Annotated in this window: 46 protein-coding genes and 2 pseudogenes (1 of these 48 only partly in view); 16 read left to right on the top strand and 32 right to left on the bottom strand. The window is 66.5% G+C overall.

What is annotated here, in order from left to right:
- Positions 1-203 precede the first annotated feature (203 nt).
- Positions 204-1,016, bottom strand: a complete 813-nt coding sequence (locus tag OE647_RS16985; RefSeq protein WP_263722953.1) for a class I SAM-dependent methyltransferase — start codon at positions 1,014-1,016, stop codon at positions 204-206.
- 123 nt (positions 1,017-1,139) lie between these two features.
- On the opposite strand from OE647_RS16985, the gene OE647_RS16980 reads away from it, so the two are divergent.
- Entirely contained in the window at positions 1,140-1,832 is a 693-nt protein-coding gene (locus OE647_RS16980) for a winged helix-turn-helix transcriptional regulator (protein ID WP_263722952.1), read from the top strand.
- A 59-nt stretch (positions 1,833-1,891) separates the two neighbouring features.
- Here OE647_RS16980 and OE647_RS16975 read toward each other — a convergent pair whose 3' ends face one another.
- On the bottom strand, positions 1,892-2,746 hold the full coding sequence (locus OE647_RS16975; RefSeq protein ID WP_263722951.1) for a LysR family transcriptional regulator: 855 nt from the start codon (positions 2,744-2,746) through the stop codon (positions 1,892-1,894).
- 119 nt (positions 2,747-2,865) lie between these two features.
- Here OE647_RS16975 and OE647_RS16970 point away from each other — a divergent pair, with 119 nt between their 5' ends.
- Positions 2,866-3,282 carry an ester cyclase gene (locus tag OE647_RS16970; protein WP_263722950.1) on the top strand — a complete coding sequence of 139 codons (417 nt, stop codon included), beginning with the start codon at positions 2,866-2,868 and terminating at the stop codon, positions 3,280-3,282.
- A 79-nt stretch (positions 3,283-3,361) separates the two neighbouring features.
- Here the strand turns inward: OE647_RS16970 and OE647_RS16965 are convergent, their stop codons facing one another.
- Genes OE647_RS16965 through OE647_RS16955 form a run of 3 tightly spaced genes read right to left on the bottom strand, consistent with a single transcriptional unit; the run spans position 3,362 to position 4,773 of the window.
- The gene (locus OE647_RS16965; RefSeq protein WP_263722949.1) at positions 3,362-3,898 is read right to left on the bottom strand and encodes an NAD-binding protein; all 537 of its coding nucleotides are present in this window, start codon (positions 3,896-3,898) and stop codon (positions 3,362-3,364) included.
- Positions 3,899-3,945: 47 nt separating this feature from the next.
- A complete protein-coding gene (locus OE647_RS16960) occupies positions 3,946-4,287 on the bottom strand; it encodes an NAD(P)-binding domain-containing protein (protein ID WP_263722948.1) in 342 nt (113 codons plus the stop codon).
- A gap of 48 nt (positions 4,288-4,335) precedes the next feature.
- The gene (locus OE647_RS16955; RefSeq protein ID WP_412174971.1) at positions 4,336-4,773 is read right to left on the bottom strand and encodes an acyl-CoA thioesterase; all 438 of its coding nucleotides are present in this window, start codon (positions 4,771-4,773) and stop codon (positions 4,336-4,338) included.
- 333 nt (positions 4,774-5,106) lie between these two features.
- Between OE647_RS16955 and OE647_RS16950 the strand changes: the two genes are divergently transcribed.
- Positions 5,107-5,259, top strand: a complete 153-nt coding sequence (locus tag OE647_RS16950) for a hypothetical protein (RefSeq protein WP_263722947.1) — start codon at positions 5,107-5,109, stop codon at positions 5,257-5,259.
- Positions 5,260-5,423: 164 nt separating this feature from the next.
- Here OE647_RS16950 and OE647_RS16945 read toward each other — a convergent pair whose 3' ends face one another.
- Both OE647_RS16945 and OE647_RS16940 read right to left on the bottom strand, forming a co-directional pair.
- Positions 5,424-6,728 carry an HlyD family type I secretion periplasmic adaptor subunit gene (locus tag OE647_RS16945; protein ID WP_263722946.1) on the bottom strand — a complete coding sequence of 435 codons (1,305 nt, stop codon included), beginning with the start codon at positions 6,726-6,728 and terminating at the stop codon, positions 5,424-5,426.
- Positions 6,725-8,449: a type I secretion system permease/ATPase gene (locus OE647_RS16940; protein ID WP_263722945.1), complete on the bottom strand. Its 1,725-nt coding sequence runs from the start codon at positions 8,447-8,449 to the stop codon at positions 6,725-6,727. The genes OE647_RS16945 and OE647_RS16940 overlap by 4 nt, the downstream gene beginning before the upstream one ends.
- A 379-nt stretch (positions 8,450-8,828) precedes the next feature.
- On the opposite strand from OE647_RS16940, the gene OE647_RS16935 reads away from it, so the two are divergent.
- The gene (locus OE647_RS16935) at positions 8,829-10,013 is read left to right on the top strand and encodes an HPP family protein (RefSeq protein ID WP_263722944.1); all 1,185 of its coding nucleotides are present in this window, start codon (positions 8,829-8,831) and stop codon (positions 10,011-10,013) included.
- A 37-nt stretch (positions 10,014-10,050) separates the two neighbouring features.
- Here OE647_RS16935 and OE647_RS16930 read toward each other — a convergent pair whose 3' ends face one another.
- The 6 genes from OE647_RS16930 to OE647_RS16905 form a co-directional block, all read right to left on the bottom strand.
- On the bottom strand, positions 10,051-10,518 hold the full coding sequence (locus tag OE647_RS16930; protein ID WP_263722943.1) for a thiamine pyrophosphate-dependent enzyme: 468 nt from the start codon (positions 10,516-10,518) through the stop codon (positions 10,051-10,053).
- The gene (locus tag OE647_RS16925; RefSeq protein ID WP_263722942.1) at positions 10,515-10,937 is read right to left on the bottom strand and encodes a hypothetical protein; all 423 of its coding nucleotides are present in this window, start codon (positions 10,935-10,937) and stop codon (positions 10,515-10,517) included. Before OE647_RS16925 ends, OE647_RS16930 begins: the two co-directional genes overlap by 4 nt.
- Before the next feature lie 122 nt (positions 10,938-11,059).
- Positions 11,060-11,470, bottom strand: coding sequence for a thiamine pyrophosphate-binding protein (locus OE647_RS16920; protein ID WP_263722941.1), 411 nt, complete (start codon positions 11,468-11,470; stop codon positions 11,060-11,062).
- 200 nt (positions 11,471-11,670) lie between these two features.
- Complete coding sequence (locus OE647_RS16915; RefSeq protein WP_263722940.1) at positions 11,671-12,426, bottom strand: anti-sigma factor family protein; 756 nt, start codon at positions 12,424-12,426, stop codon at positions 11,671-11,673.
- Entirely contained in the window at positions 12,426-12,926 is a 501-nt protein-coding gene (locus OE647_RS16910; protein ID WP_263722939.1) for an RNA polymerase sigma factor, read from the bottom strand. Before OE647_RS16910 ends, OE647_RS16915 begins: the two co-directional genes overlap by 1 nt.
- A 58-nt stretch (positions 12,927-12,984) precedes the next feature.
- Positions 12,985-13,269: a hypothetical protein gene (locus tag OE647_RS16905; RefSeq protein WP_263722938.1), complete on the bottom strand. Its 285-nt coding sequence runs from the start codon at positions 13,267-13,269 to the stop codon at positions 12,985-12,987.
- A gap of 190 nt (positions 13,270-13,459) precedes the next feature.
- On the opposite strand from OE647_RS16905, the gene OE647_RS16900 reads away from it, so the two are divergent.
- On the top strand, positions 13,460-13,858 hold the full coding sequence (locus OE647_RS16900; RefSeq protein WP_263722937.1) for a COG4315 family predicted lipoprotein: 399 nt from the start codon (positions 13,460-13,462) through the stop codon (positions 13,856-13,858).
- A gap of 83 nt (positions 13,859-13,941) precedes the next feature.
- Here the strand turns inward: OE647_RS16900 and OE647_RS16895 are convergent, their stop codons facing one another.
- The 3 genes from OE647_RS16895 to OE647_RS16885 form a co-directional block, all read right to left on the bottom strand.
- Entirely contained in the window at positions 13,942-14,634 is a 693-nt protein-coding gene (locus tag OE647_RS16895; RefSeq protein ID WP_263722936.1) for a sulfotransferase family protein, read from the bottom strand.
- A gap of 81 nt (positions 14,635-14,715) precedes the next feature.
- The gene (locus OE647_RS16890; RefSeq protein ID WP_263722935.1) at positions 14,716-15,588 is read right to left on the bottom strand and encodes a dihydrodipicolinate synthase family protein; all 873 of its coding nucleotides are present in this window, start codon (positions 15,586-15,588) and stop codon (positions 14,716-14,718) included.
- Between the two features lie 11 nt (positions 15,589-15,599).
- A complete protein-coding gene (locus tag OE647_RS16885; protein ID WP_263722934.1) occupies positions 15,600-16,955 on the bottom strand; it encodes an NAD(P)/FAD-dependent oxidoreductase in 1,356 nt (451 codons plus the stop codon).
- A 108-nt stretch (positions 16,956-17,063) separates the two neighbouring features.
- Between OE647_RS16885 and OE647_RS16880 the strand changes: the two genes are divergently transcribed.
- The gene (locus OE647_RS16880; RefSeq protein WP_263722933.1) at positions 17,064-17,975 is read left to right on the top strand and encodes a LysR substrate-binding domain-containing protein; all 912 of its coding nucleotides are present in this window, start codon (positions 17,064-17,066) and stop codon (positions 17,973-17,975) included.
- A gap of 26 nt (positions 17,976-18,001) precedes the next feature.
- Here OE647_RS16880 and OE647_RS16875 read toward each other — a convergent pair whose 3' ends face one another.
- The 3 genes from OE647_RS16875 to OE647_RS16865 all read right to left on the bottom strand — a co-directional run bounded on the left by OE647_RS16875 (position 18,002) and on the right by OE647_RS16865 (position 21,295).
- Positions 18,002-18,538: a DUF6647 family protein gene (locus OE647_RS16875; protein WP_263722932.1), complete on the bottom strand. Its 537-nt coding sequence runs from the start codon at positions 18,536-18,538 to the stop codon at positions 18,002-18,004.
- A gap of 159 nt (positions 18,539-18,697) precedes the next feature.
- Entirely contained in the window at positions 18,698-20,767 is a 2,070-nt protein-coding gene (locus tag OE647_RS16870) for a BTAD domain-containing putative transcriptional regulator (RefSeq protein ID WP_263722931.1), read from the bottom strand.
- Positions 20,768-20,947: 180 nt separating this feature from the next.
- Positions 20,948-21,295 carry a hypothetical protein gene (locus tag OE647_RS16865; protein ID WP_263722930.1) on the bottom strand — a complete coding sequence of 116 codons (348 nt, stop codon included), beginning with the start codon at positions 21,293-21,295 and terminating at the stop codon, positions 20,948-20,950.
- Between the two features lie 108 nt (positions 21,296-21,403).
- On the opposite strand from OE647_RS16865, the gene OE647_RS16860 reads away from it, so the two are divergent.
- Positions 21,404-23,062: a winged helix-turn-helix domain-containing protein gene (locus tag OE647_RS16860; protein ID WP_263722929.1), complete on the top strand. Its 1,659-nt coding sequence runs from the start codon at positions 21,404-21,406 to the stop codon at positions 23,060-23,062.
- Between the two features lie 60 nt (positions 23,063-23,122).
- Here OE647_RS16860 and OE647_RS16855 read toward each other — a convergent pair whose 3' ends face one another.
- The 4 genes from OE647_RS16855 to OE647_RS16840 form a co-directional block, all read right to left on the bottom strand.
- The gene (locus tag OE647_RS16855; protein ID WP_263722928.1) at positions 23,123-24,721 is read right to left on the bottom strand and encodes a GMC family oxidoreductase; all 1,599 of its coding nucleotides are present in this window, start codon (positions 24,719-24,721) and stop codon (positions 23,123-23,125) included.
- Between the two features lie 15 nt (positions 24,722-24,736).
- Positions 24,737-26,026, bottom strand: a complete 1,290-nt coding sequence (locus OE647_RS16850; RefSeq protein ID WP_263722927.1) for an NAD(P)H-dependent oxidoreductase — start codon at positions 26,024-26,026, stop codon at positions 24,737-24,739.
- Between the two features lie 110 nt (positions 26,027-26,136).
- On the bottom strand, positions 26,137-26,676 hold the full coding sequence (locus OE647_RS16845) for an NADPH-dependent FMN reductase (RefSeq protein WP_263722926.1): 540 nt from the start codon (positions 26,674-26,676) through the stop codon (positions 26,137-26,139).
- An 87-nt stretch (positions 26,677-26,763) separates the two neighbouring features.
- Positions 26,764-27,444, bottom strand: coding sequence for a DnaA N-terminal domain-containing protein (locus tag OE647_RS16840; protein WP_263722925.1), 681 nt, complete (start codon positions 27,442-27,444; stop codon positions 26,764-26,766).
- Positions 27,445-27,939: 495 nt separating this feature from the next.
- On the opposite strand from OE647_RS16840, the gene OE647_RS16835 reads away from it, so the two are divergent.
- Complete coding sequence (locus tag OE647_RS16835) at positions 27,940-29,232, top strand: AAA family ATPase (RefSeq protein ID WP_263722924.1); 1,293 nt, start codon at positions 27,940-27,942, stop codon at positions 29,230-29,232.
- 12 nt (positions 29,233-29,244) lie between these two features.
- On the top strand, positions 29,245-30,366 hold the full coding sequence (locus OE647_RS16830; RefSeq protein ID WP_263722923.1) for a ParB/RepB/Spo0J family partition protein: 1,122 nt from the start codon (positions 29,245-29,247) through the stop codon (positions 30,364-30,366).
- Between the two features lie 39 nt (positions 30,367-30,405).
- Here OE647_RS16830 and OE647_RS16825 read toward each other — a convergent pair whose 3' ends face one another.
- Entirely contained in the window at positions 30,406-31,458 is a 1,053-nt protein-coding gene (locus tag OE647_RS16825) for a tyrosine-type recombinase/integrase (RefSeq protein WP_263722922.1), read from the bottom strand.
- Between the two features lie 75 nt (positions 31,459-31,533).
- Between OE647_RS16825 and OE647_RS16820 the strand changes: the two genes are divergently transcribed.
- From OE647_RS16820 to OE647_RS20215, 4 genes and pseudogenes are all read left to right on the top strand, one after another.
- Positions 31,534-31,776 (top strand): type II toxin-antitoxin system prevent-host-death family antitoxin, encoded by a 243-nt coding sequence (locus OE647_RS16820; RefSeq protein ID WP_263722921.1) that lies wholly within the window; start codon positions 31,534-31,536, stop codon positions 31,774-31,776.
- Positions 31,776-32,177: a type II toxin-antitoxin system VapC family toxin gene (locus OE647_RS16815; RefSeq protein ID WP_263722920.1), complete on the top strand. Its 402-nt coding sequence runs from the start codon at positions 31,776-31,778 to the stop codon at positions 32,175-32,177. Before OE647_RS16820 ends, OE647_RS16815 begins: the two co-directional genes overlap by 1 nt.
- A 158-nt stretch (positions 32,178-32,335) precedes the next feature.
- A complete protein-coding gene (locus tag OE647_RS16810; protein WP_263722919.1) occupies positions 32,336-33,439 on the top strand; it encodes a hypothetical protein in 1,104 nt (367 codons plus the stop codon).
- Between the two features lie 97 nt (positions 33,440-33,536).
- A pseudogene (locus OE647_RS20215) lies at positions 33,537-33,861 on the top strand (DNA-binding protein); the annotation flags it as partial.
- Here the strand turns inward: OE647_RS20215 and OE647_RS16800 are convergent.
- Positions 33,848-34,144: pseudogene (locus OE647_RS16800) on the bottom strand (ISKra4 family transposase); the annotation flags it as partial. The pseudogenes OE647_RS20215 and OE647_RS16800 sit on opposite strands and share 14 nt — an antisense overlap.
- 132 nt (positions 34,145-34,276) lie before the next feature.
- On the opposite strand from OE647_RS16800, the gene OE647_RS16795 reads away from it, so the two are divergent.
- Positions 34,277-34,954, top strand: a complete 678-nt coding sequence (locus tag OE647_RS16795; protein ID WP_263722918.1) for a hypothetical protein — start codon at positions 34,277-34,279, stop codon at positions 34,952-34,954.
- Between the two features lie 287 nt (positions 34,955-35,241).
- Positions 35,242-35,457, top strand: a complete 216-nt coding sequence (locus OE647_RS16790) for a hypothetical protein (RefSeq protein ID WP_263722917.1) — start codon at positions 35,242-35,244, stop codon at positions 35,455-35,457.
- Between the two features lie 45 nt (positions 35,458-35,502).
- Here OE647_RS16790 and OE647_RS16785 read toward each other — a convergent pair whose 3' ends face one another.
- Positions 35,503-36,324 (bottom strand): DUF4198 domain-containing protein, encoded by an 822-nt coding sequence (locus OE647_RS16785; RefSeq protein WP_263722916.1) that lies wholly within the window; start codon positions 36,322-36,324, stop codon positions 35,503-35,505.
- A 132-nt stretch (positions 36,325-36,456) separates the two neighbouring features.
- Here OE647_RS16785 and OE647_RS16780 point away from each other — a divergent pair, with 132 nt between their 5' ends.
- Positions 36,457-37,548: a HupE/UreJ family protein gene (locus OE647_RS16780; protein WP_263722915.1), complete on the top strand. Its 1,092-nt coding sequence runs from the start codon at positions 36,457-36,459 to the stop codon at positions 37,546-37,548.
- Between the two features lie 46 nt (positions 37,549-37,594).
- Here OE647_RS16780 and OE647_RS16775 read toward each other — a convergent pair whose 3' ends face one another.
- From OE647_RS16775 to OE647_RS16750, 6 genes are all read right to left on the bottom strand, one after another.
- Positions 37,595-38,281: an anti-sigma factor gene (locus tag OE647_RS16775; protein WP_263722914.1), complete on the bottom strand. Its 687-nt coding sequence runs from the start codon at positions 38,279-38,281 to the stop codon at positions 37,595-37,597.
- Complete coding sequence (locus tag OE647_RS16770) at positions 38,278-38,820, bottom strand: sigma-70 family RNA polymerase sigma factor (RefSeq protein ID WP_263722913.1); 543 nt, start codon at positions 38,818-38,820, stop codon at positions 38,278-38,280. The genes OE647_RS16775 and OE647_RS16770 overlap by 4 nt, the downstream gene beginning before the upstream one ends.
- A gap of 116 nt (positions 38,821-38,936) precedes the next feature.
- Entirely contained in the window at positions 38,937-39,350 is a 414-nt protein-coding gene (locus tag OE647_RS16765; protein ID WP_263722912.1) for a DUF7282 domain-containing protein, read from the bottom strand.
- Between the two features lie 172 nt (positions 39,351-39,522).
- Complete coding sequence (locus OE647_RS16760; RefSeq protein ID WP_263722911.1) at positions 39,523-39,846, bottom strand: 2Fe-2S iron-sulfur cluster-binding protein; 324 nt, start codon at positions 39,844-39,846, stop codon at positions 39,523-39,525.
- Between the two features lie 43 nt (positions 39,847-39,889).
- Positions 39,890-41,176 carry an amidase gene (locus OE647_RS16755; RefSeq protein ID WP_263722910.1) on the bottom strand — a complete coding sequence of 429 codons (1,287 nt, stop codon included), beginning with the start codon at positions 41,174-41,176 and terminating at the stop codon, positions 39,890-39,892.
- Positions 41,173-41,426 carry the 3' portion of a YlbE family protein gene (locus tag OE647_RS16750; RefSeq protein WP_263722909.1) on the bottom strand. 940 nt of this gene lie beyond the right edge of the window, so only the last 254 of its 1,194 coding nucleotides appear in the window; its start codon lies off the right edge, out of view; the stop codon is at positions 41,173-41,175. The genes OE647_RS16755 and OE647_RS16750 overlap by 4 nt, the downstream gene beginning before the upstream one ends.

The raw sequence follows: 41,426 nt of genomic DNA, 5'->3' as shown, positions 1-41,426 counted from the left end.
GTCCTCGATCTGGGCCTGAGTTCTAAGCGCGAAGGGCCCCCGGCATCGGGCTGAAGATCGCCCCGCCACAGACCGAACGGACCAAAGATCGACCCCGCCCAGACCGTTCGGTCCGCAGGCTCGGCGGGCGTCCCCCCGGCCTCAGCGCTTCGGGCCGTCCACAAGGCGCCGAAGATCAGGACGGGCGTCAGGACGGGGCGGTTTCAGCGCCGCACGCCCCGGACCACGAGCGCGGTCCGGGGAATGACCAGGCCGAGGCCGGTTGCAAACGGGCGGTGAAGCTCCGCGAAAGCGGCTCTGAAGGCCTCCCGCCGCTCTGGCGGCAAGGCGGCGTGGGTCGCCGCGACGGGGCCGAAGCCGTTCAGGTATTCCTGCCAGACCGTCGGGACATCCGGGGCATAGAGCGTCGTCACCTGTTCGCGGATCTCGATCTCGAAACGCGCGCCGACGACCTGCCGCAGCCAGTCCTCGCGCCCCCAGTCGAAGGGCGAGGGGGAGGCCGGGGTGGAGGGCGGCGGCGCGTCGGACCACGCCCCGAGCAAGGCGAAGAAATCCGCGATGTAGCCTCCGGCCCGGTCGGCCCATGTCGCGAGCGCCAGGCGCCCCCCGGGGCGCAGCACGCGCGCCATCTCGGCCACGGCCGTCGAGGGCGCGTCCGAGAAGATGACGCCATAGGTCGAAATCACGCCATCGAACTGCGCATCGGGGAACGGCAGCGCCTCGGCCGCCGCGGGGCGGAAGACGGGGCGCGGATCGAGCCTGGCCGAAAGCCTTTCAGCCGCTTGAAGCATTCCGGGCGCGATGTCGACGCCGGTCACCTCGGCCCCGCGCCAGGCCGCGAGGCGCGCGGCCCAGCCCGTGCCCGTGCCGATGTCGAGGACCCGCTCGCCGGGGCGTGGCCAAAGGGCCTGAACCGTGTGCGCGATGGTATCGGAAAGGCCGAACGAGATCCCGTCATAGGGTTCGCCCGGGGCGCCCCACATCCGTGCTGCGGGGCTGAGTGTGTCGAGGGTCATCATGGTCTCTCCTCCCTGGCCTGGACCCAAGGTTGCCAGTCGGGCCGGCCGGCGGATACTCCACGATCTGGAGTATTCAGGCCGGGGCGTCCGGTGTACCCTGCGTTCCGAGGGGAGGGCGCCATGAAAGGGTATGGGCAATTCTGCCCCATCGCCAAGGCTGCGGAAATCTTCTGCGAGCGCTGGACCGCGCTGGTCATTCGCAACCTCGGCGCCGGTGCGGAAAGGTTCAATGACATCCATCGCGGCGTCCCTCACATGTCCGCCACATTGCTCACGCGGCGACTGCGGCAGCTGGAGGCCGAAGGCCTCGTCCAGCGCCGGCGAAGCCCGACGGGGAGGAGCTGGACCTATCACCTGACGGAGGCCGGGGCGGAGTTCCTGCCGCTCGTCGGCGCACTCGGGATCTGGGGGCAGCGCTGGACCCGGCGTGAGCTTACGGAGGGGGAACTTGATCTGGGCCTCCTGATCTGGGGCCTTGAACACTCCGTCGATCCCCTGGCCTTTGGGTCGAAGCGCCATGTGCTGCGTCTTTCGGTGTCCGACCAGCCGGAGCACAAGCGCCGCTACTGGTTCGTCTGCGAAGAGGGTGGCCTTGACCTCTGCGTGTCCGATCCCGGCGGGGCAACCGACCTGTTTCTGGATGCCACGCTGGAGACGCTGATCAGGATCTATCGCGGCGATGTCGCGCTTGAGGCCGCGATCGCGGACGGGCGCCTTCAGGCCGATGGCGCGCCGCGCCACCTGCGCCGTCTTCGCCAGTGGTTCAACGCCGACGCCATGACCAAGACCCCGCCGGCCAGGTCCGCCGGGTGAGCTCACGCCAGGCCTTGAGGACCTGGCGCGGGGCAACGCGCGGGCCGCCACCGAAATGGCTACGGCACAGTCTTCCCCGCTGCGCGGGCGGCGGCGTCCTTGAGGAAATCCAGGGTGGCGAGCACCCGTGGCGCGCGCCGCATGTCGACATGGGCGATCGCCCAAACCTCGGCCAGGGCGAGGCCAAATCCGGGGATCCGCTCAAGGCTGGGGTCGGGTTCGCCAACAAAACAATCGATGAAACCGATGCCCAGGCCAAGCTTCACCAGTTCGGTGATGCGTGCCTCGGTGTTGGCGCGCGCGACAATCCTGCCTTGCGGAACCTTCGCGACAAGGCTGTCATTGTAGGCGGCATGTTCGGGTCGGTCGGGCAGCCCGATCAGGGGAAGGTGACCTGCCCAGTTCATCCCGCGCCGCTGGTAGAAACCGGTGGGAAAGGATCCCAGTGAGCGCGCGACCAGTTCGGGTTTGACCGGCTTCACGGATCGCACCGCGATATCGGCGTCCCCTTCGGTCAGCTCGAACAACCGCAAGTCGGACTCCAGGGTTACTTCTATTCCCGGATGCCGCCGCAGGAACTCGGGCAGAGCAGGCACGACGATCGCATCAAGAAAGTTGTCCAGTGCCGTGATCCGCACGGAACCTTCCACGCGGTTGTCCAGCCCCTTGATCTGCCGGTGCATCGCATTGGCCTGCAACTCCATTTCCTCTGCGCAGGCCACCACGCGCAGCGCGGCGGGTGTCGACTGGTAGCCGCCGCCTATGCGGTCAAAAAGCTTGGCTTCCAGGCTTCTCTCCAGCGCGAGGATGCGGCGGCCCACGGTGCTGGTGTTCACATGCAGAAGCTTCCCGGCCCGCACCAGGGTACCCGCCCGATGCAATGCCAGCACGTATTTCAGATCATCCCAATCCATGATTGCATAATTGCAAAACTGCTTCGCAAAGATAGGACTATTTTGCACTGACGCAAAGATTTACCCCTTTATTCAGAGGTGCCAGCGGGTATCTCGACGACTGAAAAGGGGAGATCGACATGACCAAAGCTGCAATCGACGTGGTCACGCAGTTCTACGAAACCGTCTTTCAGACCGGGGATATCTCAGCCACCGAACACTTCATGTCGGAGGATTTCCTCGATCATGCGCCCTGGCCCGGGCATCCGGCAACGCGCGAGGGGTTCCGGGCGGGAACGGCGGAGATGAAGGTCGCTTTTCCCGACTTGGCGATCAAGCCGCTGAGGGTTTTCGAGGAAGATGGCAAGGTCGCGGCCGTCGTCCGCATCAGCGGCACGCATCACGGCGAATTCCTTGGCGAAAGCCCGACTGGCCGCGCGTTCGAGGTCGATGGGGTCGATATCCTGCGGGTCGAGGACGGCAAGCTGCGTGAACACTGGGGCGTCATCGACAGCGGCCAGATGCTGGCCCAACTCAGACTGTCGCCAAGCGTTTGAACGCCGCGCGGACGGTAAGGCGTCGCCCGGCAGCATCCACCTTTTCGCCTCCTCAACCTCAGGCGCCGACGCGCCGCGACTATCGCGGTGCGTCCCCGTCTTCGTAGTAGGCATTGCGCAGGATCGCCGCCGGGTCGTGGTCCATGAGGCCCGCCTTCTCGATCGCGTCTCTGCGGTGGGCGAAGACGTCCAGTATCGGGGAGGTGAGGCCGAAGGACTTCAGGACATGCCGGGCGACATCGTTGTCCTTGAAGACCGCGCTGACGGCAAACCCCACCGTGTCGTCCTCGCCGAGGATCTTCGGGATCCGCGCCGCAATGACCGGCTGGCCGGCCGGCCCGCCCGACAGGATGCGCAGCGCGTTCTCCAGCGAAAGTCCGGCCCGTTTCGCCAGCGGCAGCAGGTCGGCCAGCCCGGCCATGTAAGCCTGCATCATCCCGTTGTTGATCACCTTCATCACCAACCCCGTCCCGTTGGGCCCGACGTGGAAGATCCGCCCCGAGGTCGCCGAGAGACTCGCGCGCGCCCGCGCCGCCTCCGCGTCTTCGCCACCGATGAAGACCCCGCAATTCCCGGCGAGGACCATCTCTGGCCCGCCCGAGATCGGCGCGTCCACGGCACTCCCCCTGCGGCCCTGATCGCCCCGAGGCGCGAGAGGAGAACCTAGGGCGTCACCGTGCTGGTGTCGATGATCTGCTTGCCCGCGAGGGTCATCGTGGTGAGTTCGTCAAGCACTTCGCCGACCGCGACGTCGTCGAGCAGGCTCAGGATCAACGTGTCGCTCCGGCTGACGAGCGTGCCGAGATCCGGAGCGCACGCCACGCCCTCGACCGTCCGCCCGCTTCGGGTCCATCCCAGGACGGCCCTGCCCTGCGCCGTCAAACGCTGGGCAATCGCGGCACCCATCCTGCCCAGACCGATCACCCCGATAGTTTCCATGCGCCCGCCCTCCCCTTCACGATCAGAATGCCCGCACCGCAGCCGCAAGGAAAGCAGCGCGAACACCCTGCCCCGGCGGGACGCCGTGTCGCCGACCGCTTGGGACGAAGACCGTCAGCTGTCCTCAAAGACCGGCCGTGGCACTCCATTTTCGTCCAGGGCCACGAATACGAAATCAGCGTCTGTCACCTTCTCGGCTTTCTCGGAAAACCTCCGGCGCGCCCAGGCATCCACATGGATGCGCATGGAGGTGCGGCCCACCTTGCGCAACGTCGCGTAAAGCGTCACCTCATCGCCGACCTTGACCGGGCGGAGGAACTGCATCGCCTCCACGGACACCGTGGCGCTGCGCCCCTGGGAGACGCGACCGGCCATGTTGCCGGCGGCAAGATCCATCTGCGACATCAGCCATCCGCCAAAGATGTCTCCCGCCGGGTTGGTGTCCGCGGGCATGGCGATGGTTCGGATGACGAGCACACCCTCTTCCTGTTGCCGGCCGTGAGATCCGCGTTGCTGCCCGCGCGCCAGCGTCCGTTCCGTGTCATCGCTCATCATGGTTTTCCCGGTTAGACCGCGAGAGCCGCGGAGTGGCTTCGTCTCGGTCAAGCTTAAAGCCTGGGATCGCGCGGCAAAACATAGCAACTGCATGTTCGTGCGACAGAACCATCTGCCCGGGCCGCCTTCGTGCGGCGCGCGAAGCGGCAGCGCTTTCAGACCCCGGTGCGGCTCCGTGCAACCAATTTCGTTCGGGATCAGGAGTAGCCTTCGCGTGCCAGCAGAACCTCGACATGTGATCCGCTTGAAACAAGCAGAGGTTCCGGTGAAGCTGAATGCAAACGGTTGCATCGCCTCTGCCCTTGCACCGCCCGACCAAGGAGAACGGATATGACAGCCCAACGCCGCAAGGCGCCGCGCCTTTCCTTTGATCTGCCTGAGGTCTCCCATCTGAACGTCTTGGCCGGTCCCCGGCGGGTCTGGCGAACCCGTACCGATCCCGCCCATGCCTGGATGCTGTCTCGGGCCGACAGCGGCTTGTAGGCGGCGCGCAGGCGTCGGCTCGGGCGGGCGACAGGATCTGGCTGGCAGACAGCGGCGTTCGGGACCAAACAGCGCGGTTGTTCCATCCTTTGTCTTGGCGATCTTCGAACCCTGGGGGCAACCACGGGCGATCATCACCGACAAGCTGCAGCCCCCCGGTGCCCTTACCCCTCCCGCATTGCCCTCATGAAGTAGTCGGTGAAGGGCTTGACCAGGTAGCTCATCGGGGTGCGGTCTGCGGTCCTGAGAAAGACCTCGACCGGCATGCCCGGCAGGATCGCGAGCCCGCCCCGTTGGGGCTCTGCCGGATCGCTAAGCTCCACCACGGCCTCGTAGAAGGAGGCCCCGGTCTGCGGGTCGCGAAGGGCGTCGGCCGAGAGGCGCCGGACGGTGCCTTCGAAGACGGGTGTCGTCCGCTGCTCAAAGGCGGTGAAGCGCAGGCTCGCGGTCTGGCCGGGATAGACCTGATCGATGTGAACCGGGTCGATGCGCGCCAAAACCTGGATCGGACGGTCGGTCGGGACGATATACATCATCGCCTCGGCCGGTTTGACCACCGATCTCTCGGCCAGGACGACCGAGCCGAAGACCGTCCCGCCAACGGGTGCGCGCACCTCCATCCGGGCCAGTTTTTCCAGCGCCACCAAACGGCGTTCCGCCAGTTCAATCTCGCCAAAGCGCAGGTCGCGCAGTTGGGTGATGGCATCCTCGCGGCGCTGGTTTGCAAGCTTCAGCTTCTCGATGTCCAGCGCGGCGATCCTGGCGCCCGCCTCCCCGATCGCGGCCTGCAGGCGGCCGGCCTCTCCCTTGGCCTCTGCCTCGGCGCGGCGAAGGGCGCTGAGACGCGCCACCGGGACCAGGCCCTTTCGATAGAGTGACGATTGGCCGACAAGCTCCTCCTCCACAAGCGCAAGCTGGGTCTGCATGGCGTCGAGCTGCGATTGAAGCCCGTCCACCTGACGCTCCACCTGGATCTGCTGTTCGCCGATCTGTTCGGTTTCCCGTGCAAGCGCGTCTGCACGGGCCTGAAAGAGCGCCACCTGGCCCTCGATCTGGCCCTGCACCCAGGCAGGATCGAGCTGCGCGAAGCTGTCCGGCAGATCGATGGAAAGCGTCTCGTGCCCGTCGCGCTCCGCTTCGAACCGCGCTTGGCGGGCATGGATCTCCAGAAGCTGCCGGTCGATGATTTCCAGTTCCGATCTCAGGAAGGTATCGTCGAGGCGGACCAGCAGGTCGCCAGCCGCAACGTGGTCGCCGTCCCGCGCGAGGATCGCGCTGACGACGCCGCCTTCGGGATGCTGCACAACCTGGCGGTCGGTCTCCACCTTGACCGTTCCCGCCGCGATGACCGCGCCGGCGATTTGCGTCCCGACGGCCCAGGCGCCGACACCACCGACAAGGACCGCGATCGCCAGAAAGCCGAGCGCGATGGGCAGGCGGGCGCTCCAGCGTGTGCGCTCCCTGCTCACGTCCGCCCGCCTTTCCGGATCGCCTGATGCACGTTCTGGGCATTGTGCATCATCGACCTGATGATCTCGTCCCGCGGCCCATAGCCCGCGACGCGGCCTTTTTCGAGGACCAGAAGCTGGTCGCATTGCGAGATGGCGCTTGGCCTGTGGGTCATGACGATCACCGACTTCTGCGCCGCCTTCATCTCGGCCACCGCCCGGTTCAGCGCTTCGGAGCCGTCCGCGTCCAGCGCCGAGTTCGGCTCGTCGAGAACGAGGACGATCGGATTGCCATAAAGCGCGCGCGCCAAGGCCACGCGTTGCTTCTGTCCCCCCGAGAGTTGCGTATCGGAGGGGCCGATCAGGGTGTCATAGCCCTTGGGAAGCTCAAGGATCACGTCATGGACCCGCGCCCGTTGCGCCGCGGCCACGACCTGCCGGGGGTCGGGGGTCAGGCTCATGCGGGCGATGTTCTCGGCCACCGTTCCATCGAAGAACTGGATCTCCTGCGGCAGGTAGCCGATAAGCGCGCCGATCCGCGCGGGGCCGTATTGTTCAACCGTCGCGCCGCCGAGCCGCACCTCGCCCGCACTGGGCGTCACGAGGCCGAGCACGACCCGCGCAAGGGTGGTCTTGCCAGAGCCGCTTTTCCCGATGATGCCGAGCGCCTCGCCCGGTGGGAGATAGAAGGTGATGCCCCGAAGGATCGGCTTGTCCTGCGCCGACAGGACCAGGGAGATGTCGCGGACATTGATCGCGGCGGCCGGTTCCGGCAGCCGCAGGGGCGCGGGCCGGTCCTCACAGGTGTCGAGCAGGCGCTTGAGGTTCTGCCAGCTCGTCCACGCGCGCTGCACGACCGGCCATTGCGGCAAGCCCTGCTCGATCGGGGCCAGGGCGCGGCCGAGCAGGATCGATCCGGCGATCATGGCGCCCGCCGTCATCTCGTGCCGCAGCACCAGCCAGGCCCCGAGCGCCAGGATGGCAGACTGCAGCAGAAGCCGGAAACCGCGCGTGAAGGCGCTGAAGGACCCGGTCCAGTCATGCGCGGCAACAGCGCCGGCAAGCCCCTCGTCCTCGATCCGCTCCCAACGCTGGCGAAGCGCGCCCCCCATTCCCTGGGCCCAGGCGAAGGGGCTCGCGTCATGCACACGTTTCGCAAAGCCGGAGGCGCCGAAGGCAAGGCTCTGCGCCCTGGCGATCTTGCGCGTGGTGAGCATCTGGTTCAGGACCGCCGTCACCACCAGCACCGAACCGCCAGCGATGGCGAGCCAACCGAGCATCGGGTGAAAGACGAAGATCGCCGCGAGGAACAGCGGGGTCCAGGGAAGATCGAACAGCGCCAGCAGGACGGGCGATGAGAAGAACGTCCGAATGGCCTCGACATCGGCCAGCGAAACCTGCCGGCTCAGCCGCCCGCCCCGCGTCGCCCGGTCTTCAAGGATGGCATCGAACACGCGCGGCCCAAGCTCCGATTGGAGCCGGGCCCCCACCCGCGCCACCAGCCGCCCCCGGGAAAACTCCAGAACCGCGTAAAGCGTGAAGAGCAGGACAACCAGCGCAAACAGCGCCACGAGTGTTTCCTCGGACCGCGACCCCAGGACCCGGTCATAGACCTGCAACATGAAGAGCGGGCCCGTCAGAAGCAGCAGGTTCGTGAACAGGCTGAAGAAGAACGCGAGGCGCAGAAGCCTGCGACCCCGGCCCGGAAGATCCAAAACCGTCTTGGAGCTTGGCTTACTCATCTGAACCAGGTTCGCTCGTTCTACCGCAGAGCATGCAATTCTTCCGAAACGTCGAAACACCTGCCTTGACCATCACCTCACAGCGCCCGGAGCTAATGGCGGGTTAACAAGGTGACGCGAGACCCGGCCTCGGCCCGCGCAGGCTAAGAATTTGCGGGCTTCATCGGGGCCGCTGGCCGGTTTCGCCGCCGGGATTTGCCCGTCCGACCGGCGCCTTCTGACCGATCGCGCCCGTGGGGCCGGTCGCCGTTCTGGGGTCAGAGCCGGGCCTTCATTCTTGCGCGGGCGCCGGGAACCCGTTGGCGTTCAGCCCTTCTGCGTTCTGGACTTTTCCCGATGGATGCACTCAGTGTCGAAAACGCGCGAAACGGGGCGAGGTATGCCGCTCAAAGGGAACCACGGATGGCGGGCATACCGCCCTTTGTCGGGCTTCGGCCCGGCGATCGGCCGTGGCACGCCGCTTGATCTGGCGCGGGGTCCGCTCGGGGCGGGGGTGGCGTTTGTCGTCAGCGGCGCTGCGTTGCTCCTGCCTTGGCTGCGACATGGGGACGGTTTCTTCCTGATTGCGCCTTTCGGGGCCTCCGCGGTGCTTCTCTTCGCGGTCCCGAACAGCCCGCTTGCCCAGCCCTGGTCTGCCGTCGTGGGAAACAGCATCTCCGCCCTGATGGCGGTCCTTGTCCTGTCCTTCCTGCGAGAGCCGATCACCGCCGCCGCGCTGGCCCTCTGCCTCGCGATCGCCGCGATGGTCGTGTCGCGATCGCTGCATCCCCCGGGCGGGGCGGTGGCCTTGGTCGCGGCGCTCGATCCGGCACTGATCGACCGTCTGGGCCCCGCCTTTGTCTTCGCGCCCGTCATGGCGGGGACGGCGGTCCTCGTCGGCCTGGCGATGATCTGGCATCGGTTGACCGGGCGCACCTACCCCTTTCGTCAGCCTGAGACCGGGGGCCCGCACGGCACCAGCGACCAGACCCCGGCGCGGCGGCTGGGCCTCAGCCCGGATGACCTGCGCGAGATCCTTGAGGTCAACCGCCAGTCAAGCAACCTCGGCGTCGAGGACCTCGGGCGGCTGATTGCGGCGGCAGAGCAACTGGCGGCCGTCCACCAGATGGACGCCCTCAAATGCGAGGCTTTCATGTCGCGCGATCTTGTGACGGTTTCCCCCGGCACACCGGTTGGCCGCGTTGCCGGGCTGTTTCGCCTGCACGGGTTCACATCCATTCCGGTCGTCACGGCGGATGATCAGCTTGAAGGTGTCATTTTCCAGATCGACCTGATCCGCGGTGCACGCCGCGCGGCCCGCCGCGACCACAGGGGTTTCGTCGCGGCCTTGACGCAGATGACCAATGCGACCGGCCGCACCGCGCCCCGGGCGCGCGATATCATGTCGGTGGGCCTGCCCACCGTTACACGGGACGCCCCGATCGGCGAGTTGCTTCCCCTGCTCGAAGACGGGCGCGCCGAAGCCGTCCCGGTCATGGAGGGCAGCCGCATCGTCGGCATCGTCACCCGATCGGACCTGGTCTCCGCCTTGGCCCGAAACAGCGCGCGATCGGCGAACGCCTGAAACCCTCGGGGCCGTTAGGCTCCGTAGGGCGGTCCTGCTAGATCCGCATCCGCGGAACGTCGTTCGGATCAAGGTGAAGGTCGATCAGAAGCGGGCGATCGAGCGTTTGCAGCGAGGCCAGCGCCGCATCCAGATCGGCGGCGGAGCGAACCTCGATCCCGTGTCCGCCCAGGGATCTTGCGACGTCCGAGAATGAGGGCCAGTCGAACTGGGTCAGACTCGGTTCCATCTTGCGGTCGAGGAACTGGATATGCTCGGCCCCGTAGGCCGAGTCGTTGGCGACGATCACGATCAGGTTCAGGCCCAGACGCACGGCCGTGTTGAACTCGTTGATGCCGCCCATCATGAACCCGCCATCGCCGGTGAACAGGACGACCGGCCGTTCGGGATGACCGATCCCCGCGCCGATGGCCTGCTGCAGGCCCAGACCGATCGACCCGAAATTGGCGGTCACGACGAGGCTCTTGGGATCGGGGACGGAAATCCGGCACCAGACCTCAGTCATGAAGCGCCCCCGTCGGTGACAAGAATGCGGTCCTCGGGCAGGGCTGCCTCAAGCCGCTCCAGTGCGGCCACGAAATTCACGCAGCCCTCGACCGTCCTTGAGGATCCGATGGGATGGGCGGTCAGGACGGAAGTGTCCAGCTCGCGGGTGAAGCCGCTTGGCGCGACCTCTGCCTCATCGAGCCAGTAGAGGATCAGGTCAGCGGTCAACCCGGCATCGGCGACGAGGGCGGCGTCGGGATGGACGCCGCCGCCGATCGAGGCCGGATCGATGTCGATCTGGATGACGCGCTTGCCTTTCATCAGCTTGCCCCGGTCGGTGGTGAAGTCGCCCAAACCCGAGCCGAAACAGATGACGCAGTCGGTCTTGGCGATCAGATCGTAGGCGGCAGGCGTGCTCAGCGTGCCGAAGATATCCATGTTGTTGGGATGACCGTTAAAAAGACCCTTGGCCTTGAGCGTGGTGGCCAGCGGTGCCTACAGCCGATCCGCCAGGCGGATGATCTGCGCGCGGGCATGGATCGCGCCGCCGCCCGCCAGGATCAGGGGCCGGCGCGCACCTGCTCGAACCCGGCGCCGGTGGCCTTGACCACCTCGCGTTGGTCGATCGCCTGGATGTGGCGGGGATTGGAAACAGGCGTGTCCCCCGCAAGCAGCACCATCGGCAGGTGCCCGCGCGCCCCTTCGGCAAGCGCCGTGACACAGTTGGTGAGCGCGGGCCCGTGGGTCACCGTTGCCACGCCGACCTGGCCCGAAACATAGGCATAGGCAAGCGCCATCAGGATCGAACTGCCCTCATGCGCCGCAGGAACGAAACGCCCGCCCCATCTGCGCACGAAATCGTCGACCATGAACAGATTGGCATCGCCCATCAAGCCGAACAGCGTCGAGACCGAATGCTCCGAAAGCGATCGCGCCAGGGATTGGTAGGTCGGCATCTTGGTTTCGGTCATCTCGGGTTCCCGCGATAGGGCGCTTGTCGCACCATACATCGGAATCCCCGGAGGGAGTGCGCAGAGTGCGGCATGCGGCCGGACAATTTTGCACGCCTTGTGCACCATTGAGGATAAGCCTGCACCGCCCGTGCATGGCGCAGGATTGGACCGGCCATGCTGGACGATGGCGCCTACACCCTGACACGGTCTGGCCCGGTCTACAGGGCGAAACTGTCGCGCACCACGACCGCGGCGCGTTTCAGCTCCTCTTCGGAGAACGGACCCGCGACGCCGAAGCCCTCTTTCCCGTTCGCCCATATCACCGCCGCAGACTCGGTCTGGCGCCGGAAGTGCATGCCGGTCGGGCCGTCGCCGGCGAACTCCGGGCTCATCAGGACGACCAGGCGCCGCCCCGCGGAATCCTGGTACATGAGCAGCGCCGCCGGCCGGTTCCCCCCTGCGACGAGACGCCCGCCCATGAAAGCGAGCCCCTGATCGTCGAGCGTCGGCACCACGACGCTGCGCCCGGTGCGGTTGGCCAGCCAGCGCACCAGCTGCGAGGCGTCGGCGGCCGCGATTTCGACCGGGCGGCGGGCATCGGGCGCGTAGGTCGCCCAGCTTGCGCCCGCTTCGCTGGCCAGAAGGTCGAGCACATCGGGCCGAGGGGTCAGCACCGCGTGCGCCACCCATCCCGCGGCGGCACCGGCGGCCATCAGGGCGAGCGACGCGGCAATCAGCGGCGCGCGGGGCTTGCGGTTGACCGCTTCGATATGCCGCTCCGGCAGCGGCACCCTGTCCGCCATCGCCGCCCGCGTCAGGATCGCCGCGTTGATCGCGCGGTAATCCTCGGCGACGGTGGCGGCCTCGGGGTGCTTGTCCAGAAAGTCCCGAACCAGCGCTGCGGCGTCTTCCGACAGCTCTCCATCGACATAGGCGTGGATGTCCTCGACGGTGATCTTGTTGTCCTGAACCATTACAGCACCTGCCTGATCGAGGGAGATTTCGTTCGCCCGAGCATCTCGCGCAACCGGCTCCGCGCCCGGTGCAGCCGCGACATGAGCGTGCCGGGCGGGATACCGAGCACCGAGGCCGCCTCGGCATAGCTCAGTTCGTTGAGACCGACGAGGACCAGAACGTCGCGCTGGTCCTCGGGCAGGAGGTCGATGGCGGCCAGGACCTCGCCGGCGCTCATCCGCTCCTCGGGGCTGGCATCGCTCGACGGGATCTCCGGCACCTCGTCAAGCGGGACGCCGCGCTGCGGCCGCCGCCTGCTGTCGCGATAAAGGTTGTGCAGGATCGCGAACAGCCAGGGGCGCAGCCTGCGCTCCGGCTGCCACTGGTGAAAGCGCGCCACGGCGTTCTCAAGGCAGCTCTGCACCAGATCCTCGGCGAAATCGCGATCGGCGGTCAGCGCGAAGGCAAAGCGCCGCAGATGCGGGATCTCGCTGATCAGGATGGTCAGGTCGCGTGCCAACGGTCTCTCCGGCAAATCGTCCCGGGCGCGCGCAAGGATCGCACACCCGGGATCTTCGTCAACCTTGGGGTCCCGCACGTTCCGCCAGCCGTTCTTCGAGGCTGACCGGATCGAATGCCGGCGTGCCACGGTCGGCACCGGCATTGGGATTGCCGAGGCCAGGCACCGTGCCCGGGTCAGAGGCCCCACCGGAGGTGTCGGAGGGGTTGGCGGCCACCGGATTGGCAAAGCCGCGCGCGGCCGCGCCGGGGGCCGTCGCGCCATTGGCCAGGTGATCGTCCGCCCATGCGCCGGTGCCGGACCAGGCAGCGGCAAGTGCGGTGGCGGCAAGCAATATCCTCATGCGTTCCTCCTGTCGGAATAAGCGCCGGCAAGATACCGACAGGGAATTTACGCGCTCCGCCGGAAATTATTCCGCGCCGGGCCGAGAGTTTTTTTCGCGCGCGGGCCGGTCCGCCCGGAATAAATCCGCCGCGCGGGCCGTAGATCCCTGTGCCTGCATCGCTCAGGCGTTCAACAGGAAAGACCGAGATATGCCCAGATTGACAGCCGCCACCGCCGCATTTGCCACCGCATTTTCCGTCGCAGCCGGGATCGGTTTCGCCGCAGCGGGCGAAACTGTGGTCATGACCGCCACCAGCGGCGATGTGACCTATTTCACCGATGCCCAGAACATGACGCTTTATACCTTCGACAAGGACGAGGCGGGCGTGTCGAACTGCTACGACGCCTGCGCCGAGAACTGGCCGCCGCTCCTGGCCGATGACGGCGCGTCCCTGCCCGAAGGCTTCGAACTGATCGCGCGCACGGATGGGACGATGCAGGTGGCCTACCAAGGCCAGCCGCTTTACCTCTGGATCAAGGATGAGAACCCCGGCGACATGACCGGCGACGGGGTCAAGGGCGTCTGGCACACGGCGGTCGCGCAGTAACCCCGCAGTAACCCCAAGGCCCGCGGCGGCAGAAGACCTGTCGCCGCGGACCGGGGGCCGCATGGCCGATCACCGGTCCAAGCTCACGCCGGTTCCCCGCCGAGGACCTCCCAGAAATCCGCCCTCAGGTTGTGGTGCGGAAACGGCTCGTCTGGGACATCGACCTCAAGGAACTCACAAAGCGGTTGCCATCCTTCCGCGACATCGAAGACAAGCAGCCGGTCCGCGGGCAGCGCCTCGCGCACCTCCCTCGTCCGGAGACGATAGGCCGCAAGCCCGATGTCCTTGTCGTCCAGAACGCCGCCAAAGGTGCTTTTGCCCGCAAATTCGTTCCATGCGGCAAGCATGTCGCGAATATGCGGCGGCAGCGGCAGATCGCTGTAGCGGGCCATCAGCTTGCCGATCGTCTTTTCGAAGCTGGCCCACCATTTGTCGTCCGGCCGGACAGTATGGACCACCTTTGCCTTCGGAAAGGCTTCGGCCAGCTCGCGCCAGACATGGGCGCCCGGCCAGTCCACCTGCGACCTGTACCCGGCGAAGACCGCATCCCAGTCAACCGCCTCGCCTGCCGCCAGCTTCTGCCAGTGAACCACCTGTCCAGGGTTCTCCACGACTTCATGCATGTGATGGCAGGGGCCGAAGCCCAGCCGCTCCAACGCAGCCTTCAGCGATTTCGTACCCGTCCTGCCAAACCCAGAACTTATGACTTCCAGCACCATGGCGTTTCCCTCCCTGAGGATGGGACCAGCATCGGCCGTCGTTCCAATTCTGTCCATGGTGTTCCTGCCGGCGCCCCGAACAATCTCGGGACGGGGAACGGCGGATTGCAGGTCGCCCGAAACACTTGCGGCACCGCGTCAGCCCATGAGCGGCGCCAGCGCTTTTTGCAGGCCGGCGTCCTGGGCCTCCGTCAGTTTCTGGAGGGGGCGTCGCACGTTCCCGGTGCCGTAGCCGCGCAGCTGGGCGGCCCGCAGGACGGCCGGCACATAGGGATTGCGCCAGATGAACAGGAGCGACGGCAGCATCCGCTGCCAAAGGGTCAGCGCCGCCTCGAAATCCCGGGCGGCGATCAGGCGGTAAAGCGTGGCCGCCTCGTGCGGCATGTAGTTGGCCGCGCCCCAGATGACCCCCTTGGTCCCCGCCATCAGGGCCGCGAAGGTGGTGGTGTCGCAGCCGTTCAGCACGTCGGTCCCGGTCTGGAGGTATTCCTGATGGGTGGTGAAATCCCCCGCGCTGTCCTTGATCCAGCGATAGCGCTTGAGCCCCTTCAGCCTTTCAAGCAAGGGGACGGAAACCGCGATCCCGGTCGCCTGGGGGATGTTGTAGCCGACGATGTCGATCCCGACCGCCGTGTCGAGCGTGCGGTAGAATTCGAACAGGCCATCGTCATCCGCCGGCCCTTCCAGATAGGGCGGCAGGATCATCAGCGCGTCGGCCCCAGCCTTCTCGGCATGTTGCGACCGGCGGATCACCTCATCCATGTTCAGGGCGGAGGTCTGGCAGATCACGTTGACCCGGCCCGCCACCTGGCGGATGCCGGTCTCATAGAGCCGGTTGCACTCGGCTTCCGTCAGGTAGGGATGCTGACCCGTGCCCGCACCAAGGACCAGCCCCTGCACCCCGGCGGCGATGTAATCCTCGATCAGCTTTTCATAGGTGGCGAAGTCGATTGCCCCTTCGGCATCGAACGGGGTCTGCATGGCGAGGTTGACGCCCTTGAGATCGGCCATAACGGTTCCTTTCAAACTTCTTGCCCGGCGCGGCGGAAGCGCCAGCCCGTGACCAGGCGAACGCCGGTGGAGGTGATAGGTTCGGGATAGGCCCGCGACGGCGGGGCGCGGCGCCCGAGGATGTCGATGACGGGCGAGGACCGTCCCAGCGCGAGTTCCGCGACGGCCTTTCCAAAGGCGGCCCCGCGGGACACACCGGTGCCGTTGCAGAAGGCGGCGCCGTAGACGTTCCGGGCAAGCTCGCCAAAGACCATGCCGCCGTTCTGCGCGAGCGTCAGCAGGCCGCCCCAGCTGATCTCGAACCCGATCGCGGCAAGGTCGGGCCAGCGGCGCCGGAACGCGACCATCTGCTGTTCGCGCGCGCGCTCGACGTCCAGACGGGTGGTCCGGAAGTTCGGGGCATAGGCGTAGACGTTTCGCAGCAAAAGGCGGCTGTCTGCCGTCCGGCGAACGGTGGTGCCGAAACTGTTGGCCGGGATCAGGCCATAGGCCGCTTGATCCCCCGCCTGCGCCCGTTCGCCTTCGGTCAAGGGCCGGGTCATGCTGGCAAAGGTATAAAGCGGAATGGCGGTCTGGCTGTAAAAGCCGAAGCGCGTCAGGTAGCCGGCGGCGCAGATGATCACCTGTTTGGCGCGGATCACGCCCGAGGGCGTTTCGAAGACATGTTCGCTTGCGCCGAAACGCGCGGTGCTGATCACGGTGTTCTCGTGAACCGTCACGTTCTCAGGCAGGGCGCGCGCCAGGTTCTTCAGATACTTGGCCGGCTGGATCAGGATCGTGCCGGGATGGTGCAGCGCGCGGATGTAGTGGCGGCTGCCGGTCATCGCCAGCATCTCGTCACGCTCGACCCAGCGGTATCTCTGGCCCATCGCGTCCAGCGCCTTGGAAAAGCGCAACAGATCGGCCACGCCGTGATCCGTGGCCGCGCTATGGTACTTGCCCTGGGGGTCCCAATCGCAGTCCACGCCCAGATCCTCGACCGCCGAGCGAAGATAGGCATTGCCGTCAAGATTGGTGAAAAGCTCCTCCTTGTTGCCCTGGATGTCCTCGACGAAATCGTGCTTGCGCGGGTTATGCGCCAGGTCGATCGCAAAGCCCATGCAGCGGCCCGAGGCGTTGTTGCCGATCCGCCCGGCATCGACCAGCAGGACGGAGTGGTCGGGCGCCAGCTCCCCGTAGCGCCGCGCGGCGTGCAATCCCATCCAGCCCGCACCGATCACAAGACAATCGCAGCGCGTCTCGCCCCGGTGCGGCACCAGCGGCAGGTCCGGCCCCGAGGTGACATACCAGCCGGAATCCGTCGGCTCCTGTACCGGCGGGTCAATCATGATGCGCCCCCGGGGCGCGTCGTGCGGGCTCTGTGCCATTGGCGTCTCACCGGTCCCTGATGTCGGCCGCGTTTTCCGCCAGAAGGAAAGCACGGCAGCGGGCCTGGCTGTAGACGGAAAAGAAAGCGCCTGATATCGGCTGTGCTTATGTCCAGGCTGCGATCCCTGATCCCCTCCCCCCACTCGCTTTTCGTCTTCGAGGCGGCGGCGCGGCATCTGAACTTCCGCAGCGCCGCGGCGGAACTGAACGTGACGCAGCCCAGCGTGTCGCAAGCCATCAAGGCGCTGGAACGGCACTGCGGCGTGCAGCTTTTCATCCGGGAAAACCGTGGGGTAAGGTTGACCGAGGCGGGCCGGCTGTTCCACGACAGCGTGCGTTTCGGATTCCGGCGCATGGAGGACACCCTCGGGGCGCTGAGCCCGTCCCGGACCCGCTATCTGACCTTTGCCGCCTCGACCTCGGTCGCGGCGCATTGGCTGATGCCGCAGCTCTATCAGTTGCAGCACGATCACCCGAAGCTGAAGATCAAGGTCGTGACGACCGATCGCGACGTCGAACCCGACACCGAGATCGATCTGACGATCTGGATCCGCGAACGCGGCTTCCAGCGCCCCAACAGCTGGCATCTTTGCGATGAGGTGATCTTTCCGCTCTGCGCGCCCGGCTATCTGGCCGACACGCCCCGGATCGACACCGTGCAGGACCTGGCGCGCCATCGGCAGCTTCACGCCTTCGACCGTTTCCGCAAGCGCATGAGCTGGGCCGAATGGCTCGCCGCCGTCGGTGCCGAGGCCGAGCCAACCGAGCCCGACATGGTCTTCAACGATTACCAGCTGACGCTGCAGGCCGCGCTTGCGGGCGAAGGGCTGGCCCTCGGCTGGAGCCTCTCCTCGGCGCTGCTCGTGCAGGCGGGCCTCCTCATGCGCCCGCTGCCGGCCGAGGTCAGGACCGGCAACGCCTTCTTCCTGATCGCCGCGCCCGGAGCCGCCATCACCGAGGAACTGGGCACGCTGGTCGCCTGGGTCCAGTCCCGGACGGCGGGGCTGCGCGGCGCATAGCGCGACGACATCCGTCGGGCCGCCATTCAGTCGGGGTGATGATCCCGCACGGCGCAACTCGATTCCAACGCCACGGCAAGCCAGTAGATCCCGCTTTCAAGCCCCGCCTGATCGAGGAATTGCTCCTGAAGCTTGTAGGCGTCCCACTCCATCGCCTGCGCGCAGTACCAGTGGCGGGCCTGCACCTGCCGGTGATGAACAAGCTCATGCAAGAGGATGCTGCGATCGTAGGGCAAGTCGGCGAACCACGGCCGCAGCAGGTAGATCGTCGCGGTTTCGGCATCGTAGGCGCCCCGGGTCGAAGGGCCATAATGGGCGGCGGACGAAGTCGCCGAGGCCCGCGGCATGGCCGGAACAAGCGCAATGCGCAAAGGCCTGTCCCTTGCCCTTGGGTATTCCGCGAACCGGTCGATCCAGGCGTCGAGCACGGGGACGGCATCTTCGATCGCGGCAACTTCCGTGTGGGTCCTGGCGCCGGCCACCTCCACCTCGGCCCCGGCCGAGGCTGCGGCGACGGCAAGGGCCGCCAGTCCCCCGAACAGCGCACGTTGCAAGCGTTCCATCTGATCTCACCTCCTCGCGTTGAAGATGCGAGGAGGATGACAGGCGGGCCTCAACCCGGGGTCAGCCGGCGCTCAAATCGCGCTCAATTGCTGGGCAATTTCCTGCGTCCGGCAGGTTTCGGGGCACCCGCCCCGTCGATCTTTCCGGACTTTTCCGCGCTAGTCGCCCGCCCGCTCCTGGGGCGTCTGAGGTGGGGCGGTTTCCGGCAATCCCGCTGTCCTCAGATCGTCGAGATACCGCGCGATGTCCGCGGGATTTCGATACTTGCCGCGAAAGTTCAACCGGACCGCCTCGATGGAGTAGTCCGGGTAGATCTGAAGCAGCTTTTCGATTTCCGCGCGCGCCGCCCCCATGTTGCCGAGGCAGACGTGGATGATCGCCATGGCGCGGTGGGCCAGCGGCGGCATCTTCGACATGTCCTGCATGGCCGCCAGCGCGCCCTTGCAGTCGCGGCGCAACCAGCGGATCCAGCCCAGGTTCCATTCGTACCAGGGGGGATGAAACGGATCGAGGCGGCTGGCGCGCAGCAACAGATCCTCCGCCTCCGCCGTTCGCCCGAGGTAGCCGAGCGTTTCCGCCAACTGGGCCATGGCGTTGGTCGCGTTGGGATTGAGGTCCAGCGCCTTTTCGTCCCGGACGATCGCCGCGTCGAGTTCGCCGGACTGAACGTGCACATAGGCCATCGCGTGATGCGCGGCGTAATCGTCGGGCGCCAGGGCCAGTGCCTTCTGCGCCGCCTCCCGCGCCGCCCGCAGCGCCTCTTCCCGGCCCATGTCGGTCCAGCCCCAGCGGTAGCCGTTGACATGGACATAGGCCAATCCGACATAGGCATTCGCGAAGGAAGGATCGGCCCGCAAAGCGGCCAGGTTCGCCCGCAGTGCCTTGTCGTTTCCCTCGCGCGTGAGTTCGTGGAAGTCCTGCCGCGCCTGCGACCACAGCTGGTATGCATTCAGGGTGGCCGGGTCGGCGCGCTTGGCCTCTTGCCCGGCGCGCACCTTCAGCTTGTTGGCCACGGTCGCCGCGACCGTATGCGTGATCTCGTCCTGCACCGCGAAGAGATCGAGCATGTCGCGGTCATAGCGTTCCGCCCACACATGGTTGCCCTTGGGCGCATCGATGAGCTGCGCGGTCACCCGCAGACGATCCCCGTTCTTCTGCTGGCTCCCTTCCAGAATGTAGCGCACACCCAGTTCACGGGAGATCTGGCGGATGTCGGTCGCGGTTCCGCGATAGTGGAAGCTGGAATTTCGCGCGATGACGAAAAGCTCGGGAAAGCGGGACAGCTGGTGAATGACCCCCTCGCTGATGGCATCGCTGAGATCGCCGTGGTCCTCTCCGGCGCTGAGGTCGTCGAACGCCAGAACCGCGATCGACGGTTTGTCCGGTAGCGGATAGGCCATGGTCGCGGCACCGATCGGCTGGACCTCCGGGCGGCCCTGAACCATGAGCAGCGACATCGCCGCGATCCCGACGACGACCGCGCCCGCAGATATCAGGCCGCCGACCCCCCGGCGCCTTGTGGGGCGCCTTTGCCGGGTTCGCGACAGACCGCCCGCTGCCTTCTGTCCCGGGGCACGATGCGCGAGGATCCGGTAATGAAGCGCGGCTGTCTCGGGGTCAGGCGCCGTCTGCAGATCCTCGGCCAGCCGGGCTTGCAGATGATCATAGGTTTCACAGGCCAGCGCGATCTGATCCTGCGCGGCGTAGTGCCTCATCAGGCAGCGCGCGGCCTGTTCGCTGTAGGGATCAAGATCCTGAAGGCGGTGCGCCGCCTCTAGCATCTGCGCGCGCGCACCCTGCTCCTCCAGCATCGGCAGAAGCCGGGTCAAAACGTCCACGGCCTCCACCCGCAGGCGCTGGCGCGTCGTGATCTGCCAGTCCTCGAACTCCGGCGTCGGCGCCACGAACCCTTCAAGGAAGGGCGCCGCGTAAAGGGCCGCCGCGGCCATCAGATCAGACGGGTCAGTGCCATGTGCGCGCCGCGAAAACTCCTGCGCATCGACCAGGACAGCAGTCTCCGAAAGGCGGATGGTCTCGGCATCTGTTTCAACGACCGACGAACTGTCCCCCAGCGCCTTGCGCAGGGTGTAAAGCGCCTGGCTGAGCGACGCATTGGCCTGTTTCTGCGGGCGGTCGCCCCAAAGCAAGGCGCTTGCGGTCTCCCGCGCGACGGCCTTTCCCTGGTGGAGCGCAAGCCAGGCAAGAAGCGCGCGCAGCTGTCTTGGCACGACCAGGGGATCTTGCCCTTCCGCGCGGATTTCGAGGGCGCCCAGTACTCGGATACGAAGCCGCGTCATGATCCCAGTTAACGATTATGGCCGTTCGCATCACTCTACCACACATTCGGGCTGCAGGCTGCGGGGCCATCAGTGGTGGGCAATGCACAAGCCCACCCTGACGCCGCGCGCCTACGACCCCTGGCGGCTCATAGGCTCCATGAGCGGTACGAAGAGATACTTGAGCCGCCGCTCGTTTCTCAGAAGTACGGCCTGGTTGCTGTTCATATCCGGCGTGGCCGCGCTGCGCGTGCAGAAGTCGAACTCATCGCCGGTCGCGCGAATGATCCGCGGGTCGCCGTGGCTGACCTGCGTCCGGAGGCTGCGGATGTAGTAGCCGGCGGGATTGGCGACGACGTCTTCGCCGGGGGCGGCTTCGTTCAGATGGCCCGCGCCACACAGGGTCTCGATGCCGGACTGGGCCATCGCGGGACCGGCGGAAAGGACGCTCAGGGCGATCAAGGCAGTCGTGAGTTTCATGGGACACTCCTGTCAGTCAGGGTTTGCGGGCCGGCCTTCGGGGAATTGCGGCGTGTTGCCAGCGGGGCGGCCGGCTGGTTAGACTATGAAGCGGGAGGAGGCTCCTAAATGTCCCGAAAGCACGACGAAATTGAGCCGAAATCGGTGGCGGAGCTTAGGGTTGGTACCTTTCGGTTCATCAAGAATACCAAGGAGTTGCTGGACGCCGAGGGCCAAACCGTCCCGCTGCGAAGCCAAAGCGCGGATGTCCTGGCCTACCTTGCCGACCGCCCCGGCGACCTCGTCACGAAGGCCGAGCTGATCGAGGCGGTCTGGCCCGACACTTTCGTCACCGACGACAGCCTGGTGCAATGCATCGGCGATATCCGCCGCGCGCTTGGCGACAAGAAGCAACGGCTGGTGCAGACCTACCCGAAGAAGGGCTACAGGCTTGTGGACACCTCCGCGCCGGGCGCCTTGCGGCGGCCCGCCCTCAGCCAGGCGTCGCGCCGCTGGGCGCTGCCCGCCTTCGGCGCCATGGCGGCGGCGGTTCTGATCCTCTTCGCCGCCTGGGTCTACAAGGGTGCCGCCGACCTGCCGGTGGACCTCGGGGACAAGCCCAGGATCGCGGTGCTGTCCTTCGATGACTTCAGCGTCGGCCCGGACAAGGGCTACCTGTCCGACGCAATCGCCGAGGGCGTCATCACCGAACTGGCGCGAAGTTCCCGGATCGCCGTCATCGCGCGCAACTCAAGCTTTCGCTACCGGGACAGCGACGCGGATGTCCGCCAGATCGGCCAGGAGCTTGGCGTTCACTACATTGTCGAAGGCAGCCAGCAGAAAAGTGGCGACAGCCTGAAGGTCACGGTGCAGCTGATCCTGGCCGCCAGTGGCGAGCATCTCTGGGCGCACACCTATGACCAGGAGATCGGCAGCCTCTTTGCCGTGCAGGACGCGATCGTCAAGACCGTCGCCGACCGCATCGGCGTGCGGATCGAACGCCCGGTGCCCGGTTCCGATCCTGCCATGGTCTCGGCCCTTCATTTTCATCTTCAGGGGATCGCGATCATCCACGACAGTTTCGACGAGGCGTCCAACGCGAAGGATCTCGTGCTGAACAGGCGGGCGATCGAAGCCGATCCGGGGTCGCAATTCGGCTACATCGGCCTCGCGCATGGCTATCGCGCGGCGGCGACCTTCGGATGGCAAGGGCTGGAGCGGCAGGAGGCGCTCCGGCTCGGCCTCCAGAACGCGAAGAAGGCGCTGCGCATCGCCCCGGACGATGCGGCCGTCCACTTTGCGCTCGCCCGCCTTTACGACGAAAGCGGCGATCGCGCGATGGCCATGGCCAGCTTCGACAAGGCCATCGCGCTCAACCCCAGCGCGTCCAACTATCTGGTCGGAAGCACAAATCCGATGCTTTATGCCGGGCAGGCGAAAGAAGCGGTCGAACGGCTGAAACAGGCCATGGGGATCGACCCGTTCCATCAGGACTGGTTCCACTGGCAGATGGGCTGGGCGCTTTGGGAACTGCAGGATTGCGAGGGCGCGCTGGCCGCCATGATGAAAATGAAGAAGATCGACCGCGGCGCCCACCGGATGCTGGCCGGGATCTACGCCTGCCTGGACCAGGTTGAAAAGGCGCAGGAGGCCTACAAGGTCTTCTATGCCGAGGCCCATGAGCCGACGATCTCCGAGCAGCGCGCGGAGTGGCAGGACATCTGGACGGCGCCGGGCAGCCTCGACCGCTGGCTGGACGACATGCGCGTTGCGGGCATGAAGGACTGATCCGTTTTCCGGGTCCTGTCCCGTCAGGATCGCCGCGCCCCTCGTGGTCTGGCTATGACGTCAAAGCGCCGCGTGCCTTGCGCGGATCAGGTCGGACCCCTTTTCGGCGATCATGATCACCGGCGCGTTTGTATTTCCGCTGACCATCGTCGGCATCACCGACGCATCGCAGACCGACAGACCCTCCAGCCCATGTACCCTAAGGTCGGGGCCGACGACCGCCCTGCCCTCCTGCCCGATCCGGCAGGTGCTTGTCGGGTGCCAGAACGTGCCGGCGGTTTCGCGGATCAGGTGTTCAAGCTCCGCATCCGTCATGTCGGTCTGCGTGGCCGGGCCGTCGCAGATCGCGTCGAAGGCCGGGGCATTGAGGATCTCCGCGTTCTTCCGGCTGTGGGCGATCATCAGGCGAAGGTCCTCGGGATCGGACAGGTAATTCGGGTCGATCAACGGCGCGTCGAGCGGATTGGCCGAGGCCAGGGAGACCGAGCCCCGGCTGCGCGGCCGGCAGACATAGCCGCCGAGATGAACCGCGCTGCGGTCGATCCGCCCGGCGGTCCGGTAGAATTCGGCAAGGCTGGGCGTGAAGAAGGACTGGAACTGCGGATACTCCGCCCCGGGATCGGCGGAGTGAAAGACGACGGAGTCGAGATGCTTGGTCGCCAACGGGCCGCCGCCGGTCTCCTGAAACTCGGCGATGGCTTCGGCAAACCCCTCCGTCACCGGCCCATAGATCGCATCGGGATCGCTTAGCCTGCGCGACACGCCCGTCTGCGCGTAATGATCCTCAAGGTGCTGGCCGACATCCGGATGGTCGAGGACGACCGCGATCCCGTGGTTGCGAAGCTGATCGGCCGGGCCGATGCCAGAGAGCATCAGAAGATGCGGCGAGCCGATGGCGCCCGCCGACAGAACGATCTCCGCCGTGGCGGTCAGACGGCGCAGGCTGCGGCCACCCTCCAGGATCTCGACCGCCACCGCACGTCCGGCATCGACGGCGATCCGGGTGACGAGGGCGTTGGAAAAAACCGTCAGGTTGGCCCTGTCCCGTACCGGGTCGAGATACGCCGTCGCGGTGTCGCAGCGCTGGCCGCCGCGCGTCGTCGCCTGCATGTAGCCAGAGCCATGCTGACGCGCCCCGTTGACGTCGGGGTTGAAGGGGATGCCACATTGCGCGGCGGCTTCAAACAAGACCTCGCAGACGGGGTGCGCGTGCCTGTGGCGTTCGACCGACAGCGGACCATCCTGCCCATGGTAGCCGTCGTCGAAATCGGCGTTGGCTTCGGCGCGCATGAAATAGGGAAGGACGTCGTCATAGCCCCAGCCGGTGTTGCCCTGCTGCGCCCAGCCGTTGTAGTCGCCCGCATTGCCGCGCGCGTAGATCATGAAGTTGAGCACGCTCGTGCCGCCAAGGACGCGGCCCCGGGGGTAGTCGATGGCGCGATCATAAAGGTGCTTCTGCGGGACCGTGCGGAAGCGCCAGTCCGCATTGGTGCCAAGCTGGCGCGTGGCGGCGCCGGGGATGCGCGACAAGACGGGGTCAGGCGCCCCGCCCGCTTCGATGAGCGCGACATTTGCGTCGCCGCTTTCGCTCAGCCGGTTCGCCAGGACACATCCGGCCGAGCCGGCGCCGATCACGATAAAATCGAAATCATCTTTCACGAGACCGGCTCTCCCTCAGGTCGGTATGCACGAACGGTAGAGATCGAGGACCGCGTCGGTCTCGAGCGCGACATCGCCCATCCGCACGACCTCCCCCCGGGGGACGTCCCGTTTCAACGCGACCCTGTGGGCCAGACCGATCGGCAGCGCATCGGCGGCGGCCTCGATCGGCAGGGCCTTGCCCCAGACCGTGTAGCCGCCCTCGCCGTCCAGGACCTCCCCCGCCTTCAGATCGCGCTTTGCGACGGCGGCCACGGTGCCGCGCATCTCGCGCGATGTGCCGGTCGCCTCGTGGCGCAGGGCGGCACTGAGGACTGAAATCGACAGTTCCAGACCGATCAGGTGAAACGGCTTGTACATCGCGGCAAAGCGCCCGGTCGCGTCCGTGGGCAGGCCATACTGCCGGAAACAGCCGGCAGCGTAGTCGTTCGGCGCTTCCAGCACCACATAGACGCCCCAGCGCAGGTCTCGGTAGACCGGCCGCCCGTCGCGTTCCAGGGACGAGACCGTCTCGACCATGCCGCGGCCCTCAAGCTGTCCGCCCAGTGCCCGCGGGCGCATCACATGGGCCAGGTCATCGACCCCGCACGGCGGAAAGGCGAGCCCGCCGGAGGGCACCGACAGCCCGCAGGCGTTGGCGATGGCGACCATCTCGATCGCGCTCTTGGTGCCATCGAGGAAGGAGTTGAACATCTGCGGGTTCATCCCCGCCGCCGCGGCCTCCTCCGGGCTCAGCCCGTAGTGGGCCCAGACATCCCTGGGCGTAACCTCGTGATACGCCGGAAGATATTTCGTGCCCTTGCCCGCCGCCGCGACGTGAAAGCCCGCGGCGCGCGCCCAATCGACCATCTCGGCGACAAGCGCGGGCTGATCGCCATAGGCCATGGAATAGACGACCCCTGCCCGCGCGGCCTCTCGCGCCAGCGCCGGGCCGACAAGGACATCGGCCTCGACATTGACCATGACGACATGCTTGCCCGCCGCGAGCGCGGCACGGGCATGGGCGATGCCCGCCCGGGGGTTACCCGTGGCCTCGATGACCACATCGACATCATCGCGGGCCGCCAGCACCGCACCGTCCTCAACGAACGCCGTCCCCGCGATGCGATCGCCATCCCAGCCAACCGCGCGGCAGGCGCTCCGCGCCCGCTCCACGTCCAGATCGGCGATTGCCGTGACGGCGAGGCCCCGGATCGTCGGCACCTGGCTGAGAAACATCGAGCCGAATTTCCCCGCGCCGATCAGCCCCGCCCTCACCGGCGCGCCACGCGCCCCTGCCTCGCTGGCGAGCCTCGCAAGATTCATTCCATCCCCCTCGTGCGGCGGCGATCCAAGGTTTGATCATTGTGCGATTCCCGTGATCGCGCCAGAAAATCGTGCCCGCGGATCGGTTCCACGCCCAACAGGCCCCTTCGCTACAGGCTGGCGGCAAATCCCCGCACGAAGTCGCGCAGCTTGTCGCGGGTCTTCTCATCGGTCAGGTTGCCCGCTTCGTCGAAAAGATCGCGCGCGCGGGACACCAGCAGCCGCCCCTCAAGCCAGGGCCGGGTCTTCAGCGTGCGCAGGACCGGCAACCAGTGGCTCTGCGCAAGGATCGTGCCGAAGCCGCCGGGCGAGGCGCCGAGAACCGCGACGGGTTTGCCGACGAAAAGCTTCAGCCCCGGCCCGCGCGACATCCAGTCGATCGCGTTCTTGAAGACGCCGGGAACGCCGTTGTTGTATTCGGGGGTGACAAGCAGCAGGCCGTCGGCCTGCGCAAGCTGCGCCTGCAGCACCTCGACGGCGGGCGGCAGCCCCTCCTCGGCCTCGCGGTCGGCGTCGTAAAGCGGCACCTCGCGGATGGAGCCGATCGTGATCGCCGACCCCTCTGGCGCCAGGTCCGCCGCCGCCCGCAGAAGGCCCGCGTTGAAGGAGGCTTTGCGCAGGCTGCCCGAGAGGCCAAGGATGCTGGTCATGATCTCCGTCCTGTCTTTCCGGTTTCGTCGCACGCCTTGTCCGAGTGTCCCCGGCTTGGGTCCCTGCCGCAAGCCTGCCCTTCCCGCTCAGGAAACGATCATAACCCGCGCGATGGCCGGGTCCACGGCCCGGACGGCGGCGCGCAGGCGCTCCATCAGGTTCTGCTCGACATAGGTGGCGTGAAACCGCGTGGGCGCGGCGAGCGTCAGGCAGCCGGCCTCCGCGCCCACCTCGGCCAGCGGGTGGAACCAGGCGCCATAAAGCGCCGGCTCCTCGCTGTGCAACCGCGCCTGGGCGGCGAACCAGATCGTGCCGTCGGCGACCGGGCTCGGCGGCGCCCGCAGCGGCACCACGTTCGAGGGTGCGGCCCCCCTGCCCTCTTCCGGCGTCAGCCGCGTGATGAAATCCTCGCCGATATTGGGCCAGGCGGGGCGCGTGTCCGCCAGCATCCGGGCCAGGTCCAGCCCGTAGGTGCTGACGCGGCCGCGCGCGCCCTGCCGCTTCAGGACCAGCCAGCCGCTGGCCCGCAGCTTCGCCATCTCGCGCTTGACGGTGCGCTCGTCCACCGACCAGAGCCGCGCGATCTCCCCCTGCCCCATCGACAGCTCGTCGCGTTGCCAGTTGTAGCGCGTCGTGATCAGGGCCATGACCCGCAGCACCTGCCGCTGCACGATCTTGTCCCGGGCGAGCGCAAAGGCCATCAGGGCAGAGAGGATGTCGTATTTCTTTGATGCCGCCTCGCGCCCGACGGGCCGGGGAAGCTGCATGGTGCTCTCCTGTCGCTTGCCCGCCGGGGGGCTATGTTCCGTGCCTCAAGTGCCGGGCCATTGATGGCCTCTATCGGTGAAGGGGCGCTTAACTCAACGTACTTCACCGGATTTCACCTATTTGCGTCCGATGGATCGATTCTGTCAAGGCGGCTGCGCGGATCGGGGATGGGAAACCCAAAGACCTGTTCGAAGAACAAAGGTTCAATGGTTAAGGGGGACGTCCTGAGTGTCCCCTATTATGGCTGAAATGTCCCCCAATATCCAGACGCGCGCTGCGGGGTGTCCCCCAATATATGCGGCGGTCGCGGGGCTGGGCCCCCTGCCCTGCCTGCGGGCCCGATTCGTGGCCGTCGGCGCTGCAAGCGCTGGAATAAGGCCCCGGATCTTCCCCGCGGGGAAGGTTTCGCCGAGTATAACTTTGCTTTTGCGTTTTTGGCAAATTCGGCGTATTTCCGAGTTCAACGATAATTAGCGTTCTCTTTGAGGTCGAGCATGTATACGCACGAAGACCTGGCCCGTCTCCAGGCGCAGTCCCTGAAGATGCAGAGCTGGATCCGGCAGAAGACTTTCAGCCCCGAAAGCACCAAGACCCTGCGGCGGTTCTCGTCGTGGGAGGTGTCGGAGCTGATCTTCAAGATCAACCAGTCGACCTTCCGTGGCAGGCTTGTTGCCCACCCGGACCTTCCCGGCGGGGAAGTCGAGCCCGACGGCCGCCAGCGCTGGTTCTCGCTCGACGAGATCAACGCGCTGAGGCGCCGCATGAAGATCAACCGCAAGTCACTGATGCCGCCGCGCCCCGCCGGCAAGCGGGCCTTCCGGGCGGCGGTCGCCAACTTCAAGGGTGGCGCGGGCAAGTCGACGGTGGCCCTGCACCTCGCGCATGCGGCGGCCCTCGACGGTTACCGGGTGCTGGTGGTGGACTTCGACCCGCAGGCGACGCTCAGCCACTCCATGGGCCTGACCGACGTGGCCGAGGACTATACCGTCTGGGGCATCATGGCGCGCGACCTGATCCGCGAGACCGACCGCATGAACCAGGCCGTGACCGGCGCGGAAAGCGGGACCGCCCTGCCCCGCCGGCAGATCCCGGCCTCGATCCGCGACCTGGGCCTGGGCGAGCTGCGCCACGCGGACTTCATCAAGACGACGGCCTGGTCCACCATCGACATCATCCCCTCCTGCGCCAACGCGGCCTTCGTGGAGTTCGCCTCCGCCCAGTACCGGCACCTGAACCCGGAATGGTCCTTCTTCGCGTCGGTCTCGCGCTACCTCGACGGGCTGGGCGATGACGACTACGACCTGATCCTCTTCGATTGCCCGCCCGCCATCGGCTACCAGTCCATGAACGCGGTCTTTGCTGCCGACATGCTCTACATCCCCTCGGGCCCCGGCTACTGGGAATACGACTCGACCACCAGCTTCATCGGCCAGCTGGCCGAGGCGCTGGAGGATCTGTCGGGCTTCGGCGCGGGCTTCCCCGCGGGGAAGATCTCGCTCCCCAAGGCCTTCACCGACATCCGCTTCCTGATGACGCGCTATGAGCCGGGCAACGACCTGCACCGTGCGATGTTCGAAGCCTTCCGCAAGGTTTTCGGCGCACATGTGGCCGAGCATCCGATCGAGATGACGCGCGCGGTTGAACAGTCCGGGCGCTTCCTGTCCTCGGTCTACGAGATCGACTACCGCGAGATGACGCGGGAAACCTGGCGCCGGGCACGGGCCAGCTTCGACCGCGCGTATGAGGAATTCAAGGGCAGCGTCATCGCCGCCTGGGACAAGATCTGAGGGGTTTAGGCCATGTCAAAGAAACGGCGCATGTTCGACATCGACATTCCCGTGGATGTCGTGAGCGATACGCCCGAGACCTTCCCCGCGGGGAAGGTTTCCGAACCCGCCACCCGGCGCGGGCCGATGGCCGCGGCCATCGCGGAGACGGTGGAATCGACGCGCGACCGGCAAGAGATCGAGGCGCGGATCCGGGCCGAGAACGACGCGCTCGCGCATGAACATGTGCGGCTGAAGCGCCTGGGCCTGGTGCTGGACCTGGTGCCCCTCGACGCGATCGGGATGCACAAGCTGGTCCGCGACCGCAAGAAGGGGCTCGACCACGAGCTGAAGGACCTCAAGGCCTCGATCACCGAACTGGGCCTGTCGAACCCGATCCGGGTCGAGGCCGGGCCGGACGGCCGCTACGAGCTGATCCAGGGCTTCCGCCGCCTGTCCGCTTACCAGGAGCTTCTGGAGGAGACCGGCGACGCCGACCGCTTTGGCCGCATACCGGCCGCCGTCAGCCAGCCCGGCGACAGTCTTGAGGCGCTTTATCGCCGCATGGTGGACGAGAACCTGGTGCGCAAGGACATCTCCTTTGCCGAGATGGCGATGCTGGCGCTCGACTACGCCCGCGACCCGGACACCGAGGTCAACGACCCCGACAAGGCGGTCGCGATGCTCTTCAAGTCGGCCGGCTACCAGAAGCGCAGCTACATCCGCACCTTCATCAAGGTGGTGGAACGGCTGGGCGCCGAGCTGCGCTTCGTCGAGGAGATCCCGCGCGCCCTTGGCCTGGCGCTGGCGCAGCGGCTGGAGGAAATGGACGGGCTGGTCCCGGCGATCCGCGCCGAGCTGGCGGATTGGGACGACCGTTCCATCGAGGACGAGCTGTCGGTTTTGCGCCGCTTCGCGGGCGATCCGCAGGCCGAGGGTCGCGCAGAGGCGCCCGCCGCTGCGGTGAAAGCGTCCTCCGGGGCGCGGCCCGCGCGCGCCAAGACCAGCTTCCAGTTCGACCGCCGTGAGGGGCGCGCACGCTGCGTGGCCGCCAACGGCAAGCTGGAGATCCGGCTGGAGCGCGACTTCTCGACCGTTGACCGGCGGCGGCTGGAGCAGGCCGTGCGGCTGATGCTGGACCAGCTGGACGGCTAGGGCAGGGGGCGGATCTTCCCCGCGGGGAAGGTTTCGCCGTCAGCCCAGCAGATCCGTCGCCGGGTTATCCTCGATCTCGACATCGGCGTAGTATTTTTGCGCCTGCACGACCGAGCGGTGGAGCGAAAGCTTCATCGCGGCGGCCAGCGGCGCGCCGTCGAGCGCGGCCTGCGTCAGGAAGCCCGCGCGCAGCCCGTGGGGGGTGGCGTAGTCCTCCGGCAGGCCGGCTTCCTTCAGCCGGTGGCGCAGGATATGGCGCAGCGCGTCGGGGCGCAGGCCGCGCGCCAGCACCCGGTCGGCCTGGCTGACGGGGCGGAAGAGGGGGCCGGCGCTGATCCCGGCCTGCGTGATCCAGTCCATGACCGCCACCGCCGCGCGGCCCTTGAGCGGCAGGCGCGGCGCCTCGTCCTTGCGGGTGGTCTTGGTCTCCAGCAGCCTGACCCAGATCAGGCCCCTGGCGGCGAAGTCGGCGGTGCCGATGTCCTCACGGTACAGCGCCGTGACCTCGCTCCGCCGCCGCCCGCCGGAGGCGAAGGCGAGCATCAGTATCGCCCGGTCGCGCAGACCCCGGAAGGTTCCGTCGCAGGTCGCGAGCAGCCGTTCCAGCACCTCCCGCGTCAGGGGGCGGGGGGATTTCGGCTGACGCGGCTTGGCGGCAGCCCGGCGGGCCTTGATGCGCGCGGCCGCAACCAGCGGCGCCTCGAACGGGGAGGGCAGGTTGCGCATCCGGTGGAAGGCCCGCCAGGAGGCGATACGGCGGTCAAGCGTCGCGGGGGCCGGGCAGTCGAGCGTGCGGCGCAACCCCGCGCCGATCAGCGCCAACGCGGCCTCCTGCGCCGGGCCGGGGGTGTCGGAAAGGTCCACGGCATGGTCGAGCACGAAGCGCAGCGCCACGCGCTCCTCCTCCGGCCAGGCAAGCTCGGCCCCGAAGCGGGCGCGTTTCCAGGCCGCGATGTAAAGCAGGTCGCGTTCCCAGGCGCGCAGCGTGTTTTCCGGCGTGCCCTTGCGGAAAAGATCGCTGAGCGCGGCCTCATCCTCGTCCGACAGCGCCTGGGGCAGGGGCAGGGCAGGGGGCGACACGGGCGGCTTCATGGGCGGCCCCCGGACTTGCCGCACGGCCCGTTTGAGCCTATATATCTAGCCAGACAGCTAGACAGGTAAAAGACGATGTGGAGCGTGCAGGACGCGAAGAACCGGTTCAGCGCCGTGGTTGAGGCAGCCCTTGCGGGCGTGCCGCAGGAGGTGTCGCGCCGCGGCAAACTCGCGGTCGTGGTCCTGTCGGCCGAGGAATACCACCGTCTGCTCGAAGGGGCGGTGAAGGCGCGGGGCAGCTTCGCCGACCACCTTCTGGCCTTTCCGGGGGAGGAGCTTGATCGTGCCGAGGCCAGGCCCCGGGACGTGGAGTTCTGATGTACATCCTCGACACCAACGTGATCTCGGCGGTGCGCCGGCCAGACCGCGCGCCGCAGGTCGCCGCCTGGCTGAAGGGCAGGGCGGAACAGGACCTGTTCCTGAGCGTCATCACGCTCGGCGAGATCGAGCGGGGCATTGCCGCGCAGGAACGCCGCGACCCGGGCTTTGCCGCCGACCTGCGGGCCTGGCTCGACCGGACGATGCTGATCTTCTCGGATCGCATCCTGGGTTTCGAGGCCGAGGACGCGCGGATCTGGGGCCGGCTGTCGCACCAGCTTGGCCATCCCGGCGCAGATCTCATGATCGCGGCCACGGCGTTGCGTCACGGCGCCACGGTCGTGACCGGTAACGGGGCCGACTTTGCGCCCACCGGCGTCCGCCTCGAAAATCCGTTCTGAACGCATCCGGACCCGCCTGGTTCCACCCTTGATCAGGCCTATCCTGCCCGCGTTTGGTCTCCGATTTCAAGAGCCATGATAAGCCATACTTATCGTGATTAACTGATCGCACGCATAATCTCTTGAGTGCTGCGCAGAAGCGCGAAATACTGCGCAGCATGAAGAGACCACTTCAATCAATCCGCGATGACTACGAGGACCCGGAGGACGGCCCCGCCGGGCTTTTCGACCCGCACCCGGCAACGGAGGACGATCTGTGGTTCCTGCCGGGCGATGCGGTGGATGAGGACCCAGATCTCCTGCCGCCCGGCCCGCGCCGGGACGCGCGGCGGCTCTTCGACCCGGCGGAGTGGCAGGCGGCGCAGGACCGGCTTTCCGGTCCGCTGGCCGACCTTGCCGTCACCTTCGGCGCGCTGGACGAGCGGTTGCGATCGGGGCCGGAAGGTTGGCGGCACCGGCTCGCGCTCTTGGAGGTCGCCGACCTTGGCTGGTGGACGGGCGAGCGGCTAGGCATCGAGCGGCTGGCGCTTTGGGTCGGGCTCCGGGTGGGCGCGGTGGGCGAGGACGCGCAGGCGCTGACCCGCGCCGGCTGGGCGGTGCGGCGGCTGTCGGCCGGGCCGGGGCCGGACGGCGGGGGCTGGGAGGCCGGGCTGGCCGCCTTCCTCGGGCGCGGCGATCCGGGCGCCGAGGCACCCCCCGACAGCATCGCCGACCTGACCGAGATCATGGGCGGGGTAGGGGGGCTGCACCCGGTGACGCAGGCGGCGGTTCTCTTCCACGCCTGGCGGATGCTGGCGGGCGAGGGCCCTGGCCGCGCCTTCGATATCGAGGCCGCGGCGATGGCGGCGCGTTGCGGCGCCGGGATGGCGCGGGGCGGGGCGGGGCGGGGGGGCGCGCTGTTCCTGCCCCTGGCACTGACCGGGCCGACCGCCTTGCGCGCGACCGGATCGGTGGCGGAGCGCCTGTCGCGCTGGATCCTGGGCGCCACGCAGGCGACGCTCGCGGCGCTTCTTCACCTCGACCGCATCCGCAACTGGCAAGACCGCGCCGAGGCCGCGACCTGCGACCTTTCGGGCCGCACCCCCGCGCGTCTGATCGCGGCGCTGGCTGCCTGGCCCATGCTCTCGGCCCCCATGGCCGAGGACCTGACCGGCGCTTCCCGTGCCGCCGTCCAGCGCAACCTCGATACGCTCGCCGCGCGTGGGCTGATCCGGGAGGTCACGGGGCAGGGCCGCTATCGCGTCTGGGCGGCGGCGGTTTGAGGCCTTTAGGTAATGTGGCGCGCGGTTGGATTGTCCGGGCCAGCGCTGACGGCGCGTCACCAACGCACCGGAGCGAATTGATTTCCTGAAGTAAAGCAAGGCTGGCGCGTTCGTCACGCTGGATCGGGATGGCAACCTTGCGGTCTATCGCGGCTATGTTCGGTCTGAGAACGAGCCGCGTGAGGCGCCTGTGGTCCAGGATGCTGAAGGCGCGGATAGCACAGGGCAGGGGATCGGTCCCGGGGGTTTCGGTTGACAGCTCACCGCGACTTCTATTGGGGGGCACCGTCATCACCTCGGGTGGTCAGCCGATCGGCGCGGACCTCTCCGACGAAGAGGACGACGGCGCACTGAGGCCGCTGCCCGAACGGCGGGTCATGGATCTGACGGCCCACCGGACTTTGGCGCTGCGCGAGGCCTTGGCATGAAACCTGCCGCGGAGCGTGTCGAGCACCTTCGACCGAGATTCATGGATGGCTCGCACCCTGCCGCAGTCAGGACAGATCCTGCTGGCTTCGGAAACTTCCTCAATCTGGTCGAGCAGGATCGCATTCTGCAATGTCCCAGGATCGTCTTGGCATCTTCGAGCAACAGCCCGAACCCCTGAGGCTGCGTACGTCGAAACGGGCGGGACAAGCCGCCGAGACCACGCGTCTTCGTGGTTCGGTTCTCAAAGGTCGTCTCGACAATAATCCGCACGCCCATGGCAGTTCCGCTCTCAATGAACCACCAGCATACACAGTCACCCCCGGGTTTTGCCCACTCCCGGCAGGTTGAGACTCTACTGAAACGGTACGTCGATGCGGGTAAGGGTTACCAAAAATCGGCCCGCCAGGCATGGGTATTGATGAAGCGCTGATCAGGTCTCGCGGCATAGAACTTGCGATACCAGACGGCGCACCGAGAGAAATCATGGACGCGTTGAGCAATGCGGCGGCCTATGGCAAGACACAAGGTGTTACGTCATCCTCACGGTTGTCGAGTAGGGCGGGAATGAGCGATTTTGACTACGGAAAAGCCACCGGCAACATCCTGTTCTGGGACATGGGCGAGTTCTACAGGCTGACGAGTCGCGTCTTTTGTTTCGTCGAAGGTCTGGACTTTGATCAGGGTTTGGACCTTTTCGTTCCGCACGGTGCTTCCGATGCAGAACTGGGTGCAGAGATCAGGCGATGCCATGCCGCGAGCAGACGGGTAAACGTCAAGGACATGCCGCGCTACGCGAGTGCGGCCAAGGAACGGGCGGCCTATCGAGCGTGGGAGAAAATTGCGCTCGACAAGCTTGGTGTCAAAAAATTCGCGGATATCGTGTCTTTCTTTTCAGCAGCGGATTCTTACAGCAATGACCAAGTATTTGTTTTTAAGAACTATGAAGAAAAAAAAGGGGAGTTCTTCGCGGTTAGACAGGCCGATCCAGCCTTTCGGGAATTTGTCGTTTCCAAGAGCGCAACTGATGCGGAGCTTGGACACATCGCTAGGGACGCACTTTCGGCCATTGTAAGACCCAAGAAGTAACAAGCCGCATGCGCCCTCGCTGATCGGCGGTCGCACCTGCAACTACGACGCGGGCGAGCGTGTCATCAAGCGCGGACCGCAGGTCGAGACGGCCTACTGTCGCGTAGCCCTTAATTGTGAGATGAGAAATCCAACGAAATCAACGGCCGTGCTTTGCGCTGAAGTATGAGGTTTTGCCCACTCCCGCCTGCGCAGGCACCGATCGAAAAATTTTCCCTGTCCCCTGAAACTTTCCGGTGCGCCGGTCCGTGACTTCAGTGCTCGTTCACCATGAAAGGAGATACGACATGAAACGGACAATCCTCGTGACCACGGCGGCGCTCTGTCTCGCCGCAAGCGGCGTTCTGGCGAAGGGCCATGACCAGGGTCAGACCGACATTCCCGGCGTGGGTGTCGGCGCGCAGACCGTCGGCCCGGCCCAGAGCCTTGGCGGCGCAAAAGGCAATCGCCCCGACGACAAGGGACCCATCAACAGCCCGGCGATTGGCAACGCCGGCCGCTGATCCCCGATGACCGGAAGCCCGGCCGCCAAGGCCGGGCTTCATCCGTCACCGCGACGCGGCGACAGCGAAGGTGAGGGACGCCCAATGGCTTTGCCACACGACCGAACCCGGCCCCTCGACGGGCTCCATATGCACCGAGTTGAGCAGGTAGGTGCCCGCAGCGTCGATCGCGATCCTTGCCCGGCCCTTTGCGTCGGTGCGCGTCAGGGTCCGGACGGTGTCGGCGGGCGCGGTGCCGCCCAGCGGCAGATGGAAGATCGCAAGCTGCGTTTCCGCCTCGGCCACGCCCTGCCATTGCAGCAGAACCTCGATCCCGGACTGGCCCGGCAGATAGGGATTGCCGAGCGCCGTCAGTTCGAAGGCCATGCCAGTGGGCGCGTCGCGCTGGTCCTCGCGCGCGGGTCCGACCTGCACCAGCGTGCGCGCGTTGCGGATATAGGCCTCGGCGATCTCCGTCTCGGCCAGTCCGCGTTCGCGGTGCAGGGCTGCGACCGCGTCGAGCCCCTCATAGGCGAGGTAGTCCGCGAAGTCGGTGAGCGTGTCAAAGACGATATAGGCGGGGTTCGTCTCGACCGAAAGGCGGTGAAGCCCCGGGGCGTCGAGGCCGACACCGGCGATCGCGGGCAGATCGCCCTCGCGGGCGCCGATCGCGCTGGTGCTGTCGGGGCCCCAGTGGCCCATGCCCGCGACCGTGCGCGACAGATAGGGGATGGCGTCGCCCGACATGTCCTGCCCGACACGCAGGTGAGCGGTGATCTCCGCGCCTGGATCGCTGCGATAGCTCTCTGGCGCGATCCAGAATTCGTGTCCGACCGCGCCGGTGACGGCAAGGATGTTGGCGACCAGCCCTATCCAAATCGCGCGCATTTCGCTTTTCGCCTCCTACGGGCTCTGCTCGGGCGGCCCCGGCCCGAGGCTGCTTGCGGCCAGTCTTGGCGATCCACCCGGGATCGACAAGCGGAAAGGCGTGGCGGCTTTCCGCTTGTCAGGGCCGCCGCATTGGCATTCGCGCTCGCGCTTGCCGCGCCGGCGGCCCATGCGCATGAAATCCTTCCCGCCATCGCCGACATGGAACGCGACGGCAATACGCTGCGGTTTGACCTGCGGCTGAACCTTGAAGGCATCCTGTCTGGGATCGACCTTGGCGCGGTCGCCAATTCCGACCTCGCGCCCGAGGCGGCGGATTACAACGCGCTGCGGGCCTTGCCCGCGCCGCGGCTGGCCGCGCGCTTCCAGGATTTCTGGCCGGACATGGCCGGGGATGTCCGCGTCCTGGTGGATGGCGCGGCGCTTTCGCTCGAACTGGATGGCGTCGAGGTGCCCGAGATCGGCGACCCGGCGCTGACGCGTACATCGACGCTGCGGTTTCATGCCGACCTGCCAGCCGGCGCGCGTGCGGTGACACTGGGTTGGGCGGCCGCCTATGGGGCCATGGTGGTGCGCCAGAACGGGGTCAAGGACGGCTATGCCGGTTATCTCGAACCCGGTCAGCTCAGCCCGCCGGTGGCGCTTGCCGGCGGCAACGCCGCGACGCCGCTTGGGACTTTCCTGCGCTACATCCCGGTCGGGTTCGATCACATCGTTCCGAAGGGGCTGGACCATATCCTCTTCGTGCTGGGCCTTTTCTTCTTCTCGACCCGGCTCAGGCCGCTGCTGATGCAGGTATCGGCCTTCACGCTGGCCCATACGATCACGCTCGCCGCCGCCGGGCTTGGCTATGTCCGCGTGCCCGCATCGATCGTCGAGCCGGTGATCGCCGCCTCGATCGTCTTCGTCGCGGTCGAGAATATCCTGTCCCACGGCCAAAGCCGCTGGCGCCCCCTTCTGGTCTTCGGCTTCGGGCTTCTGCACGGGCTTGGCTTCGCCTCCGTTCTTGGAGAGTTCGGCCTGCCCGACCGTGGATTCCTGGCCGCGCTGATCGGCTTCAATCTCGGGGTCGAAGTCGGGCAGATCGCCGTCATCGCGGCGGCCTATGTCATGCTCGCCTGGTGGATGCGCGCCCCCGCGCCGCATTTCGCGCGGATTTCCGTGATGGCTTCCATCGCCATCGCCGCGGTGGGGCTTTACTGGTTCGCAGAGCGGATCGTCTGATCCGCCGGGCCGCCCCTCCCCTTGGACCATGCCGATCCCGTCAGGGCTACAACGTCGATAGCGCCCCCACGGCAAGCACCGCGCCCGTCGGCTGCCCGGTCGGCGAACCTCCCGGCGGTTCGTCGCTGATCGCGAGCGTGCCACCCGCCATCAAGCCGATGATCTCGCCCGCCAGAGCTATCTCGGCCTGCGGATCGGCGGGCAACACACCCAGCGAAACCGGCGCGGCGGCGCCCTCCGCGATGAGCCAAAGTTCGAGCACGCGGTTTTCGGCCGCCCCGCCTGCCAGCCGGTCGACCGCCAGCGTACCGCGCACCGGATCAAACCGCGCCGCCACGACAAGCGAGCGGTCCTCGGCCGCGACTTCGGCGACATAGGCGGGACCGGCGGGCCGTGACGGCGGCAAGAGCGCGACGAACGCCAGAACCAGAACCGCCGCTGTCAGCAGGCCGCCGAGCAGCCAGATCCTTGACCGGCGCGGGCGGGCGGGTTTTGCTGCCGCGAACAATCGCTGCTCGATTGCGGGCTTGAGGTGCCGGGGCGGAGCCACAGATGCGATTTCGGCGGACAGACCGGCGAAATGCTCCTCCCATTCGCCAAGAAGCGCGCGCAGATCGGGTTCGCGCGCCAACCGCTCCTCGAAGGCGCGCCGTTCGTCGGCATCGAGCAGATGCAATGCGTATTCGCCCGCCAGGGCGATGTCGTCGTCGCGCCTCTCATCCGTTGCGGTCATCGGCTCAGACAGTCCTTCAGTTTCAGCAGGCTGCGGCGCAGCCAGGTTCGCATCGTATTGAGCGGGACGCCGTGGCGGGCGGCCAGTTCCTGGTAGCTCTCCCCCTTCAGATAGGCGCCGCGAACGGCATCGGCGCGCGGCGCTTCCAGTTCGTCCAGACAGGACCCGATGCGCGCGGCCTCAGAGGCCGCGATCGCCGCAGCTTCCGGCGTCGGGCCTGGATCACGCATATCGGGAACATCGCCAAGATCCGCCGTCCGGGGCGCCCGCGCCCTGAGCCGGTCGATGGCCAGGTTGCGCGTCAGCGTGATCAGCCAGGTCATCGGACTGTTGCCGGTCATCCCGTAGCGGTGGGATTTCTGCCAGATCCTGACAAACGCCTCCTGCACGGCGTCCTCGGCTTCGGCGGTGTTGTTCAGGATACGCAGGCAGACACCGAAAAGCTTCGCGCTCGTCGCATCGTAAAGCGTTGAAAACGCGTTGCGATCTCCAAGCCCGACCTTCAGGATGAGCTGTTCGATATCCGCTGGTGTCCTCACGCCGCCTCATCCCGTCCCGTCCGCAACCGCGACCATACCCCGCGAGCGCGGCAGGTCCAAACGAATACGCCCGCGACCGGTCCGGCCGCGGGCGCCACCTTCGCACTCGTTACCGACTACTGCGCGGTGATGACCGTCATCACCAGCTTGTCGTCGATGCGGATGGGGCCGTCTTCCGTCGCGCCGAGTGTGTATTCGAAGATGCCCGTCTGCATGCCGCCCGCCTCGGAATGCACCATCAGCATGAGCATCTCGCCGGGCGCGACCGCCTCGGTCAGGATCGCCGCGACATCCAGGTTTTCGCCCTTGCGCAGCGGCGCATGGCCGACCACCGGGCCGGGCTTCATCTCGGCCCCGGTGCGGTGCACGACAAGCCAGCCGGTTTCCGGCGCGACGATCTTTTCGGCGGTCACGACGCCCTCGGCGACGGGCTGATCCACCGCTTCCACCATTGGCGCCATGCCATGCGCCGCGGCATGTGCCGTCGAAGACAAACCGCAGAGCGCAAGTGATAGCCAGACAACTTTCATCAGGTCATTCCTCCTAATCGGGTTTCAACAACCACGCCGGTTGTGTTTGCAGTCACGAAGGGGATGACGCGAAAGTTTCAGCGCTGCGGCAGAAAAGATCGGGCGGGGACTGAGTTGCGGCCTTCATCCACGGGCCAACCCGCGCAAGCCCGCGCGACACATGCGCACCGTTTCAGATTTGCTTTTCAGGCATGTGCACGATCAGCCCATCCAGCGCGTCACTGACTTTGATCTGGCAGGTCAGTCGGGAGCGGTTCGGGTCGGAGTCATAGGCGAAGTCTAGCATGTCTTCTTCCATCGAATCCTTTGGAGGCAGCTTCTCTACCCAAGCCAGATCGACATAAACATGGCATGTCGAGCACGCGCAGGCGCCGCCGCAATCGGCTTCAATCCCGGGAATGCCGTTGTCGCGGGCACCCTCCATTACGGTTTGGCCGGTTGGAACGTCGACAGTATGCACGGCTCCCCCGTATTCGATGTAGGTGATTTTCGCCATGTCGTGACCTTCTGCTATCCGCGTAACCTGATATCGGCTCTCTTTAGGCGCTCTGGAGCATGGCATGCACCCATCCGGCGATAGAGAGCAGTTTTCTGTCGTCGCCCTTTCGGCCGATCAACTGGATCCCGAGTGGCAGGCCCCTTGGCCCGACACCCAGCGGTAGTGCGACGCAAGGCAGCTGCAGCAGGCTCCACATACGGCTGAACAGCGGGTCGCCGGTCGCGCCCAATCCTTCTGGCGCCTCGCCTGGCGCGGATGGCACAAGCAGCGCATCGCAGTCGGCAAACATTTCGTCGATCATCGCGATCGCCCGGTCACGCGTTGCTAGCGCGGCTTGATAACGAGCTTCGGTGACTCTCTTGCCGTCTTCGATCAGCTGCGCAAACTGATCGCTGATAGCGGCGCGATGGGAGTGATATACATCGGCCCTGCTGCGGGCGGTTTCATAGCCCATCACGATCTTATGGGCCTCGGTCAGTTCGGCAAAGACTGGCGGGTGGGCCGCCTCGCCGGTTTCGGCGCCGGACTCTGAAAGCGCGCGCATGGCGCGACGACAGACGTCGCGCATTTCGATGGTTCCGTGCTGCCAATGGGGTCCGCGCATAAGGCTAACGCACCGCAATATATCGGAGAAATCTTGCGGCGCGGGCAAAATGGTGCCTGTCAGCAACGCATGTGCGAGTACGAGATCCTGCGGATCCCGTGCCAGCACCCCGAGGGTGTCAAGACTGGGAGCAAGGGTCATCACACCAGAAAGATCGAAGGCTCCGGTCGTTGGCTTGAAGGCGCAGACACCGCAATAGGCTGCGGGCCGGATCAGGGAGGCCGCCGTTTGCGATCCAAAAGCCAGCGGCGCCATGTAATCAGCGACCGCCGCTGCTGAACCGGATGACGACCCGCCAGGTGTATGGGACAGGTTCCATGGGTTTGCCGTCTTACCGGGCCGGAAGAATGCGAACTCGGTGGTGACGGTCTTGCCGACCGGGATCGCGCCGGCATCGAGCAGGGACTGCACGCAGCTTGCGTTTTCGGTGGGCCACCGATCGACGAAAATCTCACTGCCCCAGCTTGTCGGCATGTCATCGGTGTCGATGATATCCTTGATGACAAATGGCACGCCATGAAGCGGTCCAGTTGCCGGCTTGTAATCGGCAGCGCGCGCCCGTTCCATCGCGCGATCGGCGTCGAGATGGATAAATGCGCCAACGACGGCTTCGCGGGCGGCAATGCGATCGAGATGCGCGGCCATGACGGCACTGGGTGTGGTTTTGCCTTCACGGATCATCCGCGCGAGATCCGTCGCGCCGAGCCGATTAAACGCGGTCATTCCTCAAGCGCTTTCATGGCTTGTGCAAAGGGCGCAACCGGCATGTCGTAGATCCCACCGCCAAGCCGTCCAGCCTTGCCTAACCGATCGAGAATGCCGAGCCCGACAACCGGGCCCGCCCCTATTGCCACAGCGCCGCGCGCGGTGCTCCCTAGTCGTACGTCCAGCGCACGGAAGTAGGGGTGGGAGCCGACCGACAGTCCGGTGGTGCGCGCTTGGCTGTCGCCGGGAAGATAGGTGCCAAGCGCGG

This window comes from Albidovulum sediminicola (genome assembly GCF_025751575.1).
Lineage (GTDB): Bacteria > Pseudomonadota > Alphaproteobacteria > Rhodobacterales > Rhodobacteraceae > Albidovulum > Albidovulum sediminicola.
The sequence above is the reverse complement of the archived record's forward strand: the minus strand, read 5'-3'. Positions and strand labels throughout refer to the sequence as shown.

Coding starts and splice junctions, on each gene's coding strand:
- OE647_RS16985 (WP_263722953.1), bottom strand. CDS start 1,016: ATGACCCTCGACACACTCAGCCCCGCAGCACGGATGTGGGGCGCCCCG.
- OE647_RS16980 (WP_263722952.1), top strand. CDS start 1,140: ATGAAAGGGTATGGGCAATTCTGCCCCATCGCCAAGGCTGCGGAAATC.
- OE647_RS16975 (WP_263722951.1), bottom strand. CDS start 2,746: ATGGATTGGGATGATCTGAAATACGTGCTGGCATTGCATCGGGCGGGT.
- OE647_RS16970 (WP_263722950.1), top strand. CDS start 2,866: ATGACCAAAGCTGCAATCGACGTGGTCACGCAGTTCTACGAAACCGTC.
- OE647_RS16955 (WP_412174971.1), bottom strand. CDS start 4,773: ATGAGCGATGACACGGAACGGACGCTGGCGCGCGGGCAGCAACGCGGA.
- OE647_RS16950 (WP_263722947.1), top strand. CDS start 5,107: ATGACAGCCCAACGCCGCAAGGCGCCGCGCCTTTCCTTTGATCTGCCT.
- OE647_RS16940 (WP_263722945.1), bottom strand. CDS start 8,449: ATGAGTAAGCCAAGCTCCAAGACGGTTTTGGATCTTCCGGGCCGGGGT.
- OE647_RS16935 (WP_263722944.1), top strand. CDS start 8,829: ATGCCGCTCAAAGGGAACCACGGATGGCGGGCATACCGCCCTTTGTCG.
- OE647_RS16930 (WP_263722943.1), bottom strand. CDS start 10,518: ATGACTGAGGTCTGGTGCCGGATTTCCGTCCCCGATCCCAAGAGCCTC.
- OE647_RS16925 (WP_263722942.1), bottom strand. CDS start 10,937: ATGGATATCTTCGGCACGCTGAGCACGCCTGCCGCCTACGATCTGATC.
- OE647_RS16920 (WP_263722941.1), bottom strand. CDS start 11,470: ATGACCGAAACCAAGATGCCGACCTACCAATCCCTGGCGCGATCGCTT.
- OE647_RS16915 (WP_263722940.1), bottom strand. CDS start 12,426: ATGGTTCAGGACAACAAGATCACCGTCGAGGACATCCACGCCTATGTC.
- OE647_RS16905 (WP_263722938.1), bottom strand. CDS start 13,269: ATGAGGATATTGCTTGCCGCCACCGCACTTGCCGCTGCCTGGTCCGGC.
- OE647_RS16900 (WP_263722937.1), top strand. CDS start 13,460: ATGCCCAGATTGACAGCCGCCACCGCCGCATTTGCCACCGCATTTTCC.
- OE647_RS16895 (WP_263722936.1), bottom strand. CDS start 14,634: ATGGACAGAATTGGAACGACGGCCGATGCTGGTCCCATCCTCAGGGAG.
- OE647_RS16890 (WP_263722935.1), bottom strand. CDS start 15,588: ATGGCCGATCTCAAGGGCGTCAACCTCGCCATGCAGACCCCGTTCGAT.
- OE647_RS16885 (WP_263722934.1), bottom strand. CDS start 16,955: ATGGCACAGAGCCCGCACGACGCGCCCCGGGGGCGCATCATGATTGAC.
- OE647_RS16880 (WP_263722933.1), top strand. CDS start 17,064: ATGTCCAGGCTGCGATCCCTGATCCCCTCCCCCCACTCGCTTTTCGTC.
- OE647_RS16875 (WP_263722932.1), bottom strand. CDS start 18,538: ATGGAACGCTTGCAACGTGCGCTGTTCGGGGGACTGGCGGCCCTTGCC.
- OE647_RS16865 (WP_263722930.1), bottom strand. CDS start 21,295: ATGAAACTCACGACTGCCTTGATCGCCCTGAGCGTCCTTTCCGCCGGT.
- OE647_RS16860 (WP_263722929.1), top strand. CDS start 21,404: ATGTCCCGAAAGCACGACGAAATTGAGCCGAAATCGGTGGCGGAGCTT.
- OE647_RS16850 (WP_263722927.1), bottom strand. CDS start 26,026: ATGAATCTTGCGAGGCTCGCCAGCGAGGCAGGGGCGCGTGGCGCGCCG.
- OE647_RS16845 (WP_263722926.1), bottom strand. CDS start 26,676: ATGACCAGCATCCTTGGCCTCTCGGGCAGCCTGCGCAAAGCCTCCTTC.
- OE647_RS16840 (WP_263722925.1), bottom strand. CDS start 27,444: ATGCAGCTTCCCCGGCCCGTCGGGCGCGAGGCGGCATCAAAGAAATAC.
- OE647_RS16835 (WP_263722924.1), top strand. CDS start 27,940: ATGTATACGCACGAAGACCTGGCCCGTCTCCAGGCGCAGTCCCTGAAG.
- OE647_RS16830 (WP_263722923.1), top strand. CDS start 29,245: ATGTCAAAGAAACGGCGCATGTTCGACATCGACATTCCCGTGGATGTC.
- OE647_RS16825 (WP_263722922.1), bottom strand. CDS start 31,458: ATGAAGCCGCCCGTGTCGCCCCCTGCCCTGCCCCTGCCCCAGGCGCTG.
- OE647_RS16820 (WP_263722921.1), top strand. CDS start 31,534: ATGTGGAGCGTGCAGGACGCGAAGAACCGGTTCAGCGCCGTGGTTGAG.
- OE647_RS16815 (WP_263722920.1), top strand. CDS start 31,776: ATGTACATCCTCGACACCAACGTGATCTCGGCGGTGCGCCGGCCAGAC.
- OE647_RS16810 (WP_263722919.1), top strand. CDS start 32,336: ATGAAGAGACCACTTCAATCAATCCGCGATGACTACGAGGACCCGGAG.
- OE647_RS16795 (WP_263722918.1), top strand. CDS start 34,277: ATGGGTATTGATGAAGCGCTGATCAGGTCTCGCGGCATAGAACTTGCG.
- OE647_RS16790 (WP_263722917.1), top strand. CDS start 35,242: ATGAAACGGACAATCCTCGTGACCACGGCGGCGCTCTGTCTCGCCGCA.
- OE647_RS16785 (WP_263722916.1), bottom strand. CDS start 36,324: ATGCGCGCGATTTGGATAGGGCTGGTCGCCAACATCCTTGCCGTCACC.
- OE647_RS16775 (WP_263722914.1), bottom strand. CDS start 38,281: ATGACCGCAACGGATGAGAGGCGCGACGACGACATCGCCCTGGCGGGC.
- OE647_RS16765 (WP_263722912.1), bottom strand. CDS start 39,350: ATGAAAGTTGTCTGGCTATCACTTGCGCTCTGCGGTTTGTCTTCGACG.
- OE647_RS16760 (WP_263722911.1), bottom strand. CDS start 39,846: ATGGCGAAAATCACCTACATCGAATACGGGGGAGCCGTGCATACTGTC.
- OE647_RS16755 (WP_263722910.1), bottom strand. CDS start 41,176: ATGACCGCGTTTAATCGGCTCGGCGCGACGGATCTCGCGCGGATGATC.